At 71.0% G+C, this 55,992-nt stretch carries 53 protein-coding genes and 2 pseudogenes (1 of these 55 only partly in view); 25 read left to right on the plus strand and 30 right to left on the minus strand.

The features are described from left to right. Positions 1-126 (plus strand): LuxR C-terminal-related transcriptional regulator (locus ACFV7R_RS27790; protein WP_385268548.1); only part of this gene is annotated, 126 nt, incomplete at its 5' end. Between the two features lie 17 nt (positions 127-143). Here the strand turns inward: ACFV7R_RS27790 and ACFV7R_RS27795 are convergent. Continuing rightward, positions 144-944 (minus strand): alpha/beta hydrolase, encoded by an 801-nt coding sequence (locus tag ACFV7R_RS27795; protein ID WP_385268200.1) that lies wholly within the window; start codon positions 942-944, stop codon positions 144-146. Positions 945-1,264: 320 nt separating this feature from the next. On the opposite strand from ACFV7R_RS27795, the gene ACFV7R_RS27800 reads away from it, so the two are divergent. Further along, entirely contained in the window at positions 1,265-1,717 is a 453-nt protein-coding gene (locus ACFV7R_RS27800; RefSeq protein WP_385268201.1) for an SsgA family sporulation/cell division regulator, read from the plus strand. A gap of 198 nt (positions 1,718-1,915) precedes the next feature. On the opposite strand, the pseudogene ACFV7R_RS27805 reads toward ACFV7R_RS27800, so the two are convergent. Beyond that, positions 1,916-2,053 (minus strand): annotated as a pseudogene (locus ACFV7R_RS27805) (M28 family peptidase); the annotation flags it as partial. Beyond that, on the minus strand, positions 2,022-2,351 hold the full coding sequence (locus ACFV7R_RS27810) for a hypothetical protein (protein ID WP_385268202.1): 330 nt from the start codon (positions 2,349-2,351) through the stop codon (positions 2,022-2,024). The gene ACFV7R_RS27810 and the pseudogene ACFV7R_RS27805, both read right to left, overlap by 32 nt. Positions 2,352-2,973: 622 nt before the next feature. Here ACFV7R_RS27810 and ACFV7R_RS27815 point away from each other — a divergent pair. From ACFV7R_RS27815 to ACFV7R_RS27825, 3 genes and pseudogenes are all read left to right on the plus strand, one after another. Further along, a pseudogene (locus ACFV7R_RS27815) lies at positions 2,974-3,638 on the plus strand (transglycosylase SLT domain-containing protein). Between the two features lie 65 nt (positions 3,639-3,703). Then, entirely contained in the window at positions 3,704-4,669 is a 966-nt protein-coding gene (locus ACFV7R_RS27820) for an RNA polymerase sigma factor (protein ID WP_385268204.1), read from the plus strand. Positions 4,670-4,791: 122 nt separating this feature from the next. Further along, positions 4,792-5,712: an alpha/beta fold hydrolase gene (locus ACFV7R_RS27825; RefSeq protein ID WP_385268206.1), complete on the plus strand. Its 921-nt coding sequence runs from the start codon at positions 4,792-4,794 to the stop codon at positions 5,710-5,712. Positions 5,713-6,236: 524 nt separating this feature from the next. Here the strand turns inward: ACFV7R_RS27825 and ACFV7R_RS27830 are convergent. Beyond that, positions 6,237-7,628 (minus strand): glycoside hydrolase family 43 protein, encoded by a 1,392-nt coding sequence (locus tag ACFV7R_RS27830; protein ID WP_385268208.1) that lies wholly within the window; start codon positions 7,626-7,628, stop codon positions 6,237-6,239. A gap of 223 nt (positions 7,629-7,851) precedes the next feature. Between ACFV7R_RS27830 and ACFV7R_RS27835 the strand changes: the two genes are divergently transcribed. Continuing rightward, positions 7,852-9,309, plus strand: a complete 1,458-nt coding sequence (locus ACFV7R_RS27835; RefSeq protein ID WP_385268210.1) for an amidase — start codon at positions 7,852-7,854, stop codon at positions 9,307-9,309. Then, on the plus strand, positions 9,306-9,752 hold the full coding sequence (locus tag ACFV7R_RS27840; RefSeq protein WP_385268212.1) for a type II toxin-antitoxin system PemK/MazF family toxin: 447 nt from the start codon (positions 9,306-9,308) through the stop codon (positions 9,750-9,752). Before ACFV7R_RS27835 ends, ACFV7R_RS27840 begins: the two co-directional genes overlap by 4 nt. Here the strand turns inward: ACFV7R_RS27840 and ACFV7R_RS27845 are convergent. Then, positions 9,737-10,564: a TIGR02452 family protein gene (locus tag ACFV7R_RS27845; RefSeq protein WP_385268214.1), complete on the minus strand. Its 828-nt coding sequence runs from the start codon at positions 10,562-10,564 to the stop codon at positions 9,737-9,739. The two genes, ACFV7R_RS27840 and ACFV7R_RS27845, sit on opposite strands and share 16 nt — an antisense overlap. A gap of 256 nt (positions 10,565-10,820) precedes the next feature. Between ACFV7R_RS27845 and egtA the strand changes: the two genes are divergently transcribed. The 4 genes from egtA to egtD are packed head-to-tail and all read left to right on the plus strand — an operon-like array spanning position 10,821 to position 15,257. Further along, positions 10,821-12,158 carry an ergothioneine biosynthesis glutamate--cysteine ligase EgtA gene (gene egtA / locus ACFV7R_RS27850; protein WP_385268216.1) on the plus strand — a complete coding sequence of 446 codons (1,338 nt, stop codon included), beginning with the start codon at positions 10,821-10,823 and terminating at the stop codon, positions 12,156-12,158. Next, positions 12,155-13,507: an ergothioneine biosynthesis protein EgtB gene (gene egtB, locus ACFV7R_RS27855; protein WP_385268218.1), complete on the plus strand. Its 1,353-nt coding sequence runs from the start codon at positions 12,155-12,157 to the stop codon at positions 13,505-13,507. The genes egtA and egtB overlap by 4 nt, the downstream gene beginning before the upstream one ends. After that, the gene (gene egtC / locus ACFV7R_RS27860) at positions 13,507-14,298 is read left to right on the plus strand and encodes an ergothioneine biosynthesis protein EgtC (RefSeq protein WP_385268220.1); all 792 of its coding nucleotides are present in this window, start codon (positions 13,507-13,509) and stop codon (positions 14,296-14,298) included. Before egtB ends, egtC begins: the two co-directional genes overlap by 1 nt. Further along, complete coding sequence (gene egtD, locus ACFV7R_RS27865) at positions 14,295-15,257, plus strand: L-histidine N(alpha)-methyltransferase (protein ID WP_385268222.1); 963 nt, start codon at positions 14,295-14,297, stop codon at positions 15,255-15,257. Before egtC ends, egtD begins: the two co-directional genes overlap by 4 nt. Here egtD and ACFV7R_RS27870 read toward each other — a convergent pair whose 3' ends face one another. After that, positions 15,258-16,529, minus strand: a complete 1,272-nt coding sequence (locus tag ACFV7R_RS27870) for an extracellular solute-binding protein (protein WP_385268224.1) — start codon at positions 16,527-16,529, stop codon at positions 15,258-15,260. Positions 16,530-16,741: 212 nt separating this feature from the next. On the opposite strand from ACFV7R_RS27870, the gene ACFV7R_RS27875 reads away from it, so the two are divergent. Beyond that, positions 16,742-16,957 (plus strand): dodecin, encoded by a 216-nt coding sequence (locus ACFV7R_RS27875; protein WP_385268226.1) that lies wholly within the window; start codon positions 16,742-16,744, stop codon positions 16,955-16,957. 12 nt (positions 16,958-16,969) lie between these two features. Here the strand turns inward: ACFV7R_RS27875 and ACFV7R_RS27880 are convergent, their stop codons facing one another. Further along, a complete protein-coding gene (locus ACFV7R_RS27880; RefSeq protein WP_385268228.1) occupies positions 16,970-17,461 on the minus strand; it encodes a hypothetical protein in 492 nt (163 codons plus the stop codon). Between the two features lie 51 nt (positions 17,462-17,512). On the opposite strand from ACFV7R_RS27880, the gene ACFV7R_RS27885 reads away from it, so the two are divergent. After that, positions 17,513-18,529, plus strand: coding sequence for an LLM class flavin-dependent oxidoreductase (locus tag ACFV7R_RS27885; protein WP_385268230.1), 1,017 nt, complete (start codon positions 17,513-17,515; stop codon positions 18,527-18,529). A 66-nt stretch (positions 18,530-18,595) separates the two neighbouring features. Here ACFV7R_RS27885 and ACFV7R_RS27890 read toward each other — a convergent pair whose 3' ends face one another. From ACFV7R_RS27890 to ACFV7R_RS27910, 5 genes are all read right to left on the minus strand, one after another. Continuing rightward, entirely contained in the window at positions 18,596-19,534 is a 939-nt protein-coding gene (locus tag ACFV7R_RS27890; protein WP_385268232.1) for a lysophospholipid acyltransferase family protein, read from the minus strand. A 104-nt stretch (positions 19,535-19,638) separates the two neighbouring features. Continuing rightward, a complete protein-coding gene (locus ACFV7R_RS27895) occupies positions 19,639-20,412 on the minus strand; it encodes a GNAT family N-acetyltransferase (RefSeq protein WP_129802671.1) in 774 nt (257 codons plus the stop codon). Between the two features lie 239 nt (positions 20,413-20,651). Further along, positions 20,652-21,401 (minus strand): succinate dehydrogenase/fumarate reductase iron-sulfur subunit, encoded by a 750-nt coding sequence (locus tag ACFV7R_RS27900; protein WP_385268234.1) that lies wholly within the window; start codon positions 21,399-21,401, stop codon positions 20,652-20,654. Beyond that, the gene (locus ACFV7R_RS27905) at positions 21,398-23,347 is read right to left on the minus strand and encodes a fumarate reductase/succinate dehydrogenase flavoprotein subunit (protein WP_385268236.1); all 1,950 of its coding nucleotides are present in this window, start codon (positions 23,345-23,347) and stop codon (positions 21,398-21,400) included. The genes ACFV7R_RS27900 and ACFV7R_RS27905 overlap by 4 nt, the downstream gene beginning before the upstream one ends. Position 23,348: 1 nt before the next feature. After that, on the minus strand, positions 23,349-24,020 hold the full coding sequence (locus tag ACFV7R_RS27910; protein ID WP_385268238.1) for a succinate dehydrogenase: 672 nt from the start codon (positions 24,018-24,020) through the stop codon (positions 23,349-23,351). A gap of 120 nt (positions 24,021-24,140) precedes the next feature. On the opposite strand from ACFV7R_RS27910, the gene ACFV7R_RS27915 reads away from it, so the two are divergent. Continuing rightward, complete coding sequence (locus tag ACFV7R_RS27915; RefSeq protein ID WP_385268240.1) at positions 24,141-25,025, plus strand: LysR family transcriptional regulator; 885 nt, start codon at positions 24,141-24,143, stop codon at positions 25,023-25,025. A 150-nt stretch (positions 25,026-25,175) separates the two neighbouring features. Here ACFV7R_RS27915 and ACFV7R_RS27920 read toward each other — a convergent pair whose 3' ends face one another. The 3 genes from ACFV7R_RS27920 to ACFV7R_RS27930 form a co-directional block, all read right to left on the minus strand. Further along, positions 25,176-27,317: a putative bifunctional diguanylate cyclase/phosphodiesterase gene (locus tag ACFV7R_RS27920; RefSeq protein ID WP_385268242.1), complete on the minus strand. Its 2,142-nt coding sequence runs from the start codon at positions 27,315-27,317 to the stop codon at positions 25,176-25,178. Continuing rightward, complete coding sequence (locus tag ACFV7R_RS27925) at positions 27,314-28,126, minus strand: SAM-dependent methyltransferase (RefSeq protein ID WP_385268244.1); 813 nt, start codon at positions 28,124-28,126, stop codon at positions 27,314-27,316. The genes ACFV7R_RS27920 and ACFV7R_RS27925 overlap by 4 nt, the downstream gene beginning before the upstream one ends. A gap of 321 nt (positions 28,127-28,447) precedes the next feature. Continuing rightward, the gene (locus ACFV7R_RS27930; RefSeq protein ID WP_385268246.1) at positions 28,448-29,422 is read right to left on the minus strand and encodes an SCO0930 family lipoprotein; all 975 of its coding nucleotides are present in this window, start codon (positions 29,420-29,422) and stop codon (positions 28,448-28,450) included. Between the two features lie 734 nt (positions 29,423-30,156). Here ACFV7R_RS27930 and ACFV7R_RS27935 point away from each other — a divergent pair. Together ACFV7R_RS27935 and ACFV7R_RS27940 are read left to right on the plus strand one after the other, a co-directional pair. Then, positions 30,157-30,285, plus strand: a complete 129-nt coding sequence (locus ACFV7R_RS27935) for a hypothetical protein (protein WP_385268248.1) — start codon at positions 30,157-30,159, stop codon at positions 30,283-30,285. Positions 30,286-30,301: 16 nt separating this feature from the next. After that, on the plus strand, positions 30,302-31,069 hold the full coding sequence (locus tag ACFV7R_RS27940; RefSeq protein WP_385268250.1) for a DUF4239 domain-containing protein: 768 nt from the start codon (positions 30,302-30,304) through the stop codon (positions 31,067-31,069). Positions 31,070-31,190: 121 nt separating this feature from the next. Here the strand turns inward: ACFV7R_RS27940 and ACFV7R_RS27945 are convergent, their stop codons facing one another. Further along, positions 31,191-32,060, minus strand: a complete 870-nt coding sequence (locus ACFV7R_RS27945) for a hypothetical protein (RefSeq protein ID WP_385268252.1) — start codon at positions 32,058-32,060, stop codon at positions 31,191-31,193. Between the two features lie 335 nt (positions 32,061-32,395). Here ACFV7R_RS27945 and ACFV7R_RS27950 point away from each other — a divergent pair, with 335 nt between their 5' ends. Then, a complete protein-coding gene (locus ACFV7R_RS27950; protein WP_385268254.1) occupies positions 32,396-33,064 on the plus strand; it encodes a class F sortase in 669 nt (222 codons plus the stop codon). A gap of 30 nt (positions 33,065-33,094) precedes the next feature. Here the strand turns inward: ACFV7R_RS27950 and ACFV7R_RS27955 are convergent, their stop codons facing one another. Further along, positions 33,095-33,931: a polysaccharide deacetylase family protein gene (locus tag ACFV7R_RS27955; protein ID WP_385268256.1), complete on the minus strand. Its 837-nt coding sequence runs from the start codon at positions 33,929-33,931 to the stop codon at positions 33,095-33,097. Between the two features lie 150 nt (positions 33,932-34,081). Between ACFV7R_RS27955 and ACFV7R_RS27960 the strand changes: the two genes are divergently transcribed. After that, positions 34,082-34,543, plus strand: a complete 462-nt coding sequence (locus ACFV7R_RS27960) for a universal stress protein (protein ID WP_385268258.1) — start codon at positions 34,082-34,084, stop codon at positions 34,541-34,543. An 88-nt stretch (positions 34,544-34,631) separates the two neighbouring features. Then, positions 34,632-36,044: an amino acid permease gene (locus tag ACFV7R_RS27965; RefSeq protein ID WP_385268260.1), complete on the plus strand. Its 1,413-nt coding sequence runs from the start codon at positions 34,632-34,634 to the stop codon at positions 36,042-36,044. On the opposite strand, the gene ACFV7R_RS27970 is transcribed toward ACFV7R_RS27965, so the two are convergent. After that, on the minus strand, positions 36,041-36,856 hold the full coding sequence (locus ACFV7R_RS27970) for an alpha/beta fold hydrolase (protein ID WP_385268262.1): 816 nt from the start codon (positions 36,854-36,856) through the stop codon (positions 36,041-36,043). The two genes, ACFV7R_RS27965 and ACFV7R_RS27970, sit on opposite strands and share 4 nt — an antisense overlap. A 57-nt stretch (positions 36,857-36,913) precedes the next feature. Between ACFV7R_RS27970 and ACFV7R_RS27975 the strand changes: the two genes are divergently transcribed. Then, positions 36,914-37,387: a MarR family winged helix-turn-helix transcriptional regulator gene (locus ACFV7R_RS27975; RefSeq protein ID WP_385268264.1), complete on the plus strand. Its 474-nt coding sequence runs from the start codon at positions 36,914-36,916 to the stop codon at positions 37,385-37,387. A 4-nt stretch (positions 37,388-37,391) separates the two neighbouring features. Here the strand turns inward: ACFV7R_RS27975 and ACFV7R_RS27980 are convergent, their stop codons facing one another. Continuing rightward, a complete protein-coding gene (locus ACFV7R_RS27980) occupies positions 37,392-38,546 on the minus strand; it encodes a CapA family protein (RefSeq protein ID WP_385268266.1) in 1,155 nt (384 codons plus the stop codon). A gap of 212 nt (positions 38,547-38,758) precedes the next feature. Between ACFV7R_RS27980 and ACFV7R_RS27985 the strand changes: the two genes are divergently transcribed. The 3 genes from ACFV7R_RS27985 to ACFV7R_RS27995 all read left to right on the plus strand — a co-directional run bounded on the left by ACFV7R_RS27985 (position 38,759) and on the right by ACFV7R_RS27995 (position 40,788). Then, positions 38,759-39,304 (plus strand): sigma-70 family RNA polymerase sigma factor, encoded by a 546-nt coding sequence (locus ACFV7R_RS27985; RefSeq protein ID WP_129802655.1) that lies wholly within the window; start codon positions 38,759-38,761, stop codon positions 39,302-39,304. Positions 39,305-39,452: 148 nt separating this feature from the next. Then, positions 39,453-39,968, plus strand: coding sequence for a hypothetical protein (locus ACFV7R_RS27990; RefSeq protein WP_129802654.1), 516 nt, complete (start codon positions 39,453-39,455; stop codon positions 39,966-39,968). A gap of 169 nt (positions 39,969-40,137) precedes the next feature. Further along, positions 40,138-40,788 (plus strand): zf-HC2 domain-containing protein, encoded by a 651-nt coding sequence (locus ACFV7R_RS27995; protein ID WP_385268268.1) that lies wholly within the window; start codon positions 40,138-40,140, stop codon positions 40,786-40,788. A gap of 146 nt (positions 40,789-40,934) precedes the next feature. Here ACFV7R_RS27995 and ACFV7R_RS28000 read toward each other — a convergent pair whose 3' ends face one another. Continuing rightward, the gene (locus ACFV7R_RS28000; protein ID WP_385268269.1) at positions 40,935-41,798 is read right to left on the minus strand and encodes an Fpg/Nei family DNA glycosylase; all 864 of its coding nucleotides are present in this window, start codon (positions 41,796-41,798) and stop codon (positions 40,935-40,937) included. A gap of 41 nt (positions 41,799-41,839) precedes the next feature. Beyond that, the gene (locus tag ACFV7R_RS28005) at positions 41,840-43,927 is read right to left on the minus strand and encodes a SpoIIE family protein phosphatase (protein ID WP_385268271.1); all 2,088 of its coding nucleotides are present in this window, start codon (positions 43,925-43,927) and stop codon (positions 41,840-41,842) included. A 190-nt stretch (positions 43,928-44,117) separates the two neighbouring features. Here ACFV7R_RS28005 and ACFV7R_RS28010 point away from each other — a divergent pair, with 190 nt between their 5' ends. Continuing rightward, positions 44,118-45,539, plus strand: coding sequence for a lipase maturation factor family protein (locus ACFV7R_RS28010; RefSeq protein ID WP_385268550.1), 1,422 nt, complete (start codon positions 44,118-44,120; stop codon positions 45,537-45,539). On the opposite strand, the gene ACFV7R_RS28015 is transcribed toward ACFV7R_RS28010, so the two are convergent. The 8 genes from ACFV7R_RS28015 to ACFV7R_RS28050 are packed head-to-tail and all read right to left on the minus strand — an operon-like array spanning position 45,527 to position 53,351. Next, a complete protein-coding gene (locus ACFV7R_RS28015; protein WP_385268273.1) occupies positions 45,527-46,360 on the minus strand; it encodes an amidohydrolase family protein in 834 nt (277 codons plus the stop codon). The genes ACFV7R_RS28010 and ACFV7R_RS28015 overlap by 13 nt on opposite strands. Further along, positions 46,357-46,671: an L-rhamnose mutarotase gene (locus ACFV7R_RS28020; protein WP_385268275.1), complete on the minus strand. Its 315-nt coding sequence runs from the start codon at positions 46,669-46,671 to the stop codon at positions 46,357-46,359. The genes ACFV7R_RS28015 and ACFV7R_RS28020 overlap by 4 nt, the downstream gene beginning before the upstream one ends. Then, entirely contained in the window at positions 46,668-47,636 is a 969-nt protein-coding gene (locus ACFV7R_RS28025; protein ID WP_385268277.1) for an aldo/keto reductase, read from the minus strand. The genes ACFV7R_RS28020 and ACFV7R_RS28025 overlap by 4 nt, the downstream gene beginning before the upstream one ends. Further along, complete coding sequence (locus ACFV7R_RS28030) at positions 47,633-48,388, minus strand: SDR family NAD(P)-dependent oxidoreductase (protein ID WP_385268279.1); 756 nt, start codon at positions 48,386-48,388, stop codon at positions 47,633-47,635. Before ACFV7R_RS28030 ends, ACFV7R_RS28025 begins: the two co-directional genes overlap by 4 nt. Next, a complete protein-coding gene (locus ACFV7R_RS28035; protein ID WP_385268281.1) occupies positions 48,385-49,728 on the minus strand; it encodes an L-fuconate dehydratase in 1,344 nt (447 codons plus the stop codon). The genes ACFV7R_RS28030 and ACFV7R_RS28035 overlap by 4 nt, the downstream gene beginning before the upstream one ends. Positions 49,729-49,763: 35 nt before the next feature. Further along, the gene (locus ACFV7R_RS28040; RefSeq protein WP_385268283.1) at positions 49,764-50,789 is read right to left on the minus strand and encodes an ABC transporter permease; all 1,026 of its coding nucleotides are present in this window, start codon (positions 50,787-50,789) and stop codon (positions 49,764-49,766) included. Beyond that, positions 50,782-52,281: a sugar ABC transporter ATP-binding protein gene (locus ACFV7R_RS28045; protein WP_385268285.1), complete on the minus strand. Its 1,500-nt coding sequence runs from the start codon at positions 52,279-52,281 to the stop codon at positions 50,782-50,784. Before ACFV7R_RS28045 ends, ACFV7R_RS28040 begins: the two co-directional genes overlap by 8 nt. Continuing rightward, on the minus strand, positions 52,278-53,351 hold the full coding sequence (locus ACFV7R_RS28050) for a sugar ABC transporter substrate-binding protein (RefSeq protein WP_385268287.1): 1,074 nt from the start codon (positions 53,349-53,351) through the stop codon (positions 52,278-52,280). Before ACFV7R_RS28050 ends, ACFV7R_RS28045 begins: the two co-directional genes overlap by 4 nt. Before the next feature lie 181 nt (positions 53,352-53,532). On the opposite strand from ACFV7R_RS28050, the gene ACFV7R_RS28055 reads away from it, so the two are divergent. Beyond that, positions 53,533-54,234 carry a FadR/GntR family transcriptional regulator gene (locus ACFV7R_RS28055; protein ID WP_385268289.1) on the plus strand — a complete coding sequence of 234 codons (702 nt, stop codon included), beginning with the start codon at positions 53,533-53,535 and terminating at the stop codon, positions 54,232-54,234. Positions 54,235-54,252: 18 nt separating this feature from the next. On the opposite strand, the gene ACFV7R_RS28060 is transcribed toward ACFV7R_RS28055, so the two are convergent. Next, a protein-coding gene (locus ACFV7R_RS28060) for an alpha-mannosidase (RefSeq protein WP_385268291.1) crosses the window boundary here: on the minus strand, positions 54,253-55,992 show its 3' portion. 1,281 nt of this gene lie beyond the right edge of the window; the window shows 1,740 of its 3,021 coding nt (coding positions 1,282-3,021); its start codon lies off the right edge, out of view — the gene reads right to left on this strand; its stop codon occupies positions 54,253-54,255.

Below are 55,992 nucleotides of genomic sequence, written 5' to 3' on the forward strand. Positions count from 1 at the left end.
CGCATGCACCTCTCACCCCGCACCGTCAGCTCACACCTCTACCGCGTCTTCCCCAAACTCGGCATCACCTCACGCGCCGCCCTCCGCGACGCACTGAGCAAGATCCCCGGCGACCAGAACGTGTGACTGCGGCACGCCGAGCCCTACGCGGGGTAGGCGCGGAGGCCGCGCTCGTCCAGCCAGCCGAGCACGTAGTCGGCGACGAATCTCCATCCGCTGTCGATGACCAGGGAATGGGCGCGGTCCGCGAACTGCTTCAAGTCGGTCACGGCCGTGGAGTCGCCGTACTCCTTGTACACCGTGCGCGTGACGGCGTCGGGCACCAGCAGGTCCTCCTGCCCGGAGATCAGCAGGAGCGGGCCGCGGGCCGCGTTGCCGACGTCCACCACGGCACGCGGGCTGCGCGCCGTGCCCGCGTATCCCAGGTCGGCGAGCAGACGACGGGACGTCGGCACGACATAGCGGTCGAAGAGCCGGTCGGACTCCTCCGCCGCGACCGTGTTCGCGAAGGCGCGGTGGAACTGCTCCGGGGACAGGGACACCAGTTGTTCGGCGTCGTCGGGCCGGCCCGGGGTCCACAGCCGGGCCGGGGAGGCGGGCAGCGGAATGTCGTTGATCGGGGCGGGTGCGATGGCCACCGCGGCCCGGCCGATGTTGGCGCCGATGAGATGCTGCGCGATGAGGCCGCCGACGGAGTGGCCGACGATCACCGGCGCGATTTCAAACGACCGTACGATTTCCGCGTAGTGATCCGTCAGCACGTCCAGGCCGATGCCCGCGAGCGTCCCGGAGGCCTTGCGCGTCTCCCGGACGGCGACCGCCTCCCCCGGCCATCCGGGCGTGAAGGCGAGGAACCCCCGGCTGGCGAAGCGCTCCGCCCATGACTCCCAGGACAGCGCGTGCAGCCAGGTGCCATGGATGAAGACGACGGGAGTGTGGTTCACGGCTGGCCCTCCGAGCATGACGATCACCCGGCTCTGGCATGCGGGTGACAGTTTCAGGATCGTTCAGGCGCAGGTCAGGGGCGACAGTCGAATGACTTAATGTTCACGGCCCACAGCGCCCACAGGACCGAGCGCCCCGGGAACGGTCATCCCCGTCAAGGCGCCCCGATTCGGACACGTCCCCGCTTGGCGGACCTCCGTCGTCACGATGCACCGTCGAAGTCGGCAATGTTGGACGGTCAAGTGACTTATGTACGCCGCTCCCGCAGCGACGAGGGTAGGTCGGGCCAGCTTTCGCCACGGGGAAGGATCCGACCGCCATGAGCAGCAACCAACCAGGTGTACAGGCTCGCCCGGCGCCGCACGCCCGCCCCGAGCTGATCCTGGACATCGAGCGCGTGCTGGACGTCGCCGCCCGGCAGGCCATCAGGGCGGAGTTCCGGTTCGACCCGGAGGCTCCCCTGGTCGTGTCCGTGGAGCTTGTCGTCGAGGGCGGCCCGCGTGTCCTGTGGCGGATCGGCCGCGACCTCCTCCAGCAGGGGCTGTACTCGGTGAGCGGCCTCGGTGACGTCCAGATGTGGCCGACGCACTCCGAGGACCGGGCCACCGCGCGGCTCCGGCTGGCCTCCAGGGACATGGCGGCCCTGTTCGAGCTGCCCGTGCCCCCGCTGGAGGAGTGGCTGGAGCACACCTACGAGCTCGTTCCCGCCGGTCGCGAGCTCGCCGAGATCGACTGGGAGGTCGCCACCGCGGATCTGCTCCAAGGCCCGTGAAGAACGGTCGCCGAGCGCCGACACCGCAGTGCCCGCCGAGGAGCGCCGGTGCACGACGAGGATGAAGTCACCCCGGTAACCGCTCGCCCGGGCCTCGGCGGATGCCTCGGGGAAAATTCGCTCGAAGCCGGCGGGGAGACGCTGCGTTCCCGGATCATCCACGAAGTACCCGACCGACTCCAGGGAGATCATCCCCCGCACACCGCCGCGGCGGCACAGTTTACGGGCAGCCTGACGGGCCCCGATCAGTCCGAGTTCTTCCATGTCGAACACGGCCAGGACGACACGCGGGGGAACCGACGCCTCAGACAGCAGACGCGCCGTCTCCAGGAGCACCGACGACCACGGCCGGCCCGTCGCCGGACCCGGGCAGCGAGGCGATGAGGTTCGCTCCGTGCAGGCGCCGGTGGAGCCGCGGTTTGAGGGCGAGCGCCCGGTGGCCGTGCCGGTCCGTCGAACCGATCTGCCAGCGCGCGTCGAACGGTTGCCGTTCCACCAGCCAGCCCGCGGCGGTCAGTTCGTCATGGACGTAGGCCTCGGCGCGCTGCATCGCCCGAGGTGCCCGCAGCCGACTGCGCGGCTCGGCGGCGAGGAACTCCACGTGCCGCCGTAGTCGGGCGGCTTCCGGAAGCAATCCTCAAGTGGGCATCACCGTAGGGTCGTTCGTCATCCGGCACTCCGATCTGTGTGGGATCAAGGGCGCCGGACCGGCCGACAGCCCTTTCACCTGGGGAATTTCGCGGCAGGCGAGGTCGTGCCCGGCCGGCGGCCGCCTCCAGGGGGATCCGTCGGCAGAGGAGCCGGAGACATCCGGCGCGATTGTCCTGTCCCATCCGTGAACCTGCTACGGCTCCGATCCCGTTGCCCCAGGTAGGAACTCCTGCGGTCAAGGTATTGATTGGCTGACCTGGCCGCAGGACGGGGCGGTCGTCCTCATGCTCTTCCCCCGACGTGAGGGCGGCCGCTCCCACCACACCGGGCCAGGCCTGAAAGTCAGAGTTTCGACCGAGGTTCTCGCGGTCGGCAGCCCGAGCCTCTTCCATGACAGTCCGCAGTCCGGTCGGCGGCGCGGCGATCCTGCGCGCGTCCTCGCGCAGACAGCGGACCTCGTCGCCGAGCGTCACAGGGGCGAAACCTGCCCTGTGCACGGCCCGCGTACTCCAGGTATCTCGTGTCGCACACATGGCCGTTCAGGTCCCGTCGTCCCAACGGACTTCAAAAGGCTTCGTGAATACCTTGGGCATGAAGGAAACCGTGTGAGCCCGATTTCGGTCCGGGGATTCGCGGTGGCCTCTGCCACCGCGGTCACCGCAGTCGGAAGCGTCGTCGGCGTTGCCTCGGGCAGCACCGCGCAGAACAACGACGCCGAGGCGGCGGCAACCGACCTGACGCTTCTCGCGGACATACCCGCGGGCCAGCAGGCCCAGGTGCAGACCGCGTCCCTGACGCAGCAGGCCGACGTGCAGGCCATCGCCGCCGACGCGAGCGCCAAGAAGGACGCCGAGGAGGCGGCCCGCAAGGCGGCCGCCAAGTCCGCGATCAAGAAGAAAGAGGCCGCCCAGCAGGCGGAACAGGAGGCCGAGGAGCGCGCCGAGGCCAAGGCAGCGGCTTCCCCGTCCAGAGCTCCTACACCGTCGCACAGATTCAGGCGATGGCCGCACAGATGGTGCCCGGCGACCAGTTCCAGTGCTTCAGCAACATCGTGGACCACGAGTCCAGCTGGAACTACACGGCGGTCAACGCTTCCTCCGGTGCCTACGGCCTCTTCCAGGCACTGCCCGGCTCCAAGATGTCCTCCGTCGGCGCCGACTGGCGGACCAACCCGGCCACCCAGATCAAGTGGGGCCTCAACTACATGAACAGCACCTATGACAGCCCCTGTGGCGCCTGGGCGTTCTGGCAGGCCAACCACTGGTACTGAGCCCCGGGCCCCTCGGAGCGGTTAGGGTCGAAAGAAGACACGTGTCGCGGCCGGGAGGACAAGGCATGAGCGGGATACCGGGAGACACCGGGCCGACGGAGGACGCAGCTCTGACACGGGCCGTGCAGGCGGGCGACGTATCGGCGCTCGCCCTGCTGCTGGAGCGTCACCGGCCCGGGATGCGCGCGGTGGCGCTCAGCCTGCTGGGGCCGGGCCCGGACGTGGACGACGTCATGCAGGAAGCGGCGCTGGTGGCGCTGCGCCGGATCGTGGACGTACGCGATCCGGAAGCCGTGGGGCCATGGCTGCGCATGGTCGTACGCAACAGCTGCCGGACGCTGCTGCGCGCCTCGCGCCGTGTCGAGCCCATGGAGTGGGTGCCGCTGCCATCGGACGGCGGCACACCCGAGCAGGTCCTGCAGACCCATGCACTGCGGGACTGGATCTGGGAGGCCGTCGAGGCGTTGTCCCCGACCCTGCGCCTGCCGCTCGTCCTGCGCTACTTCTCCACCGGGATCACCTCGTACCAGCAGATCGCCGAAGCCTGCTCCGTTCCCGTCAGCACCGTGCGCAGCCGGCTGAACCAGGCACGCGGCGCCCTCGCCCAGACCCTGACCGCCACCGCGGCCTCGGCGCACGAGGACGTGACACGCCGCACCGAAGCCAGCTGGCAGGAGGTACGCGAGACACTCGCGGCCGCCGAGCGCGGCGAGTTCGGCAAGGTGGTCAGGAACCGCTACTCCCCCGAGGTCTCGCTGCTGACCGGAGGCCGGCGGCTCGGCGGAGCCGACCTCCTGCGGGCAGGGATGGACTGGGACCTCTCGGCGGGTGTGCGCCAGCGCCCCCTGCATGTGGTGGCCGGCCGGTCCCTGGTCGTCTGGGAGATGGAACTGGTCAACCCGCCCGACGATCCGGACCACTGCCCGCCCGGGGTCGCCTGGATCATGTCGCTGGACGGCGGCCGCTTCGACCGGGTCTCCCTCTATCACGCAGCACGCCCCGAGGCCGCGCCCGCGCCTGCCGCGGCCTGAGTCCGGGCCTTGCCACCTCACCCCAACAATATGACCCAGATCACATTCAGGCGATAAAACTTCTCGGATTCCGGAGCGTCTTGTCGGTGTCACAGACACCTGCGGACCCTACGGAGATCCCGATGAACATACACACCGCACATACCGACCCCCTCTCCCCCGGCACCCACTCCTACCAGACGGGCGGAATCGTCCAGCGCTATCACGTGCACGGCAGCGGCCCGGTGTGCGTGGCGCTCCCCGGCGGTCCCGGCATCTTCTGGGACTACCTGCGAATGCCCGCCCTCGAAGAGCATCTGACGATGGTCTACGTCGAGCCCGTCGGCACCGCCGAGGACAGCCGTCTCCCCTCGCACCCGCACGGTTACACCCGGGAGAGGTACAGCCGCTTCCTGCAGGTGCTGATCAACCGGCTCGGCGTGCGGAAGGTGCACCTGCTGGGGCATTCGCACGGCGCGTTCGTGGCCGCCTACCACGCCCTGTACCGCCCCGAGCAGGTGGCGGGCGTCGTGCTGTACGAAGGCGCGCCCGTCACTGGTCCCGAACACGGCGCGGAGGCGGGCCGCAGGGTGGAGGCGTTCGCCGCGCAGCACGCCGGTCACCCCGGACTGCCCGGTGTGCTGGCCGCGTTCGGCGCGATGTCCACCATCTCCAGCGACGAGCAGACCGTGACGGTCGCCCGCGGTGTGCTCCCGTCCTACTTTGCCGACTACTGGGGGAACGAGGAGCGGCTGGCCCCGTTCCGGGACGCGATCCGGGCCACCTACATCTCAGGCCTGGACGAGGACCTCGTACCCGATGTCATCGACGACCGCGCTGCCCTCAAGGAACTGGAGCCCCCGGCTCTGGTCGTCGTGGGCCGGCACGACGTGATCTGCGGGCCTCGCTGGGCACTCGAACTCGATGAGCTGATCCCCGACTCGCAGCTGCTGGTACTGGAGAACAGCGGCCACATGGGGCACATCGAGGAGCCCGAGCTGTTCGCGGGCGCGGTCCGTGACTTCGCCCTGCGGACCGGCGGCCCGCGGGACGGAGCCGCGTAGGCACCTCACGACGTGCGTCGGCCCGCAGAGGGCCGACGCACGTGAACCCGGCCACCGACGGCACCACCAGCGCACAGCCACGACGCACACACACCTCAACGCCGACACCCGTACAAGCGCCGCTCGGAGGGGCGTCACGAACACCCGCAGACGCACCGCGCCGCGTTTCGCTCGGGGTGGTCACCGGTAACCACCCCTACGACGGCGTCGACGCGCCTGCGGCACCGTTACCGTGCCGGAAAGTACCAGCTCACGTCGGCTACGGGGCCTTACAGATACTGTCGGCGCCACCCCGGGGCGTTCGGACCTGCGCAGTCATCGCCCGCAACCGCTGGGAACTTCCCAATGGATCAATGACCGGCATTCCTGGTCACCGTCAGCACGCGCATCAGGGCGCCGGGGCCGCGCCGCCGTGTCGGCAGGATCACCACCTGAAACAAGGCTTTGACCTGGGAAATCCAGGGAACTGGAGGGAATTGTTCCGCAGCCGCCACCACAACTGTCCAGGTCAGCAGCGATGCAGCTCAGGCCCAGGCCGCCACCGGCACGAACGAACTGTCCTGCCGGAACAGCTCCGTGCCGTCCGGCAGATCCACGCGGAGTTGGTAGTCGTAGTGGCGCAGGTAGCGGCCCGGGTAGTTGTACGACTCGAAACGGATCGAGTCCGTTGCCGTGCCGGTGCGGGCGATGAAGGTTGCGTCGCGGGCGAACGTCGTTGTGCCGTCGTTGGGGTCGAAGCGGCCCCGGAAGCCGTAGTGGCGCAGGTAGTTGCCGGAGGCGTCGCGGAAGGAGTGGGCGTTTGCGTCGGCGAGCCCGGCGACGACGGTGAAGGTGGATGCCTGCTTCTCGGCGGCTGTGCTGGAGCCGGTCACCACCGGGAGGTTGAGCAGCGCGGACTGCTGTTGCCAGTAGCGGGTGGAGTAGTTGGCGGAGCGGAAGGAGCGGGTGGTGTTGCGGGCCAGGCTCACGCCGCCCGAGACCGTCTCCTTGATCACGGTGAAGTGGCGTGCGGTGCCCGAGATGCCGGGCAGGGCGCGCGGCGCGCTCCAGGTGGCGAACGTGTCGTAGCTGTCGCTGTAGTAGTACGTGCCGTCGCCGTAGCCGTCGAAGAAGATGCGCCAGCCGCCGTTGTCGAGCTGCACCAGTGCAGGGCCCTCGCGGTAGCTGCCCCAGCCCGCCCAGTCGCCGGTGCGGCGGACGGTGTACGGGCCGGTGAGGCTGGACGCCGTGGCGTACTCGATGTACTTGGTCGTCTCGTTCTTCGGGAAGGCGTGGTAGGTCGAGCCGATCCGCACGATGAAGGTGTCGATGTGGTTGGCGCCGATGCCGGACAGGGGGACGGGTGAAGTCCAGGCGGTGAGCGCGGAGTTGGTGGCTCGGAGACGGTACGGGGTGAAGATCCACTCGTCGTTGGTGGTGGAGCAGGACACGATGACGTTCACGCTGCCGTCGCTGTCCACGAACCACTCGGGCGCCCAGGCGCGCGACAGGTTGGCGATCGGAACCGGGTAGTCGTACAGGAACGTCCAGTCGACCCGGTCGGAGCTGCGGGCGAAGCCGATGGTGGTGCTGGTGTCCTGCCATGTGTGCGTGGTGTAGGTGATGTAGTAGTAGCCGTCGGTGTGCCGGAAGATCGCGGCGTCGCGGATCCGGTTGGCGGGCGGGGTGTAGGCCGAGGACCTCAGCAGCCGGAAGTCGGTGGCGTCGTCGGACTGGTAGACGTTCACGGTCCCGTCGTTGCTGTTGAGGAACGGGACGATGGTGTAGCGGGTGGCGGAGCCGTTGGGGGGCGCGGCGGCCTCGGCGGTGCCGAGCATGCCGGGCAGTTCGCCCAGGACGAGCGCCGAGGCGGGCAGGGCGGCCAGCGTGCGCAGCAGGGTGCGGCGGGACGGCGTGGCGGGGGGACGTGGGGTCATGTGCGGCTCCTCCGACCCGGGATTCGATATACCGAACGCAGTTCGGAAATTCGGTCAGAAGGTAGGGGTGAGGTCGCAGCGCGTCAATGGTTCGCGCACGATGGAACAAGGCCTGTGGGAATGCTGTGGCGGGCAGGTGAACCGGCTTTCTTCTCAACCGCGTTCCCCCGAAGCCCTACTGACGTTACCGTTCGGTAGACAACACGCTCCGGAGGTGTCCCGCATGACGCTCGACCGTTCCGCCGGCCTGGCGGAGACCGCCCGCGCGCTGGCCGACGGGGAAGTGACGTCCGGCGCCCTCGTCGAGGCGGCCCTGGCCCGTATCGAGGCGACGCAGGGCACCCTCAACGCCTTCCGGATCGTGCGCGCCCAGGCGGCGCTCGCCGAGGCGGAGGCCGCCGACCGGGAACTGGCCGCCGGGGTGCGCCGTCCGCTGCTCGGCGTGCCCGTCGCCGTCAAGGACGACATGGACGTGGCCGGTGAGCCCACCGCGTTCGGCTGCGCGGGTGGGTTCCCGCCGGTCGCCGAGGACGGTGAGGCGGTACGGCGACTGCGCGCGGCCGGCGCCGTGATCGTCGGCAAGACGAACACCTGCGAACTCGGGCAGTGGCCCTTCACCGAGGGGCCCGCGTTCGGCGCGACCCGCAATCCGTGGAGCACGGACCACACGCCGGGCGGCTCCTCCGGCGGTTCGGCGGCCGCGGTCGCGGCAGGCCTGGTGCCGGCCGCGCTCGGCTCGGACGGCGCCGGGTCGGTGCGCATCCCGGCGTCCTGGACCCATCTGATCGGCATCAAGCCGCAGCGCGGGCGCATCTCCACCTGGCCGCGCGGCGAGTCGTTCCAGGGCATCACGGTCAACGGCACCCTGGCCCGCACGGTCGCGGACGCGGCCCTGCTGCTGGACTCGGCCAGCGGCAACCACGAACACGACCCGCACCGCCCGCCGGTGCTCGACGTGTCCGAGGCGGTGGACCGCGACCCCGGCCGGCTGCGCATCGCCCTCTCCCTGAAGCCGCCGTTCACCGCACTGCCCGCCCGGCTGCACCCGGAGATCCGCGCCCGGGTCGTCGAACTCGCCGAACAGCTCGCCGCGTTGGGGCACACGGTCGAGGAGGCCGATCCGCCGTACGGCCAGATCGGGCTGACCTTCGTTCCGCGCGCCACGGTCGGGGTCGCCGAGCGGGTCCGCGAGACGCCCGACCCCGCGCTCCTGGACCCGCGCACCCGTGAAGCGGCGCGGCTCGGGAGGCTGCTCGGCGGGGCTCCGCTGCGGGCGGCCCGGCGTGCCGAGGCGGCCCTGCACCGCCGTATCGGCGGATTCTTCTCGTCGTACGACGTGGTCCTCGCGCCGACGACGGCCGCTCCCCCGCCGCGGATCGGCGCCATGCTGAAACTCGGCGGTCTCGCCACCGACCGCGCGATGATCGCCGCCTGCCCGTACGCCTGGCCGTGGAACGTGCTGGGCTGGCCCGGCGTCAATGTTCCGGCCGGTTTCGTCACCGGGGGTCTGCCGGTCGGGGCGCAGCTGCTCGGTCCCGCGCACAGCGAGCCGCTGCTCGTCTCGCTCGCCGCCCAACTGGAGGCCGATCTGCGCTGGCACGAGCTGCGCCCGCCCGAGCAGGTCGCCTCGGAGTCCCCTGCGGCACAGGGGTTTTCGCCGCCCGCTAACGTGACCCCGTGACTGCCTTCACGGATGAGAACGTCCCCGGCCGATTCGGCCCGACCGCGACCATCGAGGCCGACCCGCGTGAGGTCGGCCGGGTGCGCACGGAGTACTCACCCGCGCACGACGGCGACCCCGATCCCGGGGAGATCGTCTGGACGTGGGTGCCGTTCGAGGAGAACGACGGGCGGGGCAAGGACCGCCCGGTGCTGGTCGTGGCGCGGGAGGCGGCGGGTACGTTTCTCGCCGTGCAGTTGTCCAGCAAGCGGCACGACGGCGACCGGGAGTGGGTGCCGATCGGCAGCGGGCCGTGGGACCGGTCGGGCCGGGACTCATGGGTGGACGTGGACCGGGTGCTGCGGCTGCACGAGCAGGGCATGCGGCGGGAGGCGTGCGCGCTGGACCGGATGCGGTTCAACCTGGTGCGCCACCGGTTGCGGGAGCGCTACGGCTGGAGCTGAACCGGGCTCGGCGGGAACGCCCGTACGAAGGCCTCACGGACCACCGCACCGGGCGTACGGTCCAGCACCCCGAACACCACGTGCTCGAACCTGGCCGCGAACCGTCCGCCGGGGCCCAGCAGCTGCCGGAAGGCGCCGGCGACCTGCGCCGGGTCGTTCTGGAAGACTCCGCAGCCCCAGGCGCCCAGCACCAGCCGCCGGTAGCCGTGGTGGGCGGCCGTCTCCAGGACGCGTTCGGCCCGCACGGCCAGGGCGTGCGGCAGTTCGGCGGTGCGCTGTGGTGCCGTGCGGCGCACCACCCCGGCGTTCGGGGCGGCGGCGGTCAGGAAACCGGCGGTGTACGGCTCGTCCAGCAGCCGGCCCCGGTCGTCGCGGAAGACGGGCACGGCGGGTGAGTGGATGACACGGTCCGTGTAGAACGGGTCTCGGTGGGTGCGGTGGTGGTCGTAGAACTCCGGGGCCCGCAGCAGGCACGTGTACAGGGCGGAGGCGCGGCACAGGGCCTCCTCCTGGGCCTGGGCACCGTTGAGGAAGCCACCGCCCGGGTTGCGGGCCGAGGCGAAGTTCAGGACGGCAGCCGGACCGATCCGGCGGGCGGCCTCCAGGCTGCTCTCGCCCGTGACCTCGAAGAATGTGTCCACCGCGGGCGCGGGTGCCACCAGCACCGGTTCCGGACCGTGCATCCGCGTCCCCGCTCGCGCGGCCTCCACGGCGGCGGCCACGGACACCGTGCGCCCGTCGGACGCCCGATAGGCTCCCGCGGCCACGATCTGCTCGGTCTCCCGCGCGATGCCGCGCAGCCGCGCGCTCACGGCACAACCCCCGTGTGCGCCACGAGCGCGCGCTGCGCTGCTTCCCCCGTCGTGCTCATGAACGCATCGTGAGCGATGCTGGTCATGCGGCGCAACAGAGTTTTCCCTGTCCCCCAACTAGAGATGACCGACCCCTTACGCCTCGCGGCGCACTCTTGTGCGAAGCGACGAGAGGGTCTTGGGTGGGACGAGTGTGCCGGTCCGACTTGCGTTCCTCCGGACCGGCGGCATGGTGGAATCTCAGGAGGATCCCGACATGTCCGACTCAGTCAGTGGCTGTACGGAGCCACGTCCCGCCGTCACCGAAGCGGAGGTCGAGGCGCTGGTCCGTGGTATCTGCTTCAAGACCGGCCCGCCCCGCGCCCTCGGTGTCGAAGTGGAATGGCTCGTCCAAGAGCTGCACGAACCGCAGCTCCCCGTCACACCCGAACGACTCGAAGCGGCCTACGCCGCACTGAGCACCGTCCCACTGCGGTCGGTGCTCACCGTCGAACCCGGCGGCCAGCTGGAGCTCAGCTCGCCGCCCGCCGCCTCCCTGATGGAGTGCATCGGCACCGTCTCCGCCGATCTGGACGCCGTCCGCGCAATCCTGCGCGAGCACGATCTCGGCCTCCTCGGCATCGGCCACGACCCGTGGCACGCTCCCCGCCGCTTCCTGCGCGAGCCGCGCTACGACGCGATGGAGACCTGTCTCGACCGCACCGGCCCGGCCGGCCGCGCCATGATGTGCACCTCGGCCTCGGTCCAGGTGTGCCTGGACGCCGGCTTCGAGGAGCCCGGCCCGCTCGGTCATGTGCGGCGCTGGTGGCTGGCGCACCACCTGGGCGCGGTCCTGCTCGCCGCCTTCGCCAACTCCCCGCTGGCCGGGCACCGGCCCACCGGCTGGCTGTCCACCCGTCAGCTGCGGTGGGTCCAGATCGGCGCGGGCCGGGCGGGTGCGCCCACGCTGGACGTCGATCCGCGCGGCGCCTGGGCACGCCATGTGCTGGACGCACCGGTGATGTGCGTACGGCGGGACGGCGGCCCGTGGGAGGTGCCCGAGGGGCTGACCTTCCGGGAATGGACCAGATCGGGGTCGCCCAGGCCTCCGACCCGGGACGACCTCGGTTACCACATGACCACGCTGTTCCCGCCGGTCAGACCGCGCGGCCATCTCGAGCTGCGGATGATCGACGCGCAGCCCGGCGACGACGGGTGGATCGTTCCGCTCGCCGTGACCGCGGCGCTGTTCGACGACCCCGAGGCCGCCGAGACCGCCTACCGCGCGGTGAAGCCCCTGGCGGAGCGGGCCATGTCGCTGCCGGCGCCGCACAATCCGCTGTGGCTGGACGCGGCCCGGTACGGGCTCGCCGACCGGGAGTTGCACGAGGTGGCCGTCGTCTGTTTCGCGTCGGCGCTGCGGGCGCTGCCCCGGCTCGGCGTCGGCCCCGAGGTCACCGACGCCGTGGCGGCGTATCAGGACCGCTATGTCAACAGGGGCCGCTGCCCCGCCGACGATCTGCTGGACCGGCTGCGCGGTACGGACCTCCCCCGGTCCCGGCCTCGCTCGACCGGGGGGATCCCCACCCCGCACGGGAAGGACTTCCGCACATGACCGACCCCGCCCTCGACACCGAGACCGGCACGGATACCGACACCGAGATCGACATCGAAGCCTTCCGGGAGCGCGCGCTGACCTCGCTCACCACCGCACGGGAGCGCACCACGCTCCTGACCAGCTGTGTCGAGGAGCCCGACCTGACGGCCCAGCACTCGCCGCTGATGTCCCCGCTGGTGTGGGATCTCGCGCACATCGGCAACCAGGAGGAGCTGTGGCTGCTGCGGGCGGTCGCCGGGCAGGAGGCGATACGGCCCGAGATCGACAACCTCTACGACGCCTTCGAGCACCCGCGCGCCGAACGGCCCTCGCTGCCGCTGCTGCCGCCCGCCGAGGCCCGCCGGTACGCGGCCGAGGTGCGCGGGCGTGCCCTGGACGTGCTGGACGGCACCGCGTTCCACGGGACGCGTCTGACGGAGGCGGGTTTCGCCTTCGGGATGATCGCGCAGCACGAACAGCAGCACGACGAGACCATGCTGATCACCCATCAGCTCCGCCGGGGTCCGCAGGCGCTGCACGCCCCCGATCCGGAGCCCGTCCCGCTGTTCACGGGGCCCGCCGAAGTCCTGGTACCCGGCGGCCCGTTCACCATGGGCACCTCCACCGAGCCCTGGGCACTCGACAACGAACGGCCCGCGCACCGGCGTGAGGTGCCACCGTTCCACATCGACACGACCCCCGTGACGAACGCGGCCTACCAGGCGTTCATCGAGGACGGCGGCTACGACGACCCGCGCTGGTGGGCGGCGGACGGCTGGACGCACATCCGCCGCCACTCCATCCACGCCCCGGCGTTCTGGCGCCGCGACGGCGGGCAGTGGCTGCGCCGCCGCTTCGGCGTCACCGAGGTGGTGCCGCCCGACGAGCCGGTGTTGCATGTGTGCTGGTACGAGGCCGACGCCTACGCCCGCTGGGCCGGGCGCCGGCTGCCCACCGAGGCCGAGTGGGAGAAGGCCGCCCGCCACGACCCGGCGACCGGCCGCTCCACCCGCTACCCGTGGGGCGACGCCGATCCGGCGCCCGAGCACGCCAACCTCGGCCAGCGGCATCTGCGCCCGGCGCCCGCCGGGAGCTACCCCGCCGGGGAATCGCCCCTGGGCGTACGGCAGTTGATCGGTGACGTGTGGGAGTGGACGGCGAGCGACTTCCTGCCGTATCCGGGGTTCACGGCGTTCCCGTACAAGGAGTACTCGGAGGTGTTCTTCGGCCCCGAGTACAAGGTGCTGCGCGGCGGTTCGTTCGCGGTGGACCCGGTGGCCTGCCGGGGCACGTTCCGCAACTGGGACTATCCGATCCGGCGGCAGATCTTCTCCGGGTTCCGCACGGCCCGCTCGGGGGATGTCTGATGTGCCGTCACCTGGCGTACGTGGGCCCCGAGGAGCCGCTCGGCCGGCTCCTGGTGGACCCGGCGCACGGCCTGTACCGGCAGTCCTGGGCTCCCCGGCGGCAGCGGTACGGAACTGTCAACGCCGACGGGTTCGGGGTGGGTTGGTACGCCGAGGGGGACCCCGTGCCGGCCCGGTACCGGCGGGCCGGGCCGATCTGGGCGGATCTGTCCTTCGCCGACCTGGCGCGGGTCGTACGGTCCGGCGCGCTGCTCGCCGCCGTGCGGGACGCGACGCTGGCGGGCGCCGACGCGGAGGCCGCCGCGGCGCCGTTCGCCGCGGGGTCCTGGCTGTTCAGCCACAACGGCGCCGTCACGGGCTGGCCCCACTCGCTCGCCCCGCTCACCGGGGGCCTGTCCCCGGTGGACCTGCTGTCCCTGGAGGCCCGCAACGACTCCGCGCTGGTCTGGGCCCTTGTGCTCGCCCGGCTGCGCGCGGGTGACGACATGGGCCGGGCGCTGGCCGACACGGTCCCGGAGGTCGCCGCGGCGGCCCCGGGCTCCCGGCTCAACCTGCTGCTGACCGACGGCGTGTCCATCGCCGCCACCACCTGGGGCGACACCCTCTGGTATCTCGCCCGGCCCGACGGCGGCACCGTCGTGGCCTCCGAACCGTACGACGACGATCCGCGCTGGCAGGAGGTCCCCGACCGCACCCTGCTCGCGGCGGGCCGCACCGATGTGCAGCTCACCCCGCTCAAGGAGCCGAGCGACGCCTCGGCGGACGCACCACCGAAGGAGCCCCGCACGTGAGTCCGTTCCTTCTCACCCGCACCCTGCCCGAGGACGCCACGGACGCGGCGCTGCGCGCCGACGTCCAGCAGGGACTGACCAGCACGCCCAAGACACTGCCGCCGAAGTGGTTCTACGACGCGCACGGCAGCGACCTGTTCGAGCAGATCACCGAACTGCCCGAGTACTACCCGACGCGCGCCGAACGGGAGATCCTCATCGCCCGCTCCGCCGAGATCGCCGCCGCGAGCCGCGCCCGCACCCTCGTCGAACTGGGCTCCGGCTCCTCCGACAAGACCCGGCACCTGATCGACGCGCTGACCGGGCTTCACACCTACGTCCCGGTCGATGTGAGCGAGAGCGCCCTCACCCAGGCCGGGCAGGCGCTCGTCGCGGAGCGGCCCGGCCTGAGCGTGCACGCGCTGATCGCCGACTTCACCGCACGCCTGGAGCTGCCGGACACGCCGGGCCCCCGGCTGCTGGCGTTTCTCGGCGGCACGATCGGCAACCTGCTGCCGGCCGAGCGTGCGGCGTTCCTGGCCTCGATCCGCGCCCTGCTCTCGCCGGGCGACGCCCTGCTGCTCGGCACGGACCTGGTCAAGGACGAGCAGGTCCTGGTCCGGGCGTACGACGACGCGGCCGGGGTGACGGCCGCCTTCAACAAGAACGTCCTGGCCGTGGTCAACCGCGAGCTGGGCGCCGACTTCGATCCCGGCGCCTTCGACCATGTGGCCCTGTGGGACGCCGCCGACGAGTGGATCGAGATGCGGCTGCGCTCCCGCACGCACCAGACCGTGAAGGTTCCCGCGCTCGATCTCGCCGTGGACTTCGCGGCGGGCGAGGAGTTGCGCACCGAGGTGTCGGCGAAGTTCCGAAAGGAGGGCGTGCGCGCCGAACTGGCCTCCGCAGGACTGGAGTTGACCCACTGGTGGACGGACGGCGAGGGCCGTTTCGCGCTGTCGCTGAGCACCGTCCGCTGATCAGCCGAGGGGGACCGCCAGCGCCTCGGTGATCCGACGGGAGGCGCGGCGGGCCTCCGTCACCGGGTCGGCACCGGTGAGCACCTTGGTCATGTACTCCTTGATCGGGTTGTCGGCCTCCACGTTCGCCCACTCGGGAGTGCTGGGGGTCGCCCGGCCCTGCGCGGCCCCGGCCGCCATGGCGGCGACCCCCTCCTCGCCCGCGACGGCCTGTGCGAGCGTCGTCTTGTTGGGGACGTAGTTCATGGTGCGGGCCAGCTCGGTGTTCCACTTGGCTCCGGCGAGCGCCTCGACGACGGCGACGGCGCCGTCGCGTGCGTCGGTGTTGTTCGGGATGACGAGGTCGGAGCCCCCGGTGAAGACGGCGCCGGGCCGGTCGGCGCTCTTGCCGGGGACGGGGAAGAAGCCCAGCTCGCCGTCGAGTTCGGGGTTCTGCTGCACGATCGCGCGGGCGAGCCCCGGCACGGCCACGATCTGCGCCGCGCGTCCCTCGGCGAACACACCGGCCTGCGGCGGGTGTTCCTCGTCCGCGTCGACCGGGCCCCTGCCGAGGGCCTGGAGCCGCCGGTAGAAGTCCATGCCGCGCAGGGCGGCCGGAGAGTCCAGGGTGCCCCGCCAGGTGCCGCCGTTCTCCTGCGCCAGGTCGCCGCCCTCGTCCCAGATGAAGCCGGAGAGCGTGTACCAGTCCTGTCCGGCCAGGTAAATGCCCTGGTTTCCGGCCGAGTTGAGTTTCTCGGTGGCGGTGAGCCACTCCTCGCGGGTCCGTGGCGGGGCCTCGATGCCGGCCTGTCGGAAGAGGTCCTTGCGGTAGATGACGACGCGGTTGGCCGCGTACCAGGGGATGCCGTACTGCGTCGACCGCTGCCGGCCCGGCTCGGCGAGGCCGGGCAGCCAGTCGCGCATGCCCCAGTCCCGCAGCGACTCCAGGGTCAGGTCGAGCAGTCCGCCTCCCTCGACGTACTGCGGGACCTGGGTGTTGCCGACCTCGATCACGTCCGGCCCGTCGGTGGCCCCGGTGGCGTCCGTTTCGAGGGCGGCCTGCACCTTCTCGCCGATCCCCGTCCACTCCTGGATGCGGATGTCGAGGTCGAGTTCGCCGTGGGTGCGCTCGAACTCCTCGGTGAACCGCTCCAGGAAGTCCTTCGAGGCGCTGTCCTTCATCAACCACACGGTGACGGTGCGCCGTTCGGTCCCCCCGCCCTGCGGCAGGAGTCCACACGCGCCGACGAGGGACACGGAGACGCAGACGAGGGCGAGGCGGCGAAGGCTCACGAGGGGTCCTGTTCTGTCTGGCGGACAGGGCGGAGGGGCCCGACGTGGGGGAACGAGCGCGAGGGCTCGCACGGGTGTGCCGATTTTGGTATGGACCAATGCGGAGGTCAAGGGATTCCCGGCGAGCCGGCCGACGCCTCGCGCTCCGGCGCAGCTTGGGGCACGGTGGAGTGACGCGTGACGCACGGGTCACGACGGAGAGGAGTACCTGCATGTCGAACCACACCTACCGGGTCACGGACATCGTCGGCACCTCACCCGAGGGCGTCGACAAGGCCATCCGCAACGGCATCAGCCGCGCCTCGCAGACCCTGCGCAACCTGGACTGGTTCGAGGTGACCGAGGTGCGGGGCCAGCTCGACAACGGGGAGATCGCGCACTGGCAGGTCAGCATGAAGGTCGGTTTCCGCCTCGAGGACACGGACTGAGCGGCCCCGGCCTCAGATCCTGCCCTCCCGCTCCTGCGCCACCTTGAGCGCGGCGGAGGGGGCCGCCCAGCGCGCCCGTACGACGGTGAATCCGGCCCGCTCGGCGTCCTCGCACACCAGTTCGTCGTCGTCCACGAGGACGCGGATGTCCCGGGTGCGGGCGAGCCGGCGGAGGATCTCCAGCTTGGTGTACCGGGCGGGCCTGCGGTCATCGTTGCGCCGCATGTACACGCGCCCCTCGGGCAGGCCGTGCGCGGCCAGCCACTCGAGTGTGTCCTGCCGGCAGCGCTCGGGCCGTCCGGTGAGGTAGACGACCTCGCACTCCGGCGCGCTCTGAACCGCCAGCGCCACCCCCTCGGCGATCGGCGGGTCCTCGGGCGCGGCCGCGAAGAAGCCGTCCCAGTCACGCGGCTTGCGCTCCAGGAACCGCTGCCGGTGAGCGGTGTCGGCGAGGGTGTTGTCCAGATCGAAGACGGCGAGCGGGCGTTCGTCACGTGCGGTCACGGTGCCACCCTAGACGGGGAATGCCAGGGATTTCCGGGCGTTGAACCCTGTGTGAGTTCCGTGATCGCCCAGACCCGCTTCTCCGTCCTCGACCGTTCCCGGACCCGAGAGGGACACCCGAACGCCGAGGCGCTGCGCGACACCGTGCGGCTGGCGCAGGAACTGGAGGGGCTCGGCTACCACCGCTTCTGGGTCTCGGAGCACCACGGGGTGCCCGGCGTCGCCGGGTCCGCGCCGACCGTGCTGGCCGCCGCCGTGGCCGCGGCGACGCGGACGATCCGGGTCGGCACCGGGGGCGTCATGCTGCCGAATCACCAACCTCTCGTCGTGGCCGAGCAGTTCGGCGTGCTGGAGTCGCTGTTCCCGGGGCGGATCGACATGGGGCTGGGCCGGTCTGTGGGTTTCACCGACGGCGTACGCAAGGCGCTGGGCCGCGACAAGGGCGTCGCCGAGGACTTCGCCGCCCAGCTCGACGAGCTGCTGGGCTGGTTCCGCGGCACCTCCCCGACACGGGTCCACGCGCGTCCCGCGGAGGGCCTCACCGTGCCGCCGTTCGTGCTCGCGATGGGCGAGGGCGCCGCCATCGCCGCCCGCGCGGGCCTGCCGATGGTCATCGGCGATCTCAGGAACCGCGAGAAGATGCGGCGCGGGATCGACCACTACCGTGCGAACTTCCGGCCATCGGAGTGGTCGTCGGAGCCGTACGTCGTCATCTCCGGCACGGTCGCGGTGGCCGCGACCCCCGAGGAGGCCCGGCGACTGCTGATCCCGGAGGCCTGGTCCATGGCGTACTCGCGCACGCACGGCACCTTCCCGCCGCTGCCGCCCGCCGAGCGGGTCGAGGCGCTCACCATGACGGACCGGGAGCGCGGTTTCTACGAGTCCGGTCTCACCGGCCAGCTCGCGGGCACCGAGGGAGAGGTCGCCCACGAGCTGGAGACCGTGCTGAAGGAGACGGGCGCGCAGGAGGTCCTGGTCACGACCAGCACGTATGACCGTGCGGCCCTGCTGGACTCCTATCGGCGGCTCGCCCGGATCACGGACCGGGCGAGGCTCTCCTCCGCGTAGCACGCGGAGGAAAGGGCTTCAGAACAGCGCCGTCACGGCCTGCTGCCCGGCGGTCGCCGCGCCCGTTCAGCCCCGTTGCGGGATCGCCGGCCCCTCCGGCGCGCCACTGCCCCGCCGCGGGGTCGGCGCGCCTGTCTCGCAGGTCCTGGCCCGCGACTGCTCGGAGACCAGGGCGACGTGGGCCCATTCGAGCTCGCCGCCCATCAGACCGGGCTGGGCGGCATGGGCGAGTGCCCGGCGGTCGGGGTGGCTGCCCGCCGGGATCTCGTCCCGTATCTCGACCTCGGCGACGAGTCCGCGTGCCGAGACCACCCGCCACAGCGAGGCGAGCAGGGAGTCCTCGCCGACGAAGGCGGGCGCGGTGCTCGCGGGACCACCCTCGAACCGGTAGTGGAGGCGGACCGGCTGGACGGGGACGCCCGCGTCGAGGGCGGCCTGGAACACCGCCCGTCGGAAGTGTCCCTGAGCCCGGCCGCACCAGGTGCTGCCCTCGGGGAAGGCCACGACCGCGGCGCCACCGCGCAGCGCCTCGGCGATGCGGGCGACCGTCCGGGGCAGTGCGCGCAGCCGGTCCCGCTCGATGAACAGGGCGCCGCTGCGCGCGGTGAGTGCACCCGCCACCGGCCACCGCCGGATCTCCGCCTTGGCGAGCATCCGGGCCGGGCGCACGGCGGCGAGCAGCGGGATGTCCAGCCACGAGATGTGGTTGGCGACGAGCAGCAGGCCACCGGTGGGCGCCGCCGCGCCGCTGATGCGGACACGGACGCCGACGGCCCGGACCACGGCCCGGCTCCACCGGCGGATCAGCGCATCGCGCCGGGACGCGGGCACGCTCCCGAACACCGGCAGCAGCGCGACGCCCACCAGGAGCGTCGCCAGCAGTGCCCCGATCCGCAGCACGGCGCGCGGCACGTCCGGCAGGGACCGGACGGATGTGACGCAGACCTGCGGGGAGCAGGGCGCGGTGGGCAGCCACGCGCTGCTCGGTATGACGGGACGGGGCACGGCCGCCGCCCCACGCTCGCGCCTTGGTGTCCGTACCCGCCCGGCCGGCAGGACGGCCGCGCCCGGGCGAAGGCGGTGCGGAAGCCCCGTACGCGTGACGCTCATCAGGCCGGGACGAGCGAGAGGAAGTGCCGCAGATAGCGCGGGTTGACCCGGCGCATCGACAGCAGCACGTACAGGTCGGCCACGCCGAAGTCGGCGTCGTGCGCGGGCTGACCGCACACCCAGGCGCCCAGGCGGACGTAACCGCGCAGCAGGGGCGGGAGTTCGGTGCGTTCGGCCGGGCGGGCGACGCCGTCGGCGACCCAGGGCAGCAGCGGCTGGACGCGGTACTCCTCGGGGGCCAGGTTCTTGGCCTGCACCCGGTCCCAGGTGGCGGCCGCGAGGGCGCCTCCGTCGGCCAGCGGGATGGAGCAGCAGCCGGCCAGCCACTCGTGGCCGCGGTCGACCATGTACCGCGCTATCCCGGCCCAGATCAGGCCGATGACGGCGCCGTCGCGGTGGTCGGGGTGCACACAGGAGCGGCCGACCTCCACGAGGCCGGGACGGATGGGGTCGAGCCGGGTCAGGTCGAACTCGCCCTCGGAGTACAGCCGGCCGGCGACCGAGGCCCGCTCGGGCGGCAGCAGCCGGTAGGTGCCGACGACCTGACCGGTGAGCGTGTCGCGGACCAGCAAGTGGTCGCAGTACGCGTCGAAGGAGTCGATGTCGAGCCCCGGCTGCGGGGTGGTGAGCAGCGCACCCATTTCGCCGGCGAAGACGTCGTGCCGCAGCTTCTGAGCGGCCCGCACATCGTCCTCGTCGCGGGCGAGGGTGACGGTGTAGCGGGTGGGTGCCGCTGGCTGCGGGGGACGGTCGAGGGTGGAAACGCCGGTCATGGCACACTCCTGGTCACGGGCCGGTTCGACGACGGCAGCGGGCGGGCCGGGTCGTTCGGCCTGCCGCCACAGTTCTTCCGATGCCGGTTGGCGTGTGCGTGACCGGTGGCCGGAGCGTGGATGTGCGGATGTTGAATGCCAGGGGTGGGCTCGGAAGCGAGACGGGACCGGGATGAGCACCACTCCCGGTCCCGCCCGTCCGCACCTTGTCGGCGAACGTCTCTCCCACCTGGGCGGGGCTACCTCTTGGCCGCCTTGCGGGTGGCGCGCAGCCACTCCTTGTTCATGCCGGTGATGGACATCAGCGGGATGCCCTTCGGGCAGGCGGTGGCGCACTCCCCGGTGAGGGTGCAGCCGCCGAAGCCCTCCTCGTCCATCTGCGCCACCATGTCGAGGACGCGGCTCTCACGCTCCGGTGCGCCCTGCGGGAGCACGTTCAGGTGGTTGACCTTGGCGGAGGTGAAGAGCATCGCCGAACCGTTCGGGCAGGCGGCCACACAGGCGCCGCAGCCGATGCACTCGGCGTGCTCGAAGGCGAAGTCGGCGTCGGCCTTCGGCACGGGCGTGGCGTGGGCCTCGGGCGCGGAGCCGGTGGGGGCGGTGATGTAGCCGCCGGCCTGGATGATCCGGTCGAAGGCGGACCGGTCGACCACCAGGTCCTTGATCACCGGGAAGGCCGAGGCACGCCACGGCTCGATGTCGATCGTGTCGCCGTCCTGGAAGGACCGCATGTGCAGCTGGCAGGTGGTGGTGCGCTCGGGACCGTGGGCGTCGCCGTTGATGACGAGCGAGCAGGCACCGCAGATGCCCTCGCGGCAGTCGTGGTCGAAGGCGACCGGGTCCTCGCCCTTGAGGATGAGCTCCTCGTTGAGGGTGTCGAGCATCTCCAGGAAGGACATGTCGGGGGAGATGCCGTCCACCTCGTACGTGGACATGGTGCCGTCGGCGTCGGCGTTCTGCTGCCGCCAGACGCGCAGGGTGAGCTTCATGCGTAGCTCCGCTGGGTGGGGTGGACGTACTCGAAGACCAGGTCTTCCTTGTGCAGGACGGGCGCCTCGCCGGTGCCGGTGAACTCCCAGGCGGCGGCGTAGGTGAACTCGTCGTCCCTGCGGGCGGCCTCGCCGTCCGGGGTCTGCGACTCCTCGCGGAAGTGACCGCCGCAGGACTCGGAGCGGTGCAGCGCGTCGAGGCACATGAGCTCGGCGAGCTCCAGGTAGTCGACGATCCGGTTGGCCTTCTCCAGGGACTGGTTGAACTCCTCACCGGTTCCGGGCACCTTGATCCGCCGCCAGAACTCCTCGCGGATCTGCGGGATGCGCTCGAGTGCCTTGCGCAGCCCGGCGTCCGTGCGGGCCATTCCGCAGAACTCCCACATCAGCTCGCCGACTTCGCGGTGGAAGGAGTCGGGGGTGCGGTCGCCGTCGACGGACAGGAGCAGGTTGAACCGGTCCTGGGTCTCGGCCAGCACCTCCTGGACGACCGGGTGTTCGTCGGTGACGGAGTCCTGGTGGGGGTTGCGGGCGAGGTAGTCGTTGATGGTGGCCGGCAGCACGAAGTAGCCGTCGGCGAGGCCCTGCATCAGCGCGGAGGCGCCGAGGCGGTTGGCTCCGTGGTCGGAGAAGTTGGCCTCGCCGATCGCGAAGAGGCCGGGGATGGTGGTCTGCAGGTCGTAGTCGACCCAGAGACCGCCCATCGTGTAGTGCACGGCGGGGTAGATCCGCATCGGCACCTTGTACGGATCCTCGTCGGTGATCCGCTGGTACATGTCGAAGAGGTTGCCGTACTTGGCCTCGACCGCCTTGCGGCCCATCCGCTTGATGGCGTCCGCGAAGTCGAGGTAGACACCCTGCCCGCCCGGGCCCACTCCCCTGCCCTCGTCGCAGACGTTCTTCGCGGCGCGGGAGGCGATGTCGCGGGGGACGAGGTTGCCGAAGGACGGGTAGATGCGCTCCAGGTAGTAGTCGCGCTCGTCCTCGGGGATCTGGCTCGCCGGCCGGGTGTCGCCCTGGGCCTTCGGCACCCAGATCCGGCCGTCGTTGCGCAGCGACTCGCTCATGAGGGTGAGCTTGGACTGGTGGTCGCCGGTGCGCGGGATGCAGGTGGGGTGGATCTGGGTGAAGCAGGGGTTCGCGAAGTACGCGCCGCGCCGGTGCGCCCGCCAGACGGCGGTGGCGTTGGAGTTCATGGCGTTCGTCGACAGGTAGAAGACGTTGCCGTACCCACCGCTGGCGAGGACGACGGCGTCCGCGAAGTACGTGTCGATCTTGCCGGTGATCAGGTCGCGCGCCACGATTCCGCGCGCCCGCCCGTCGACGACGATCAGATCCAGCATCTCGGTACGGGGGTGCATCTCGACGTTCCCCGCGGCGATCTGCCGGCTGAGCGCCTGGTAGGCGCCGAGGAGGAGCTGCTGGCCCGTCTGGCCGCGGGCGTAGAACGTACGCGACACCTGGACGCCGCCGAAGGAGCGTGTGTCGAGCAGACCGCCGTACTCGCGGGCGAAGGGCACGCCCTGCGCGACGCACTGGTCGATGATCTCGACGGAGATCTGCGCGAGCCGGTGCACATTCGACTCCCGTGCCCGGAAGTCGCCGCCCTTGACGGTGTCGTAGAACAGCCGGTGGACGGAGTCGCCGTCGTTGCGGTAGTTCTTCGCGGCGTTGATGCCGCCCTGCGCGGCGATGGAGTGGGCGCGGCGCGGGGAGTCCTGGTAGCAGAACTGCACGACGTGGTAGCCCTGTTCGGCGAGCGTGGCACCGGCGGAGCCGCCCGCGAGGCCGGTGCCGACGACGATCACCGTGTGCTTGCGCCGGTTGGCGGGGTTGACCAGCTTGGCCTCGAAACGACGCTTGTCCCAGCGCTCGTTGATCGGGCCGGACGGGGCCTTGCCGTCGACGACCGGCTCACCGGTCGCGTAATCCACGTAAGAGGTCATGTCAGCTCACCACTCCGGTCATGACGCCCACGGGTACGGCGATGAAGCCGACCGTGAGCAGCAGCGCGAGGACGTTGGCCGTGGCCTTCAGGGCGCGGTCGCGGGTGCGGCTGCCGGCGCCGAGGGTCTGTGCGGCGCTCCAGAAGCCGTGCCGGATGTGCAGGCCGAGGGCGAGCACCGCGACGATGTAGATGACGTTGCCGTACCAGGTGGAGAAGGTGTCCACGACGTTCTGGTACGGGTGGCCCTCCTGGAAGCCGCCGGAGTGCACGGTGCCGGTCGTCAGGTCGAGGATGTGCCAGACGATGAACAGGCCGAGGATGATGCCGCCCCAGCGCATGGTGCGCGTGGCATAGGAGGCCCGCCGCTTCTTGTGCACGTACTTGCTGGGGCGCGCCTTGATGTCGCGGCGGCTGAGCTGGTACGCCGAGACCGCGTGGGCGACCACAGCGACCACCAGCACGATCCTGACGAGCCACAGCGTCCACTCGTAGTGCATGAACGGCTCGCCGACGGTACGCAGCCAGTGCGCGTAGTGGTCGAACTCGCCCTCCCCGAAGAAGATCTTCAGGTTGCCGATCATGTGGACGACCAGGTACAGCAGCATGATCAGACCGCTGACCGCCATCACGGTCTTCTTGCCGACGGAGCTGTCCCACACCGTGCGTGCCATGGACGGCCGTCGGTCCGTCCGCGTTGCCAGAGCCATGTCTCAGGACGCTAGGGCCGAACGACCCCATCGGTCCAAGACATGGTCCGGCTTGTTTCGATAGGCATACCCTATGCTTACTGGGTGCAGTTCCAGCAGCTTCAGTACTTCGTGGCGGTCGCCGAGACCCGGCACTTCACCCGGGCCGCCGACCTCGTCCATGTCGCCCAGCCGTCGTTGTCCCAGCAGATCAAGGCGCTGGAGCGGGAGCTGGGTGCCGATCTGTTCCTGCGGGCGCGCGGGAACATCACACTCACCGACGCCGGCGAGGCCCTGCTGCCCCTGGCCCGGCGGATCCTGGCCGACGCGGACACGGCGCGGCACGAGGTGCAGGAGCTGGTGCAGCTGCGCCAGGGCCGGGTGCGACTGGGCGCGACCCCGAGCCTGTGCACGGGCCTGCTGCCGGACGTGCTGCGCGCCTTCCACGACCGCTATCCGGGCATTCAGCTGCTGATCGAGGAGAGCGGTTCGCACGATCTCGTACGCGAGCTCGCCCGCGGAGCCCTCGACCTCGCCCTCGTCGTCCTGCCGCTGCCGACGCCGTCCCCCGCGCTGACCACGGTGGAGCTGCTGCGCGAGGACCTGGTGGTGGTGTCGTCACCGGAGGCATCCCGCCCGGGCGGCGGCCGGCGTACCGTCCGGATCGCCGATCTGGAGGGAGAGCGCCTGGTGATGTTCCGGCACGGCTACGACCTGCGGGAACTGACCGTCGCCGCGTGTCGCTCCGCTGGGTTCGAGCCGGATTTCGCGGTGGAGGGCGGAGAGATGGACGCGGTGCTGGGGTTTGTGCGGGCGGGGCTGGGCGTGGCCGTCGTGCCGCGCATGGTGGCGGCGCGGTCGGGCCGGGGGCTACGGGTTACGCCGCTGGCCCGGCCCGGACTGCACCGGACGATTGCGCTGGCGCATCGTAGCGATGTGGCTCCGCCTCGGGCCGCGAGGGAGTTGCAGCGGATGCTGCTCGAGCGATGACGCTCCGCTGGGGACGCGGTTTGCTGGAGCGCCGTTCTTGTCAACGCCGTGCAGGTCTGCGGGTCGTCTGTGGCTGGTCGCGCAGTTCCCCGCGCCCCTTCGGGCCGCGCCCCCGACGGGGGCGCGGCCTCTGGGGGCGCGGCCCGTCAGTCAGCCCGTTGCATCCACCAGCGCCAGTTCGTGCAGTCTCTCCGGTGGGCCCGGACGGGCGTAGTACCAGCCCTGCGCCGTGTCGCAGCCCAGGATCCGCAGCTGCTCCGCCTGGGCGCCGGTTTCCACGCCCTCCACCGTCACCGCCAGGTCCAGGCTGTGGGCGAGAGAAACGATCCCCTCGACGATCTTGAGGTCGACGGGATCGGCCGGGAACTGCTGCATGCCCTGGGTGAAGGAACGGTCCAGCTTCAGGATGCTCACCGGCAGGCGGCGGAGGTTGGCGAGGTTGGAGTAGCCGGTGCCGAAGTCGTCCAGGGCGATGTCGACCCCCATCTCGGCCAGCCGGCGCAGCGGCTTCAGCAGGTCGTCGTCGGCGCCGATCAGGGCCGACTCGGTGACCTCGAGACAGAGCGCGTCGGGCTCGACGCCCGCGGCCTGCAGGATGTCGACGGTGTCCTGGACCAGACCGGTGTGCGTGAGCTGGCAGGGCGAGAGGTTGACGTTGATACGCAGCGGGGCGGTGGCCGTGCCGGCGTGGCGCTCCTGCCAGTCACGGGCCTGCCGCACCGACTGCTCCAGGACCCAGCGGCCGAGCGGAACGATCAGACCGGTGTGCTCGGCGAGCGGGATGAAGCGGTCGGGGCCGAGGACGCCGTGCTGCGGATGCAGCCAGCGCACCAGCGCCTCGGCGCCGCGCACGCTGCCGTCGCCGAGGTGGACCAGCGGCTGGTACTCGATGAAGAACTCGCTGCGCTCCAGAGCCGTGGGCAGCGCGGTGGTCAGCCCGTGCCGGGTGATGACGCGGGCGTCGGCCTCGGCGTCGGCCAGCTCGAACCGGTTGCCGCCCGCCGACTTGGCCCGGTACATCGTGATGTCGGCGCTGCGCAGCACCTCCGCCGCGCTCCGCTCCCCCGCCGCTCCCTCGACGATGCCGATGCTGCCGCGCACGGTCAGCTCCCGGCCTTCCACGGTGACCGGGGCGACCAGCGCGTTCATGATGCGGGCGGCGAGTTCGTCCACCTCGCGCCGGCTGTCGGGGCCGGTGGTCAGCGCCACGAACTCGTCGCCGCCGAGCCGGGCGACCATCTCGCCGGGCGCGGTGGCGCAGGCCTGCAGCCGGTCGGCGACCTCGACGAGCAGCCGGTCGCCGGCCGCATGGCCGAGGCTGTCGTTGACGGTCTTGAATCCGTCGAGGTCGAGGTAGCACAGGCCGAAACGCCGGCCCTCGCCGGCGTTCAGCACCTTCTCCAGACGTTCGAAGAACAGGGTGCGGTTGGGCAGACCGGTGAGGGCGTCGTGCGTGGCCTCGTAGCGCAGCCGGAGGTTGAGCAGCCGCCGCTCGGTGGTGTCCTCCATGAGGGCCAGCTGGTACTGCGGGTTGCCGTCGGCGTCACGCAGCAGGGAGACGGTCAGATTGGTCCACAGGACCGTTCCGTCAGGCCGGTAGAAGGCCTTCTCCACGTGGTAGTGCTCGCGCTCGCCGCGCACCAGTTCCTCGTACAGCCGCCACACCTGGGGCGCGTCGTCCGCGTGCGTCCACTCACGGAAGTTGCGGCCGCGCACGTTCTGCTCGGAGCCGCCGAACATGCGCAGCAGCGCCTGGTTGGCCTCCAGGACGTGTCCGTCCAGGTCGGCGATGCCGATGCCTATGGCCGCGCCCTCGAACACCGCCCGGAAGCGGGCCTCGCTCGTGTGCAGCGCCTGCGCCACCACGCCCTGGGCACGCAACGCCGCCTGGGCGATGGCCTCCTGCTCGGCCAGGGTCCGCTCGCGCAGCGCCTGGGCGAACCCGGCGGCCACGGCGTGCTGCAGCCGCGCCGACCGCGCCCGCAGATCGTCCTGCGGACCGTCCTCGCCGCAGTAGAGCACCAGGTAGGCGTCGATGCAGTCCAGGGCGCGGGTGAGCGCCTCCGGGTCGGTGCAGTGCGCGTCGACCAGGGCGGCGCCGACCGCCCGCACCTCGGCCGCGTCGAAGGTGCGGGCCCGCAGCATCTCGCTCAACCGCCGGGCCAGCGGCAGCAGTTGCTCCTCGAACTCCGGCCGGGTCAGCGACGTCGAGGTGGCCGGGAACACCGCCCGGCTCCAGATCGTCGCGAACCTGCGCACTCTGTCCTCCGGCCCGTCCGGCTCCGCGCTCACGCCGTACGCCCCACGCCCGCGAAACCGGAGAAGGCATACGGATCCTCGTCCTCCGGTTCGGTGTCCGGTCGCCAGACGGGCATCGGCACCAGTCCCGGTTCCACCATGTCGTACCCCTCGAAGAACCGCGCGATCTCGTCGCGCGAGCGCATGATCAGCGGGTTGCGGAGGTCCTTGTATACGTCCACCGTGCCGCTCGTCCGCTCGGGTGGCAGCGGGATTCCCTCGTACGAGGCATGGGTGAGAACCAGCATGCTGCCGGGCGCCAGTGCGTCGCTCAGCTGAGCCACCGCCCCGTAGGGATCGTCCGCGTCCTCCACGAAGTGCAGTATGGCAACGAGAAGCAGCGCGACCGGCCGCTTCAGGTCGAGCAGGTGCTCCACCTGAGGGCTCGACAGGATCTCGTGCGGCTTGCGGAGGTCGGCGGCGGCGACGTCCGCGTTCTCGTTGCCCTCGAGGACGGCCTCGCTGTGCGCCACGGCCACCGGGTCGTGGTCGACGTAGACCACGCGCGCTCCGGGCCGCGCCTGCTGGGCCACCTCGTGGACGTTGCCGAAGGCCGGGATGCCCGAGCCGACGTCGAGGAACTGTGTGATGCCCTCGCCGACCGCGTACCGCACCGCGCGACGCATGAACGCCCGGTTCGCCTGCATGATCTTGGGGAGTCCCGGCATGAACTCCATCGCCCTGCGGGCCGCCTCCCGGTCGACCTCGAAGTTGTGCGAACCGCCCAGGTAGTAGTCGTACATTCGCGCAACGCTCGGCACCGAGATGTCGATGCTCCGTGGGGCCCAGGCGGGACGCTCCATCTATCTCTCCAAGGCGTAGGCGATCCGGTGTTCGAGCTGAGGCTACTGATCGCCCGCCAAAGGAGCGAGCGGAAACGGAAATTGACCATCCGTTCCCGGTCACTGCCTGCGGCACGTGCCAAATTGACCCACTCGGGAACAGGCTACGAAAAGTATCCGCAGCATCTCGCAGAGTTCCGGAGTTCCGGCGTAAGGGGATGAGTCAGGCGGACTCCCGGTGAATTACGGCAAAGCGGTCCGCCTTCCGCGAGGGGTGCGGAAGGCGGACCGCGAGGTCGCGCGCCGAGGGCCGGACCTGATGGGGAGGTCCTCCTGCTCTTCCTACTCGGGCGCGCCGACCGGCTTGCCGTCGGGCGCCACGGCGAACCAGGTGCCGCCCACGCCCTGACCCTTGGTGTCGCCGGGCTTCTTGTCGCCGGCGAAGGTGTAGATCGGCACGCAGTCGATGGTCTGCTGCTTGATGCCGTCGGGGCGGTCGAAAACGACGTAGCCCCGGTTGGGGGTGGACCCCTGCAGATCGATCCCCTTCGTGTCCTTCGCGTCGACCGGCGCGACGACGGGCCACTTCTCCAGGCACTCACCGGTGCACGCGGTCTTCATCGGCCACTGCGAGTCCTTCATGAAGCGGTAGACCGTGTGGCCGTTCTTGTCGACGACGATCTCGCCGAGCTTCGGATCCTCGCGGGTGGACAGTCCGGGCAGGTCGGCGAGGTTGGCCTTCTTGCCGTCGGGGGCCAGCGCGTACCAAGTGCCGCCGACGCCCTGGCCCTTGGTGTCGCCCGGGTTGACGTCCTTCGCATAGCGGTACGCCGGCCAGCCGGCGATCGTCAGCTGCTTGGTGCCGTCGGGACGGGTGACCTCGCCGAGCAACTCCTTGTCGACTCCCTCACCGGCCTTGGCATCGCCCGCAGGCACGGGCGGCCAGGCGGTCGCACAGTCGCCCTCGCAGTTGGTCTTCGGCGGCTCGGCGGTGTCCTGATCGAACCGGTACAGGGTGCGCCCGGCACTGTCGGTCAGCACCTGGCCGAGCTCCGCATTGGCCGACACCGCCAACTTGCCCGCGGGGGCGGCCTGGGCCCCGGCGTTCTGCTGGTCCGGCGCCGCGCCCGCATCGGCCCCTGTTCCGGTACCCGTACCCGTACCGACGCCCGTGCCGCCGTAACCGCCCGCCGCGGCCGTGGCGCCCACGTTCTGACTGGCCGACTGGCCGCCGTTTTCCTGACCGCACGCCGTCGTCAGCGCCAGGACGGCCACGGCGCTCGCCACGAGTGAGGCGCTCCGCCAGGAGGTCTTCATCGTCAACTCCCCATAATCCCAAGGGTGTTGCAGCGCCCTGCTGCGCCGCCGCACGACAATGGGTACGAACGGGGACGGTGGTTGTGTTCAACCGCGACGAGATTTCTTTCCGGAATCTGTGAAGTGGCCGGCCGGGCTCCCGGGTGGGTCGCATGCGCGTCCACCCGTCCGGACACACGGGCGCCCGCTGATCAAACGCCCTGCCACCTCGCTTCCCTCCTTCGGGGCAATCCCCCGGGCGAGGCGCGTGCGGCGGCCTTGGACGCCTCATGATCTCCGTCGTGCATGGATCCGAACCGACCCGTTCGCCCGTCGCCGTACGGGTGTTGGCCCTGGCGACACTGGCCTGGGTCCTCGTCGGCGTCCCGGCCGGTGTCGCAACGGCCGACGCCTGTGCGTACGCCTCGACCGGACCCGGCGGCACGGAGGCGGTGGCGGTAGCCGGGAGCCACACGTGGCCCACTCCCCCAATGTGCCCGTCGCCCACACCGACACCCACTCCGACGCCCACCCCGTCTCCGCCGCCGAAACCGGCCCCGCCGCCTCCTCCAGAACCACCGCCACCGCCGCCACCGAAACCGGCACCGGAACCACCGCCTCCCCCGCCGGCTCCCCGGCCCGCACCGCCCGCCGCTCCCACGCCGACTCCCACCCCGACTCCGACGCCCATCCCGAGGCCGACCCCGACTCCGAAGCCGTCGCCGTCGCCCACTCCGCGTCCCTCGGTCACCCCGGTGAGCTACCCGGAGTACCGCACACCGCCGCGCAACCGGCCATCGCACCACGGCCGGTCGCCGGTCACCTACGTCCTGCTCATCACCGCGCCCGCGGTGATCGCTGTCGCCGCGCTGCGGCCGCGTTGATCCCTGGAGGAACCCGTTGCCGGAATGGCTTGTTCTCACCCTCGCGATGCTGGCCGCCTGCGCCGTGGTGGTCGTCATCACCCTCCTGCGCCACCGATCGGCGTCCGAGGACGAGGATCCCTCCGAGACGCCGGACGTCATCGAGTACATGACGATGTGGATCGGCGTGGTCTATGCCATCGTCCTGGGCCTGGCCATCGCCGGTGTCTGGGAGGCCCGCAGCGTCGCCCAGGAGCACGTCCGGGCGGAGGCCCAGGCGCTGCACGAGATCTCGGAGCGGGTGCGGGTCTACCCTGCCGACGTCCGTGACCGCATCCGGGACGATGTCAACGCCTATGTAGGACATGTCGTCACCACCGAGTGGCAGGCGATGGCCGACAACGGCAAGGTCACCGAACGCGGCACCGAGCTCCTGGACCGCCTACGCGCGACCGTGACGGACTACCAGCCGAAGTCGGACTTCGAGGCCCAGGCCTACCAGCCGCTCCTCGACCAGGTGGCCGCGGCGGACCAGGCGCGTACCGCCCGCGCGGACTCGACCGCGCCGACCATGCCGGGCGTGGTCTGGTTCGGCCTCGTCGTCGGAGCAGTGGTCACCATCGGGATGATCCTCGCCCTGCAGATCCGGCGGACACCACGTGAGCTGATCCTCGCCGGTTTGTTCTCCGCGCTGATCGCCTTCCTGCTCTTCCTGATCTGGGACTTCGACGCACCCTACAGCCGTGGCATCACAGCCTCGGCCGAGCCGTTCCTCAGCCTCTTCCCCGACGCCGAGCGCGGCTGACGGACCCCTGCCGCGGCATCCGTTCGCCGCCACCGCAGAGGCCTTCGTCACGGGTTCCGGCGGGGCGTCGGGATACGTGGCGAAGGCCTTGCACATGAGAGGCCTCCGGGCCGGTCCGGCCTCAGTTCTGCTGCTCCGAGCGGCGGCGCACCCAGAGCAGCCCGCTGCCGAGGACGGCCGAGGCCACCATGCCGCCGCCGATGGCCATGTCGGTCGGCGTCGCCCCGACGCTGCTGCTGCCGCCGATGCCGCCGCGGACACCGCCGAGGACGGTGAAGGCGCCCGGGCGGGTCAGGACCCGGCCGGAGCAGTTGACGGTGATGTCGTACCTTCCGGGGCGGGCGCTGCTGTTGATGATCGCGGTGGCCCTCAACGCCCCGCCGACGCTGTTGATCGGCAGCCTGGTCGTCGGGAAGGCAGGGGACGTGATGGTGCCGCCGTTGGGGCAGTCGTTGACCGTGACGGCCAGCTGGCCGCCTCGGGAGATCACGCCGGGCAGGGCGACGATGTTCCTCGGGGAGACGAGGCCGTTGCCGCCGGCGTTGCCGCCTCCGATGCCGCCGCCGTTCCCGCCTGCGTTTCCGCCGCCGTTCCCCCGACCGTTCCCGCCGTTCCCGCCGAAGCCGCCGCCATTACCCCCACCATTACCGCCGTTCCCGCCGTTCCCGCCGAAGCCGCCGCCGTCACCCCCACCATGGCCACCATTGCCGCCATTACCGCCGAAGCCACCGCCGTTCCCGTTCCCGTTGCCCCCGAATCCGCCACCGTTCCCGTTGCCGTTCCCCCCGAATCCGCCACCGTTCCCGTTGCCGTTGCCATTGCCCCCGAAGCCGCCACCGTTGCCGTTGTCGCCCCCGTTGCCGCCGTTCCCACCAAAGCCGCCGCCGTTCCCGCCGCCGTTCGGGTCTTCCCAGGCTACGGCCGCGGGAGCGGCGAGCCCGAGGGCGGCGACGGCAGCCGCAGAGGCCGCCAGTGCACGTAGAGTTCGCATGTCTTCCTCCGCGGAAGACGCCCCGGGACCCGTCCCCGGTCGATCGGCGAGAAAGCGTCTCCCAGACAGACCCTCAGTTGCCGGGGACGCGCCCGCATTTCGGCAATGGTCCGTCCTGGTGAGGCGACACGCCGGACGAAAACCACACAATCGGATATTGCCGCAGGTCACGCGCCGTCGAAAAATTCCTGTTCGCGGCGACTCGGATGGCGCACCGGGAAGCCGCGCAGGGCCACCCGTTCGTATCCACCCCGTCGCCTGTGACTCGCGCTGGACTTAGCGTTCTCCTATGCGCGAAATGACGTGGCGACGGCCGCGTCGAGAGGGGATGGCGAATGTATGTTTCCGAGTTCGGGCCGGCCGAAGAGGAGGTGCGGCCGAGGAAGCGTGCCCCGTGGGGCGTGATAGCGCTTGTCCTGCTGACCGGTCTCGCGCTCATCCGGAACGGCTCGGGGGAGTTCAACGTGGGTCCGCCGCAGCCCGCGTCGGCGGCGGCCTCGGACACCCGCACCGTCCCGGGCACCTTCACGAATGCCCCGTCCCCGCTGCCCTACTCCGTGCCGGACCGGGTCAGGATTCCCGCCATCCAGGTCAACGCGCCCATGATGCCGGTCGGTCTGGACTCGGCCGGCTGGGTCGATGCGCCGCCGCCCGCGAACGCCAATCTGGCGGGCTGGTTCACCGGTGCCGTCTCCCCCGGTGAAAAGGGCACCGCGGTGATCGTCGGCCATGTCGACAACCACCAGGGGCCCGCAGTGTTCTACGGTCTCGGGTCGCTGAAGCGGGGGAATCGGGTGGAGGTGAGCCGGCAGGACAGAAGGACCGCCGTTTTCGAGATCTACAGCATCGAGGTGTTCGAGAAGAACAACTTCCCCGGCGACCGGGTCTACAGCTCCAAGGGCACGCCCGAGCTGCGGGTCATCACCTGCGGCGGCGGTTTCTCCGAGCAGAACGGCTACGACGGGAACGTGGTCGTCTTCGCCCGCATGGTCGAGGTCCGCTGACCGGGCCCCGACGGTGCGGGCGCTCGCCCCTCACACCTGGTACCGACGCGGCACGGTGATGTGGTATCCGGCGTCCAACAGCTGCGGCAGATAGTCGCGCAGCGCCCGCACACTCTGCGAGCGGTCTCCCCCGGAGTCGTGCGAGAGCACCACGACGCCAGGGCCGGCGCCGTTTCGCACCCGGTCGACAATGGTGCGGGTGCCGGGCTCGATCCAGTCGAGGGAGTCGACGGTCCAGCCGAGGGGTTCCATGCCCAGTTCGGCGCCGAACTGGAACACCGCCCGGTTCCAGGCACCGTAGGGGGCACGGAACCAGCGGGGCCGCTCACCGTACGCCTCCTCGATGATCTCGCTGGTGCGCTCCATCTCGGAGCGGATCCGGCCACGGGTCAGCCCGGTCAGCAGGGGGTGGGACCAGGTGTGGTTGCCGACGACGTGCCCCTCTTCGGCCATCTCGGCGAGCAGGTCCTTGTTGTGGACGACCATCTCCCCGCACACGAAGAACATGGCGCGGACGTCGTAGGCCCGCAGGGTGCTCAGGATGTCCGGGGTGTAGTGCGGATCGGGGCCGTCGTCGAAGGTCAGCACCATGGTGCGGCCGATTCCGGTCACCCGCAGGAGGGGTTCACTGCGTACCGGGGTCCGGCCGGAGGCGGCCGGGGGGCCGTATCCGGCGAGAGGCTGGAGGCGGTAGGCGGAGGGCTTGAGCGGGCGGCGCGCCGGAGGGCCCGCCGCGGGGGCGGCAAGCGGTGTGACCGGGTCGCTGTCGGTGCCCAGGGCAAGCAGACCGGCCGTTCCGGCCGCGCCCAGTGCGGCTGCGCCGCCCAGCACCACCCTGCGCCGCGTGAGCATCTGATCCTTCTTCATGACTCATCAGTCGCCCGGCCCACGCCCGGCGCATCTCAGCAACACCGCAGCGGCGGCAGGAAACACCCGTGCGGCCCATGACACTCCGTCCGCGGCGCCCGTAGCTTCCCGCCCGGCGTCCGGACCTGCGGCTTCCGATAGCCTCGAGCCGTGACGGAACAGCACTCGCACCAGTTCGAGCGCGGCACGGACGGCCCCAAGGTCATCCTGGTCGGCGTCGACGGCTCGGACACCTCGATGCGGGCGACGGCGTACGCCGCGGGCCTGGCCCGCAGGCAGAAGGCCCTGCTCGCCATCGTGTACGTCCAGCCGGTCATGGCGGCCGGTGCGGCGCTCGGGGCGCCGGTCGCGGCGACGACCGACGCGATCGCCGAGAACCTGGTAACGGAGATCCGGGAGGCCACCGAGCGGCTGAAGGGGATATTCGAACTGCGCTGGGAGTTTCACACCTTCCGTGGCGATCCCTACAACGGCCTGGTCAAGGCGGCGGACGAGCTGAAGGCGGACGCGGTCGTGGTGGGCGCCTCCGAGCAGGCCGGTCACCGCTTCGTCGGCTCGGTGGCGATCAAACTGGTCAAAGCGGGACGCTGGCCGGTGACCGTGGTGCCGTAGGGGCGTGCGTGGCGTCTTCCTCCGAGGGCGTTGCTGAGCCATCATGATCCGCGGTCAGCCGGTTGCCGATCGCGAAGAGGTGAGGCGCATGGCCAGGCTCCGAATGGGTGAGGGGATTCTCCGCCGCAAACCCATTGAGCACATCGAGGAGACGGAAGTCGTCGAGGGCACCCAGCTCGAACGATCCCTCGGTCTGTGGCAACTGACCGCGATCGGCGTCGGCGGCATCATCGGCGCGGGCATCTTCACCCTCGCGGGCACGGTGGCCAACGGCACGGCGGGGCCGGCGGTGCTCATCTCGTTCCTCATCGCGGGTGTCGCGAGCGCGGCGGCGGCACTGTCGTACGCCGAGTTCGCGGGCCTCATTCCGAAGGCGGGTTCCGCCTACACGTACGGCTACGCCGTGCTCGGCGAGCTCGCGGGCTGGTTCATCGGCTGGGACCTGCTGCTGGAGTACACGGCGATCGTGGCGGTGGTCGCGATCGGCATCTCGGGATACTTCAGCTTCCTCATCGGCGAGATGGGCGCCGACCTGCCGAACTGGATGCTGGGCGCACCCGGCACCGGCGACGGGCACCGGATCGACCTTTTCGCGGCGCTGCTGTGCCTGCTCATCGCGTATCTGCTGAACCTCGGCATCAAGAACGCGGCGCGCTTCGAGACGGTCGTGGTGGCACTGAAGGTGCTGGTGGTGCTGCTGGTGATCGCGGTCGGTGTGTTCCACATCGACACGGCCAACTACAACCCGTTCTTCCCGTACGGGATCGGCGGAGCGTTCACCGGCGCGGCGACCGTGTTCTTCGCGGTGTTCGGATACGACGCGATGTCGACGGCGGCCGAGGAGTCGAAGGACGCGCAGCGGCACATGCCGAAGGCGATCATCTACTCACTGGCGATCTCGATGGTGCTGTACGTGGCCGCGTGCCTGGTACTGACCGGCATGCAGAACTACACGGAGATCGACCCGGAGAGCGGCTTCTCGACGGCGTTCAAGTCGGTGGGGCTGGGCGGGCTGGCGGATGTGATCGCGGTGGGCGCGATCATCGGCATTCTGACGGTCATGTTCACGTTCATGCTGGGCGTCACCCGGGTGTGGTTCGCCATGTCCCGGGACGGGCTGCTGCCGCCGTGGTTCGCGAAGACGCACCCCACGCGGCACGTGCCGACCCGCGTGACATGGATCGTCGGGGTGGCGTCGGCCGCGATCGCCGGGTTCCTGCCCATCGGCGAGGCGGCCGAGCTGACCAACATCGGGATCCTGCTGGCGTTCGCGGTGGTGTGCACCGCGGTGATCGTGCTGCGCTACCGGCACCCGGAGCTGCCGCGCACCTTCCGTACGCCGTGGATGCCGTGGGTGCCGGCGGTGGGGGTCGTCTTCTCGATCTGGCTGATCACGTTCCTGTCCTGGCAGACCTGGGCGCGGTTCGCCGTGTGGTTCGCGCTCGGGCTGGTGATCTACTTCGGCTACTCGTACCGGAAGTCGGAACTGGCGGGTCGTTAGAGGGTGCGCAGGAAGTCGGCGAGGATCTCGTTGAAGACGTCGGGCCGCTCCATGTTCGGGTAGTGCGCGGCGTCTTCGACGGTGACGGAACGGCCGCCGGGGACGGTGCGCACGAGTCGTTCGGCCTCGGCGATCAGTTCGGCGGAGTCCAGGGTCCCGTTCACGGCGAGCAGCGGTACGTCGATCTTCGGCACGCGGGGCCAGGTGTCGGTGAGGGGGACGTGCCAGTTCCGCTCACCGGCCGTGTGCTTGGAGATGGTGCCGAGGGCCATCTCCCGCAGCCGCCGCAGGATGTCCGGGTCCACCTCGTCGACCGTGCGGTGCGGTCCGGCCGCGGTCCGCATGAACGCCGCCAGCCAGGCGTCGATGTCGCCGGCGCCCAGGGTGCGGGCGAACTCGGCCTCGATCTCGCGCCCCCACTGTTCGGTGTACGTGAACTCACTGGTCGCGGCTCCGCAGACGACGACCGCCCGGACCAGCTCCGGGTACTCCAGCGCGGTGTCCGTGGCGATGCCCCCGCCCATCGAGACGCCGACGAGGACGGCCGGGCCCGCGTCGAGGTGACGCAGCAGCGCGGCCAGGTCGTCGGCCCAGCGGAACGGCCTGCTCGCGTTGGCGGAGGCACCGTGGCCGCGTACGTCGGGGGCGATCACCCGGTGGCCGGCGGCGAGGGCCGGCGTCTGGGCGTCGAAGACGCGGTGGTCGGCGTACCCGGAGTGGAGCAGGACCAGCAGGTCGCCGCTGCCCGTGTCGCGGTAGGCGAGATCGCCGTCAGCAGATGCGAAGTACCTCAGTTCCGTGGCAGTCGTCATGACAACCAAGGTGTCATCTCTTAGCAAGTTTGACAACCTAGGTGCCATGATGGCCTCGTGAACGACATCGACAGACCGCTCCCTCCCGACGAACTCGCTCACCGCCTCACCGCGGTGTTCGACCTGGTGGGCCCGCTGTACCGGCGCGTGCAGCGCAAGGTGGAGCAGGGCGAGGCCGTCGAAGGGCTGTCCGTGGGGGTACGGGCCGTCCTGGACCTGCTGGGCAAGCAGGGGCCGATGACCGTGCCGCAGATGGGCCGGGCCCAGGCGCTGAGCCGGCAGTTCGTGCAGCGGATGGTCAACGACGCCGCGGCGCGCGGACTGGTGGAGAGCGCCCCCAACCCGGCGCACCAGCGCTCGCCCCTGATCCGGCTCACGGACGAGGGCCGCACGGCGATCACCGCGGTGCTCGCCCGCGAGCACGCCATCCTGCGGGAGGTCGGCGGCGATCTGACGGACACCGAGGTGACGGCGTGCCTGCGGGTGCTCGGCGAGATGCTGAAGCTGTTCGATCACGTCGACGTGAACTGACCGGCTACTCCCCCATCACCAGACCGTCCTGTGCCGCACCCCGGCTGAGCACGACCTGCTGGATGCGGTCACGCGCGGCGGCGACGTCGGCGCCCTGGGCCAGGGCGGCGTTGATGTTGACCACCCGGCCTGCGTCGATGTCGTACAGCTGCGGAATGAACTCGGCCTTCGTCACCTGCCAGCGCTGCCCCGGCCGGGCGGGCGGGGCGAAGGTGAAGCGGCCGATGGTGGACTGGGTGCCCCGGGGGTCCGGGACGCCCTGGCGGTCGGGCATCTGGCCGGTGACCTGGTCACCCATCCCGTAGACCACCCAGGTGCCGTTGACCTTCTCGTACGCCTGCGGGACATGGGCGTGGGTGCCGAGGATCAGGTCGATGTCGGGGCGGCCGCGGGTCTTGGCGGCGGTGAGGGTCTCCGCCAGGCTCAGCTGCCGCCGGTCCGGTTCGTCCTGCCACTCGGTGCCCCAGTGCAGGGACACGACGACCACCTCGGCGCCGGCCTGCCGGGCCGCCCGGGCGTCGGCGAGGATCCGGCCCTCGTCGATCTGGTGGACGGCCCAGGGCCGCCCCGGGAGCGGGTGACCGTTGGTGCCGTTGGTGTAGGCGAGGTGGGCGACCATCGCCCGGCCCGCGGGCAGGATGGTGACCGTGCGCGCCTCGGCCTCGGTACGCGCCGCCCCGGCGTGCCGGACCCCGGCCTGGTCGAGGGCGTCCAGGGCGCGCCCGATGGCCTCGGCGCTCTCGGCGGTGCCGCGGGTGGCGGCGGTGGAGCAGCCGTCATAGCCGGTCGCGGCGAGCCCTCCGGCGATCTCCGGCGGAAACATGCCCGGCCGACCGGCGTGGGCGCCTCCCACGCCGTACACGGCCTCCATGTGACACAGCGCCAGGTCCGCCCGGGAGACGACCGGCTCCACCCCGGACAGCATGGGCCGGAAGTCGTGGCCGGCCCCGCCCCCGTCGAAGCGCGCCCGGTCGAGGACGGAGGCGTGCGGGAGGACGTCGCCGGACGCGACGAGGGTGAATGCGCTGGAGTCGGCGGAGGCCGGACTGCCGGCCCGGCCGGAGGACTTCTCGTTCTGGGCCTGGCAGGTGGCGCCCGCGGCGAGAAGGGCCGTCAGAGCCAGGGCCACCTGTCGTCTGCGTGCGATGCGTACGATCATCAGCTCACCCCAGTGCTGTCACATTTACGGACTAATAAGTACGAAGTTGAACACAGCGCCAAACAGCCCCAGGGCTCCCTTTAACCCGTCCGGTGTGCGCGACCGGCGGTTGCGGACCGTTCGTCGTACCGTTCGCCGACGCGTTCGACCGTCCGCCGCACCAGCGTGTGCGCGCCCTGTCCCGGAACCGCACCCTGCGATCCCATACGCGCATGACGGCCGGAACCACCATCACCAACGGGACGACCGCCGAGCACGAGCTCGCCGCGCTGCAGCGGGAGCACGGCCGACCGCTCTTCGCGCTGCTGCTCCGGCTGTGTGACGGCGACCGGCAGCGCGCCGAGGACCTCGTCCAGGAGACCCTGGTACGCGCCTGGCAGCACCCCGAGGCGCTGCGCGCCGACGCCTTCGAGTCCGTACGGCCCTGGCTGCTGACCGTGGGCCGACGGCTCGCGATCGACGCGCGGCGGGCCCGGCAGGCACGTCCGCCGGAGGTCGGCGACGCGGTCCTGGAGAGCGCGCGGGTGATCGCCGACCACGCCGAGCGGTCGGCCGCCACCGTCGACGTACGCGAGGCTGTGAAGACCCTCACTCCGGAGCACCGTGAAGTCCTGGTGCTCGTGTACTTCCAGGGGGCCAGTGTGGCGGAAGCGGCGGCAACCCTGGGAATCCCGCCCGGTACCGTGAAGTCCCGCGCGTACTACGCGCTGCGCGCCCTGCGCCGGGTGCTTCCGGGATACGCGGCCGACCTGCGGTGAAACCGACTGCCGAGTCAAACCTCCGTAAAGCGCCTTGCTGAGGACCCCGGTTGAGTAATCGGCTGTCCTCATCCGTGTTCCGGATAGGGCCACGGGCCACCGGCCCGGGGTCGGGCGACGCGCACGCACCGGAGGAAGGCAGGAAGGGATGCAGCACAGAGGTCACCAGAGTACGGACGGCACCGGTGGCGGTGAACTGACCGTCCCCATGGCCTGGTTGTACGCCGAGTACATCGCCGACGAACTGCTGCGGACCGGCGATCTCATGCCGCCGACGTCCTTCGAGTTCCGCGCCGGGCGGGACGCCCTGGCACTGACCATCTTCCTGTCCGACACCGAGGGCGAGCTCTCCGGCATCCGGGTCGTCTCCCAGCTGGAGACCTGGCTGTCACTGACGGCGTACGACCAGCCGTGGCAGGACTGGGTGCGCGAGCGCACGGCCGAACTCGCCGCCGAGGCGGCCCGGGCGGGCGGACCCGCGCCGGACCTGGAACTGGCTCAGGCGGCCTGGCGCTGGCTGCAGGAGACCGAGCTGCTCGCCCCCGACCTGAACGCGGTCCCGGGCGGCGGTGCCGTGGTGGGCGAGGACGACGGGCCGAAGGTGTGGACGCCGGCGTGGCAGCTGGGGCTGCCGCTGGGGCACCTCGCCATCCATCTCTTCTAGATTCCTCTGGATTCCTCGGAATCCGACCAATCCTCGGGCCGGACCGCTCCGAATTCCTTGGTTGCGATTCTGTACGGGGCTTGAGTGATTCGGCGGCTTGGTGCGTACCGGTGGGAGCAAGGAGTAACCCCACCCACACCCACCGACACGAGGATCACGAGGATTCGGCATGAGGTCCCTGGAGAGGCATCGCGACGTCGGCGCGTACGCGCTCGGCGTGCTGGACGAGGCGGACGCCTTCCGTTTCGAGGACCACCTCATGGAGTGCCCTCGATGCACCACGCACGTCACCGAATTCGGGCCCACCGCCCGGCAGTTGATGCTCTACCGGCGCGCGACGCCACGCTCGGTGCACCCCATGGCCGGACCCGGCCCGCGGCTGCTGGACCGGCTTCTCGGCGAGGTCGCGGCGCGGCACCGGGCCGGGCGTCGACGGCTGCTGTTCGCCGTGGCCGCCGCGGTGGTGTGCGCCGTGGCCGGGCCCGGGATCGCGACCATGACCGAGGGCGGCGACCGGGCGGTGCGCGTGTCGGCGACCGACGAGCGCACCGGGGTGTGGGCGCAGGTCACGACCGAGAACGAGGTCTGGGGCAGCCAGGTGGTGGTGGAGGTCAAGGATGCGGCGGGTCCCAGGGCCTGCCAGCTGGTCGCCATCGGCCATGACGGCTCGGAGGAGACGGTGACCAACTGGACCGCGCCCCACCATGACGCCCGCCCGAACACTCTGCAGGGCGCGGCGGCCCTGCATCCCGACCAGATCGCGCGGTACGAGGTGCGCACGAAGGCCGGGGAGCGGCTGGTGGCGGTCGACTCGCGCTAGGCGCTCCGCTGGGTTCGGTAGGTCACTGCGGTGCGTCGTGTGCGGGTGCGTCGTGGCTGGTCGCGCCCGCGCGGCGGAGCCGCATGTCGATACAGCCCCGCGCCCCTGCGGGGCGCTACCCGACCGCAGGATGTCCCGACCGCCCGTCACTTGAGCAGGCGGGACATTCTGCGGTCCGCCAGTGGCTTGCCGCCTGTCTGGCAAGTGGGGCAGTACTGGAGCGAGGAGTCGCTGAAGGAGACCTCCCGGATCGTGTCGCCGCACACCGGGCAGGGCTCGCCGGTCCGGCCGTGGACGCGCAGGCCGCTCTTCTTCTCGGCCTTGAGGCGTCCGGCCGCCAGGCCCTCGGAGCGTTCGACGGCTTCCGTGAGCGTCGTGCGCAGGGCCTCGTACAGTCTTCGGGTCTCCTCGGGTGCCAGGGAGGCGGCGAGCTTGAACGGGGACATCTTCGCGGCGTGCAGGATCTCGTCGCTGTAGGCGTTGCCGACGCCGGCGATGAGGCTCTGGTCGCGCAGGGCGCCCTTGAGCTGCCGGCGTTCGCCCTGCAGCAGCGCGGTGAACCGGGCCTCGTCGAAGTCGTCGGCGAGCGGATCCGGGCCGAGCCGGGCCACGCCGGGCACCTCCTGCGGGTCCCGGACGACGTACACCGCGAGCCGTTTCTGGGTGCCGGCCTCGGTCAGGTCGAAGCCGGCACCGGTCTCCAGCGCGACGCGCAGCGCCAGTGGGCCCTTGCCGGGGCGGGGCGGGCCGTCCGGGAGGCGGTCCTTCCAGTGGAGCCAGCCCGCGCGGGCGAGGTGGGTCACGAAGTGCGGGCCGCCGTCCGTCTCGCAGTCGAGGAACTTGCCGTACCGGTGCACGGCGGCGACCTCGTGGCCCTCGACGGCGGCGAGAGGCGGGTCGTACGTCTTGAGCACACTGATCGCCACCGGCAGCACACGTACGATCTCGTGACCGACGAGGTGGTCGGTCAGGAAGTCCTTGAGCGCTTCGACCTCGGGCAGTTCCGGCATACGTCCAGAGTGCCATCGGGGACCGACAGCGCCACGGGGATTCAGCGACGTTCCGGCACCACGAACTCGGCCCACACGCACTTGCCGCCGCCACGCGCCTCCACGCCCCACACGTCGGTGAGCAGCTCGACGAGGAGCAGGCCGCGTCCGGAGACGCAGGAGTGGGTCGCCTCGCGGCGGCGCGGCAGGGCGCTGGAGGAGTCCTCGACCTCGACGCGCAGCCGGCGGTCGGAGCCGGACAGGACCCGCAGGGTGACGATCGCGGCGCCCTCGGTGTGCATCAGGGCGTTGGTGATCAGCTCGTCGGCGACGAGTTCGACCTCGTCGGAGCGGTCGGCGGCACCCCAGGCGCCGACCGCGGCGCGGATCATGTGCCGGGCCTCGGTGAGGGCCTCCGGGTCGCCGGGGGCCACGTGCTGCTGGAGCCGGCCGCCGGTCTGGGGGGCGTCCAGGCCGCGGCGGCGCAGCAGGAGCAGCGCGACGTCGTCCTCGCCACCGCGTTCCTCGGCCACGTCGATGAGCAGGTCGGCGAGTTTCCACACGTCCTCGGGGCCGGAGGCAACCAGCGCGGTGAGGGCCTGCATGCCGTCGTCGAGGTCGGCGCCGGGCTCTTCGACCAGGCCGTCGGTGCAGAGCAGCAGGGTGTGGCCGGGGTCGAGCTCGACGGTGCCGACGGGGTACTCGAGGCACCCGAACTCGGCGGACAGGCCGAGCGGCAGGCCGCCCGGGACGGGCACGCGGCGGCAGCTGCCGTCCGGGGCCCGGATCAGCGGGTCGATGTGGCCGGCCCGGACCACCTGGACCACGCCGGTGGCCAGGTCGGCCTCCGCGTACAGGCAGGTCGCGAAGCGGTCGGTGTCCAGTTCGTGGAGGAAGACGGAGGCGCGCGCCATCACCGTGGCGGGCGTGTGCCCCTCGGCGGCGTAGGCGCGCAGGACGATGCGCAGCTGGCCCATGACGGCGGCGGCGTGTGTGTCGTGGCCCTGGACGTCGCCGATGACGGCGCCGACCCGGCCGCCGGGGAGCGGGATCAGGTCGTACCAGTCGCCGCCGATGTCCCGGCCGAGGGAGCCCCCGGCGCCGCCGGCCCGGTAGCGGACCGCGACGTCGGCACCCCGCACGCTGGGGATGGTGCGCGGCAGCATGGCCTGCTGGAGACCGCTGGCCAGGTCCTTCTCCTGCTCGTAGAACATCGCCCGCTGCAGGCTCTGCGCGATGCTGCTGCCGAGCGCGACCAGGATGTTGCGTTCCTCTGGGGTGAAGCCGCGGCGGTCGTTGTAGAGCAGGCCCATCGCGCCGATGGGCTGGGCCTGGACGATGAGCGGCAGATAGGCGGCCGAGGTGATGTCGAGGTCGGTGATGTGCGGCCACAGGATGGGATAGCCCTCGGCGAACTCCTCCGGGGACTCGATGAAGCGGGGGCTGAGGGTGCGCACGACCTCGCTCATCGGGTAGGGCTCGTCGATACGGGTGATCAGCGTGCCGGGCACGAAGCTGCCCTCGGGGCCCTCGGCGACCAGCCGGATGCGTCCGGCCTCCACCAGGCCCATGACCAGACTGGCCGCGCCGAGGTGGGTGACGCCGTGGGTGTCCTTGAGGACGTCGATGACGTCCTGGACGGTACGGGCGTGCGCGAGGGCGGCCGTGGTGAACTCCACGACGTCGGTCTGATCGCGCCGGGCGTGGTCCTGGCCGGCCGGTTCGCGGCGCGCCGCGAACTCGCCGAGCTCCTGGGTGGCGTCCCGGACGATGCCGATGATCCGGCGCGGCCGGCCCGTCTCGTCGCGCCGGATGTAGCCCTGGGTGTGGGTCCAGCGCAGGGTGCCGTCGCGGCGGCGGAGGCGGAAGTAGGCGCCGTAGTTCTCGCTGCCGTCCTTGATGGCCTGGGCGACCAGGGTGTCGAGTCGTCGGCCCTCGGTGCGCGGAACCCGGACGCCCAGGGACTCCGGGCGGCCGTCGTATTCCTCGGGACGCAGGTCGAAGACCTCGTGGGCCTGGGGGTCCATATGGAACAGACCGGTGTCCAGGTCCCAGTCGAAGCTGCCCATCTGGTTGAGCGCCAGGATCGGGTCCGGGTGGGCGGGCCAGTCGTCCGGGAGAGACAGGGCGCTCGCTCCCCGATCAGCCATGCGCCCACTTTGCCAGCATTCGACCGATTCTTCGACCGGGTCAGCTGCCGAGGACATCGGGTGGACTGCCGGAGATGTCTGCTTCACTCTCCTGTGATCACGTAAACAGAGAGGGTGGAAGCAGAGAGCGACGAACCCGCCCGGGGGCAGACCGTGCCGACGCCAGAATGGAAGAGAGGAGCGCATGCCCGTGGACTGGTTCACCGCACCCGACTACTGGCTGAGCCGGCTGGTCTTCCAGCGGGCTCTGGCCGGCGTGTACCTGGTCGCGTTCCTGACGGCGGCCCTGCAGTTCCGGGCGCTGATCGGTGCCCGCGGGATGCTGCCGGTGCCGCGGTTCGTCGAGTACATACCCTTCAAGCGGGCGCCGAGCCTCTTTCAACTCCACTACTCCGACCGTTTCTTCGCGGTGTGCGCTTGGTCGGGCTGTGCGGTGTCGGCGGCGCTGCTGGCCGGCCTGGACTCGCTGCTGCCGTTGTGGGGCGGCATGCTGCTGTGGCTGGTGCCGTGGGCGCTGTATCTGTCGATCGTCAACGTCGGCCAGACCTGGTACGGGTTCGGCTGGGAGTCCCTGCTGCTGGAGGTCGGCTTTCTCGCCGTGTTCCTCGGCAACGACGAGGTGGCGCCGCCGATCGTGGTGCTGTTCCTGCTGCGCTGGATCCTGTTCCGGGTGGAGTTCGGCGCGGGTCTGATCAAGCTGCGCGGGGACGAATGCTGGCGGAAGCTGACGTGCCTGGACTACCACCACGAGACCCAGCCGATGCCGGGCCCGCTGAGCTGGTTCTTCCACCGTCTGCCGCGCCCGCTGCACCGGGTGGAGGTGGCCGCCAACCACTTCACCCAGCTCGTGGTGCCCGTTCTGCTGTTCACCCCGCAGCCGGTCGCCACCGCCGCCGCCTCGCTGATGATCGTCACGCAGCTGTGGCTGGTTCTGTCGGGCAACTTCTCCTGGCTGAACTGGATCACCATCGTGCTGGCCCTGTCCGTGGTGCAGTTCCCGGCCGACCCGCCGGCGGTGCCCGACGCTCCCCTCTGGTACATGGTCGTGGTCCTCGCGGTCGCCGCGCTGATCGCGTTCCTCAGCTACCAGCCGGTCCGCAACATGATCTCCCGCCGCCAGATCATGAACCGCTCCTTCGACCCGCTCCACCTGGTGAACACCTACGGCGCGTTCGGCAGCGTCAGCCGGGTGCGGTACGAGGTGGTGGTCGAGGGCACCGCCGACGCCGTACCGCACGAGGACTCCGACTGGCGGGAGTACGAGTTCAAGGGCAAGCCCGGTGATCCCCGGCACTGGCCGCGCCAGTTCGCGCCGTACCATCTGCGGCTGGACTGGATGATGTGGTTCGCCGCGCTGTCGCCCGCGTACGCCGGCTCGTGGTTCGGCGCGCTGGTGGAGCGGCTGCTGGAGAACGACCGGGACACGCTGAAGCTGCTGCGCCGCTCGCCCTTCCCGCCCGACGAGCCCCCGCGGTTCGTCCGCGCCCGGCTCTTCCGTTACCGCTACACCACCTGGCGGGAGCTGCGGGAGACAGGTGCGTGCTGGGAGCGGACGTATGTGCGGGAGTATCTGCCGCCGACCCGGCTGGCGGAGGTGGCTCAGAGGCCGTAGACGCGGGTGGCGGTGGTTTCGAAGACCCGGGTGCGATCGAACGGGCCGAGCAACTGCTCCGCTGTGGCAAGCACCTGACCGTACGACGCCGCCAGAGTGCACACCGGCCAGTCGGAGCCGAACATCAGCCGGTCCGGGCCGAAGGCGTCCAGCACCGCGTCGGCGTACGGGCGCAGGTCGTCGACCGTCCAGGAGGCGAGGTCCGCCTCGGTGACCATGCCGGAGAACTTGCAGACAGTGTTGGGGAGGGCGGCCAGAGAGCGGACGGCGGTCTCCCAGGGTTCTCGCTCCCCGGAGGCGATGGGCGGCTTGCCCAGGTGATCGAGGACGAAGGTGAGCTGCGGCAGTGCCTCGGCCGCCTTGACGCAGGCCGGCAGCTGGTTCGGCAGGACGACCAGGTCGTAGACCAGCCCCATGTCCGCGACGGCGGCCAGTCCGCGCCGTACCTCCGCACGCAGCAGCCACTCCGGGTCGGGCTCGCCCTGGACCTGGTGGCGGATGCCCTTCAGGTACCGCCCTCCGGGCAGCTCCCGCAACCGGGCCAGTTCCTCGGCGACGTCCGGGCGGGTGAGGTCGGTCCAGCCGACGACACCGGCGATCAGCTCGTGCTCGGCGGCGAGGGCCAGGAACTCCGGGGTCTCCTCGGGCACAGTGATCGTCTGGACGAGGACCGTACGGTCGACTCCGGCCGCCCGCGCCTCGGGGGCCAGGTCGGCGACGGTGAAGTTCCTTCTGAGCGGCTGAAGTACGGGGCCGGTGATCCAGTCCTGGTCCCGCACCGACAGGTCCCACACGTGGTGGTGGGCGTCGACGACGGTCACGGCAGCTCCCACACGACGGGCAGCCCGGCGTCCGCGCCCTCGCCGGAGTAGTCGTGCACCACGTCGAGCAGCTCGGCCATGCGGGCCTGCCAGGCCACGTTGACGGGCAGTTTCTCCAGCTCGGCGAGCAGGCGGCCGTAGTCCTCGCACTCCAGGACGTGGAAGAGGTCGGTGCCGCTGCGCCAGATCGTCCAGGAGGTGGCACCGGCGGCCCGGATGGCGTCCGTGAGTTCCTTCGGGACCTCGCGGTGGGCGGCCTCGTACTCGGCGATGCGGTCGGGGCGGACCTTGGTGTGCAGGGCGACTCTCATGACGTCTCCTCGGTGGGGAGCAGGCCCGTCTCCCGCAGCTCCTGCCAGAAGGCCGCCGGCACGGACGTGCGGAACTGCTCGGCGCAGTCGTCGACCTCGGCGGCCGACCGGGCGCCCACGAGAACGCTCGCGACCGCCGGATGCGCGGCGCAGAAGGCCAGGGCGGCGGCGCGCAGGGTGGTGCCGTGGCGGTCTGCGACGGACTTCAGCCGCAGGGCGCGGTGCAGCAACTCGGGTGACGCGGTGGCGTAGTTGTACGTCGCACCCGGCTTCGGGTCCGCCAGGAGGCCGGAGTTGAAGGCGCCGCCGATCACGACGGAGGTGCCGCGTGCCTGGGCGGCGGGCAGCAGCTCGGTGAGCGCCCCCTGGTCGAGCAGCGTGTAGCGGCCGGCGCACAGCACCACGTCGACGTCGGTGTCACGGACGAAGCGGGTGAGCATCTCCGCCTGGTTCATGCCGGCGCCGATCGCGCCGACGACTCCCTCCGAGCGGAGCTTCTCCAGCGCCGGGTAGCCCTCCCGGAAGGCCCACTCGGCGTGGTCGTCGGGGTCGTGGAGGTAGACGACGTCGACGCGGTCGAGGCGGAGCCGTTCCAGGCTGGCCTCCAGGGTGCGTCGTACGCCGTCCTCGCTGAAGTCCCAGACGCGGCGGTGCGTTGCGGGGACGGCGAAGCCGTTGCCGAGGTCGTCGCCGGTGCCGTCCGACGGTTCCAGGCGGCGGCCCACCTTGGTCGAGATCGTGTACTGCGCGCGGGGGCGTTCGCGCAGGGCCGCGCCGAGGCGGCGTTCCGACAGGCCGAGGCCGTAGTGCGGCGCGGTGTCGAAGTAGCGGATGCCGCGCTGCCAGGCGGCGTCCACCGCCTCGTACGCCTGCTGCTCGCCCACCTCGGTGTAGAGGTTGCCGATGCCCCCGGCGCCGAAGGCCAGCTCGCTGACCTGGACGGCGCTGCCGCCGAGCCGCTTCACCGGCCCACCGGCCGCAGGCGCAGGCCCTGCATTCCGCCGTCGACGGCGAGGGCGGTGCCGGTGGTGGCCCCGGAGAGGGGGCTCGCCAAGTAGGCGATGGCGCCCGCGACTTCGGCGGCCGAGACCAGGCGGCCCGTGGGCTGGCGGGCCTCCAGAGCGGCGCGTTCGGCCGCCGGATCGTCGGCCGCATCCAGCAGACGGCCGACCCACGGGGTGTCCGCGGTGCCGGGGTTGACGCAGTTGACGCGGATGCCCTCGCGGACGTGGTCGGCGGCCATGGCGAGGGTGAGCGAGTGGACCGCGCCCTTGGTCGCGCTGTACAGCGCCCGCTGCGGGAGCCCCGCCGTGGCCGCGATGGAGCAGGTGTTGACGATCGCCGCGTGCGCGGACCGGCGCAGATGGGGCAGCGCGGCGCGGGCGACCCGGACCATGCCGACGACGTTGACGTCGAGGACCCGGTGCCACTCGGCGTCGTCGTTGTCCTCGACGGTCCCCTGGGCGCCGATACCGGCGTTGTTGATCACTACGTCCAGTCCGCCGAGGCCGGCAACCGCGGCCGCCACGGCCTGGCGTACAGAGGCGTCGTCGGTGACGTCGGCGCGGTGGGCGAGCAGCGGCTTCTCCACCGACGACGGGTCGAGGTCGAGCACGGCGACCTGGGCGCCGCGCTCGGCCAGGAGTTCCGCGGTGGCCCGGCCGATGCCGGAGGCGCCGCCCGTCACCAGGGCCTTGAGGCCCTCGAAGTCGCTCATGCGGCCCGGCCTTTCTTCTGCGTCTCGAGGTCGGCGGCCCAGAAGGTACCGCCGGGGAACGTGTACCGCGCGATCGACTCGGGCCGCATGGCGGACGAGAAGCCCGGCGCGAGGGGTGCCGTGTAGTGACCTTTCCTGATCACCACCGGGTCGAGGAAGTGGTCGTGCAGATGGTCGACGTATTCGATGACGCGGTCCTCGGTGGTGCCGGTGACCGCCACGTAGTCGAACATCGACAGGTGCTGGACGAGTTCGCACAGTCCGACGCCGCCCGCGTGCGGGCACACCGGCACGCCGAACTTGGCGGCGAGCAGCAGGATCGCGAGGTTCTCGTTGACGCCGCCCACACGGGCCGCGTCGATCTGCAGGACGTCGAGGGCGCCGGCCTGGAGGAGCTGCTTGAAGACGACCCTGTTCTGCACGTGCTCTCCGGTGGCCACCTTCACCGGGGCGACGGCCTTGCGGATGGCCGCGTGGCCGAGGACGTCGTCGGGGCTGGTGGGCTCCTCGATCCAGTACGGGTCGAACTCGGCGAGGGCCTTGGTCCAGCGGATCGCCTCGTCGACGTCCCAGCGCTGGTTGGCGTCGATCGCCATGCGGATGTCCGGCCCGACGACCGAACGGGCGACACGGCAGCGCCGTACGTCGTCCGCCAGGTCCGCTCCGACCTTCAGCTTGATCTGCCGGAAGCCGTCGGCGACGGCCTCGGCGGCGAGGCGGGTGAGTTTGTCGTCGTCGTAGCCGAGCCAGCCGGCGGAGGTGGTGTAGGCGGGGTAGCCGCGCTCCAGGAGCCGGGCGACGCGCTCCTGCGAGCCCTCCCGGCCCCGGCGCAGGAGGGCCAGTGCCTCCTCGGGCGTGAGCGCGTCGGAGATGTACCGGAAGTCGATCTGCCGGACGATCCACTCGGGGTCGGCGTCGGCGAGCAGCCGCCACAGCGGCTTGTCGGCACACTTGGCGGCGAGGTCCCACACGGCGTTCATGACCGCGCCGAGCGCCATGTGCATCACGCCCTTCTCGGGGCCGAGCCAGCGCAGTTGGCTGTCGCCGATCAGGTCGCGGTTGAGGGTCCCCGGGTCGGCGCACAGCTCGTCGACGGACCGGCCCACGACATGGCCGCGCAGCGCCTCGATCGCGGCGACCTGGACCTCGTTGCCCCGCCCGATGGTGAAGGTGAATCCGTGCCCCTCCAGCCCGTCCCCGGCGTCGGTGCGCAGGACGACGTACGCGGCCGAGTAGTCGGGGTCCGGGTTCATCGCGTCGGAGCCGTCGAGCTCGCGCGAGGTGGGGAAGCGGATGTCGTAGGTGTCGACCGCGATGATGCGGGCGGAGCTCGGGGACACAGAGGGCCTTTCGGTCGGTGGCAGTCAGGCGCGGGTCAGTCCTGCGCGCGGCCCGTCGTCACGCGGGCGATCATGAGGGCGACCAGGATGATTCCGCCGTAGATGGCCTGGATCCAGAAGGACGGGACCTGGGCGAGGGTGAGCAGGTTCTGGACGACACCGAGGAGGAGTACGCCGGTCAGTGCGCCGAACATGGTGCCCTTGCCGCCGTCCAGGCTGATGCCGCCGATCACCGCGGCCGCGAACACGGTGAAGATCATGTTGTTGCCCTGGTTGGCGCTGATCGCGCCGACATAGCCCGTCTGGATGATCCCGCCGACGGCCGCGAGCATGCCCGCCACGACGAACACCCCGAGCATCACGCGCTCGACGCGGATACCGGCCGCGCGGGCGGCGTCCGCGTTGCCGCCGATGGCGTACAGGGCGCGCCCGATGCGGTGGTACCTCAGCACGAATCCGGCGGTCGCGAAGGCCGCCGCCGCGAGCCACACCGACATCGGGATGCCGATGAAGGTCGTGGTGGCGAGGGAGTAGAAGCTGTCGGGCATCCCGAACAGCGTCTTGCCCTTGGTCGCCCCGACCAGCAGACCACGCAGGACGATCAGCATCGCGAGCGTCACGATGAACGCGTTGAGCTTGAACTTCACGACCAGGATGCCGTTGAAGGCACCGACGGCCGCTCCCGCGACGACGATCGCCGACAGGGCGAGGGCGGCGGGGAGTTCGGTGCCCCAGCCGGACTGCGCGGCGGGCAGGACGAGGAGCGCTCCGACGGCGGGTGCGATGCCGACCACCGACTCCAGGGACAGGTCGAACTTGCCGGTGATGAGAACGAGCGACTCGGCCAGCACGACCATCGCCAGCGCGGCGGAGGCGCCGAGGATGGAGATCAGGTTGCGCTCGGTGAGGAACGAGTCGTTGACCAGCGCGCCGAGCATCAGGAGGAGCAACAGGGCGGGAACGAGGGCGAGTTCGCGTGCGCGGCGGAGCAGGACCGTCCTGGCCGCACGGGGATCGGGGACCTTGACGGGCGTAACCGGTGGGGCCTTGGTGTCAGCCATGGTCCACTCCTTCGATGGAGGCGATCAGCTCGTGGTCGCGCCAGCCCGCCGGGTGCTCGGCGACGACACGGCCGTGGAACAGGACGAGGACGCGGTCGCAGCGGCGCAGGTCGTCGAGTTCGTCGGAGACGACGAGCACGGCGGTGCCGTCCTCGCGGGCGCTGTCCATGCGGGCGAGCAGGGACTCCTTGGACTTCACGTCGACGCCCGCGGTGGGGTTGATCAGCACGAGCAGACGGGGGTCGGAGGCGAGGGCGCGGGCCATCACGACCTTCTGCGCGTTGCCGCCGGACAGGTCGGAGACGGGCTGGTCGGGGCCCTCGGTGTGGATGTCGAGGCGTTCGATGAGGGCGGTGGCGAAGCCGCGCTTGCGTTCGGTGCCGACGAAGCCGAAGCGGCCGAGCCGGTCGAGGACGCTCATGGTGGCGTTGTCACCGATGGTCATGCCGGCGACCAGGCCCTGGTCGTGCCGGTCGCGGGGCACGCAGGCGACACCGGCCTTGAGAGCGGCCTGCACATCGCCGAACGGCAGCCGATCGCCGCCGAGTTGAGCGGTACCGCCGGTCGGGGTGTGCAGTCCCGCGAAGGACTCGGCGAGCTCCACCTTGCCGCTGCCGCTGATCCCGGCGAGTCCGACGACCTCGCCGCGGCGGACAGTGAGGTCGATGTTCTCGTACGACGGTGAGGTGAGGCCGCGCGCTTCGAGGAGGACGGGCGCGTCGTGGTCGACGTCCCCGGGGTCCGCGGCCTGTTCGGCGATGGTCTCGATGGACTCGCCCGCCATGGCCTCGACCAGGGCCCGGCGCGAGAGTTCGGCGACCGGTGCCGTCGTGATCCAGCGGGCGTCGCGCAGGACCGTGACGGTCTGGCAGACCTCGTACACCTCCTGGAGGTGGTGCGAGATGAACAGGAAGGTGACGCCGGAGTCCTGGAGTGCCCGCATGCGGGAGAACAGCCGCTCGATCTCGCGGTTGTCGAGCTGGGCGGTGGGCTCGTCGAGGATGATGAAGCGGGCGCCGAAGCTCAACGCCCTCGCGATCTCGACCATTTGGCGGTCCTCGATCTTGAGGTCGGCGGTGCGGGCCTCGGGGTCGACGTGTACGTCCCAGGTGGCGAGGAGGTCGGAGGCCTCAGCCCGCAGCCTGCGCCAGCTGATGAAGCCACGCCGGAGCGGCTGGCGGTTGATGAACAGGTTCTCGGCGACCGTCAGCTCGGGGACGACGGTGGGCTTCTGGTAGACGCAGGCCACCTTGCGGCGCCAGGCGTCGCGGTCGGCCGGCGGGGGCGCGGGGTGACCGTCGAAGCGGACCTCGCCCTCGTCCGCCGCCTGGAGGCCGGTGAGGATGTTGACCAGGGTCGACTTGCCGGCGCCGTTGCGGCCGACGAGGGCGTGGGACTCGCCGGGCAGGACGGTGAGCCGTCCGTCGGCGAGGGCGGTGGTGGGGCCGTAGCGCTTGACGATGTCCCGCGCATCGACGAGGGGCGTCGTCATTTGACCGTGTTGCCCCAGAGCTCGGGGTCGTCGACGTTGTCCTTGGTGACCAGCGGGGCGGGCAACTGGTCCTCGAGGATGCCGCTGGGCAGCTTCACGATGGTCGAGTCGTGGTCGGTGGGGCCGGGCTCGAAGGTCTTCCCCTCCATCGCCGCCTTGATGTAGTACATGCCGTACTTGGCGTACAGGTCGGCGGGCTGGGAGACGGTCGCGTCGATCTCGCCCTTGCGGATGGCGTCGTACTCCTGCGGGATGCCGTCGTTGGAGACGATCGTGATGTGACCGGCCTGCCCGGCCTTCTTCAGCATGCCCTTCGACTTCAGGGTCTGGAGGGTCGGCGCGAGGTAGACGCCGCCGGCCTGCATATAGATGCCCTTGATGTCGGGGTTGGCGTTCAGGAGGGTGTCGAGCTTGGAGGCCGCGGTGTCGGACTCCCACTTGGCCGGGATCTCCAGGACCTCGAGCTTGGGGAAGTTCTTCTTGACGCAGGCGCGGAAGGCCTCGGAGCGGTCGCGGCCGTTGACGGAGGCGAGGTCGCCCATGATCTGCACGACCTTGCCGGAGCTGATGTGCTCGCCGAGGTACTGGCAGGCCTTCTCGCCGTACGCCACGTTGTTGGCGCGTACGACCATCGCGACCTTGCCCTTGTCGGGCGCCACGTCGACGGCGACGACCGGCACGCCCTTGCGCTCCGCCTGGTCGAGGCCGGCCTCGATGGCGGCGCTGTCCAGCGGGGCCACGACCAGGCCCTTCACGCCCTGGTTGAGTTGGTTGTTGATGTCGGTGATCTGCTGCGAGGGGTCGCTGTTGGAGTTGACCGTCTTGAGCGCGTCGACGCCTTCGGACTTGGCCGTCTTCGGCACGTAGTCGTTGTACGACTGCCAGAACGGCGAGGTCAGCAAGGGCAGGATCACTCCCACCTTGCCGGTACCGCCGCCTCCTCCGGCGCTGGAGGCGCCGGTGTCCTTGGTGCTGCCGCACGCGGCGAGCACGAGCGAGACACCGGCGACCGCGACCACCGCCTTGACCATCCTTGACCTGTTCTGCTTCCGCGCTGTTGTGCCGGGCATCTGGCAGCTCCTCGTTGAGCGTGTCGAGCAGATGCCCGCATATTTATCAGACCACTTTGCCGGTACAACACCCTGCGGAGGCAGATTCTCGCTGTTTTGGCCGCAGTGGTCCGACCAACCTGGTGATTACACTGCCGCTCACCAGGCGCCCTCAGGCGCCTCGGGCGACGGGAGGAACGGCGTGGACGAGACAGCCCCGCAGAAGGGCACCGTGACGCAGCGCGCCATCGAGCAGATCAAGGCGATGATCGCCGAGGGGCGGCTGGAGCCCGGCCAGCGGCTGCCGACCGAGCGTGATCTGGCGGCCCGGCTCGGCATCTCCCGCAGCTCGATGCGCGAGGCGATCCGCGCGCTGACGGTGCTGGGGGTGCTGGAGGCCCGGCACGGCTCCGGCATCTACGTCACGCAACTGGAGGCCGGCGACCTGCTGGAGACGTTCGGTGTGGTGGCCGACCTGTCCCGCGGTCCCCGTCTGGTGGAGCTGCTGGAGGTGCGCCGCATCCTGGAGTCGACGGCGACGGCCCTGGCGGCGGCGCGCATCACACCGGACCGGCTGGCGGAGGTCGAGAAGCACCTGACGGCGATGAACGCCACGGACGACCCCGAGGAGATCCTCGCCCACGACCTGGCGTTCCACCGCGAGATCGCGGCAGCTGCCGGCAACGACACCATGGCCGCCATCCTGGAGGGCCTGTCCTCCCGCACCTTCCGCGCCCGCGTCTGGCGCGGCTACCAGGAGGAGGGCGCCTTCGCCCGCACCCGCCGCGAACACGCCGCGATCCACCGCGCCCTGGCCGCCCGGGATCCGGAGGCGGCCCGGGCGGCGGCGGCCGCGCATGTGGGCGAGGTGGAGGAGTGGCTGCGGGACCGACTCGCGCGGTGAGCGGTCCCGCGAGGGAGGTCAGGCCCGCTTCAGCCGCAGGGTCATCAGCTCGAAGGGGCGCAGGCGTACGGTGATCCCGTTGCCGTCCCGGGCGGGGGTGGCCGTCTCCGGCAGCGGGCGTTCCAGCAGGTCGGTGACCGTGGCCCCGGTGACGTGGAAGCCCGCGGTGAGCGTGGCCCGGGCCCGGCCGCCGTGGGCCTCGTGGAAGCGGACGACCACGTCGCCGCTGCCGTCGTCGGCCAGCTTGACCGCGGTGACGACCACCGCCTCCTGGTCGACCGCGACCAGCGGCGCGACCTCCCCCGCGCCGGTGATCCGCCGCTCCGGCAGATTGATCCGCCAGCCCTCGCGGACCGCGTCGCCGATGCCCGCGCCCGGGACGAGGGCGTGCCGGAAGCGGTGGACGCCCTGGTCGGTCTCGGGGTCGGGGAAGCGCGGGGCGCGCAGGAGCGAGGCGCGGACCGTGGTCGTCGTACCTCCGTCGCCGTCGGTGCGGACGGTGCGGGTCACGTCGTGGCCGTACGTCGAGTCGTTGACGATCGCCACCCCCCAGCCGGGCTCCTCCAGGTGGACGAAGCGGTGGTTGCAGGCCTCGAACTTGGCCGCCTCCCATGAGGTGTTGGTGTGGGTGGGCCGGTGGAAGTGCCCGAACTGGGTCTCCGACGCGTACCGTTCGGCGTGCACATCGAGCGGGAAGGCCAGCTTGAGGAACTTCTCCGTCTCGTGCCAGTCCACCTCCGTGTCCACCACCAGCCGCCGCTCCCCCGGCGCGAGCGAGAGCACCTGGGTGACGCGCGACGCGCCGAAGGACCGTACGATCCGCACCGACACGCCGTCCTCACCGGGGCCGACCTCGTCGGCGTCGGTCAGGTCGGTGACCGTGTTGCGGTAGAACTCGTCGACGTCCCAGGCGTCCCACATGTTCGGGAAGTCGGGGTGGAGCTGGAGGAGGTTCGCGGCCCGGCCGGGGGCGATCGTCTCGCGGTCGGCCTGGATGTCGTACACCGACACGACCAGGCCCCGGGCATCGACCTCGATGCGCAGCAGCCCGTTGTCCAGAACGTGGCCGCCGTCCGGACGGGCGGCGAGCGTGGTCCCTCCCCTGGCCGTGGGCATGGCTGCGCCGCCCGCCGGGATGCCGGCGCGGGCATGGGGGGCGGCGTTGAAGACGACGGGTGTCGTGCCCTCGCCGGCCAGGGCGCGCTGGGCGGCGTCGATGATCCGGTTGAGCTCCTCGGCGATCCGCTCATAGGTACGGCGGGCCTCGCGGTGCACCCAGGCGATGGAGGAGCCGGGCAGGATGTCGTGGAACTGGTGCAGCAGCACCGTCTTCCAGATGCGGTCCAGGTCCTCGTAGGGGTAGGAAAATCCGGTGCGCACGGCCGCCGTGGCCGCCCACAACTCCGCCTCGTGCAGGAGGTGTTCGCTGCGGCGGTTGCCCTGTTTGGTCCTGGCCTGGCTGGTGAGGGTGGCGCGGTGGAGTTCGAGGTAGAGCTCGCCGACCCAGACCGGCGGGTTCGGGTACTCGGCCGCCGCCTTGGCGAAGAAGTCCGCCGGGGTCTCCCAGGCGACGGTCGCCGAGCCTTCGAGGTCGCGCAGCCGGGCCGCCTTGGCGACCATCTCGCGGGTGGTGCCGCCGCCTCCGTCGCCCCAGCCGGTGGGGGCGAGGGAGTGGCGGGCGACGCCCTTGTCCTTGAAGTTGCGGGCCGCGTGGGCGATTTCGCTGCCCTTCATGGAGCAGTTGTAGGTGTCGACGGG

It is taken from the genome of Streptomyces sp. NPDC059866, assembly GCF_042731325.1.
Classification (GTDB): domain Bacteria; phylum Actinomycetota; class Actinomycetes; order Streptomycetales; family Streptomycetaceae; genus Streptomyces; species Streptomyces flavusporus.

Coding starts and splice junctions, on each gene's coding strand:
- ACFV7R_RS27800 (WP_385268201.1), top strand. CDS start 1,265: ATGAGCAGCAACCAACCAGGTGTACAGGCTCGCCCGGCGCCGCACGCC.
- ACFV7R_RS27820 (WP_385268204.1), top strand. CDS start 3,704: ATGAGCGGGATACCGGGAGACACCGGGCCGACGGAGGACGCAGCTCTG.
- ACFV7R_RS27825 (WP_385268206.1), top strand. CDS start 4,792: ATGAACATACACACCGCACATACCGACCCCCTCTCCCCCGGCACCCAC.
- ACFV7R_RS27830 (WP_385268208.1), bottom strand. CDS start 7,628: ATGACCCCACGTCCCCCCGCCACGCCGTCCCGCCGCACCCTGCTGCGC.
- ACFV7R_RS27835 (WP_385268210.1), top strand. CDS start 7,852: ATGACGCTCGACCGTTCCGCCGGCCTGGCGGAGACCGCCCGCGCGCTG.
- egtA (WP_385268216.1), top strand. CDS start 10,821: ATGTCCGACTCAGTCAGTGGCTGTACGGAGCCACGTCCCGCCGTCACC.
- egtB (WP_385268218.1), top strand. CDS start 12,155: ATGACCGACCCCGCCCTCGACACCGAGACCGGCACGGATACCGACACC.
- egtC (WP_385268220.1), top strand. CDS start 13,507: ATGTGCCGTCACCTGGCGTACGTGGGCCCCGAGGAGCCGCTCGGCCGG.
- ACFV7R_RS27875 (WP_385268226.1), top strand. CDS start 16,742: ATGTCGAACCACACCTACCGGGTCACGGACATCGTCGGCACCTCACCC.
- ACFV7R_RS27895 (WP_129802671.1), bottom strand. CDS start 20,412: ATGACCGGCGTTTCCACCCTCGACCGTCCCCCGCAGCCAGCGGCACCC.
- ACFV7R_RS27900 (WP_385268234.1), bottom strand. CDS start 21,401: ATGAAGCTCACCCTGCGCGTCTGGCGGCAGCAGAACGCCGACGCCGAC.
- ACFV7R_RS27905 (WP_385268236.1), bottom strand. CDS start 23,347: ATGACCTCTTACGTGGATTACGCGACCGGTGAGCCGGTCGTCGACGGC.
- ACFV7R_RS27910 (WP_385268238.1), bottom strand. CDS start 24,020: ATGGCACGCACGGTGTGGGACAGCTCCGTCGGCAAGAAGACCGTGATG.
- ACFV7R_RS27925 (WP_385268244.1), bottom strand. CDS start 28,126: ATGGAGCGTCCCGCCTGGGCCCCACGGAGCATCGACATCTCGGTGCCG.
- ACFV7R_RS27930 (WP_385268246.1), bottom strand. CDS start 29,422: ATGAAGACCTCCTGGCGGAGCGCCTCACTCGTGGCGAGCGCCGTGGCC.
- ACFV7R_RS27945 (WP_385268252.1), bottom strand. CDS start 32,060: ATGCGAACTCTACGTGCACTGGCGGCCTCTGCGGCTGCCGTCGCCGCC.
- ACFV7R_RS27950 (WP_385268254.1), top strand. CDS start 32,396: ATGTATGTTTCCGAGTTCGGGCCGGCCGAAGAGGAGGTGCGGCCGAGG.
- ACFV7R_RS27955 (WP_385268256.1), bottom strand. CDS start 33,931: ATGAAGAAGGATCAGATGCTCACGCGGCGCAGGGTGGTGCTGGGCGGC.
- ACFV7R_RS27965 (WP_385268260.1), top strand. CDS start 34,632: ATGGCCAGGCTCCGAATGGGTGAGGGGATTCTCCGCCGCAAACCCATT.
- ACFV7R_RS27970 (WP_385268262.1), bottom strand. CDS start 36,856: ATGACGACTGCCACGGAACTGAGGTACTTCGCATCTGCTGACGGCGAT.
- ACFV7R_RS27980 (WP_385268266.1), bottom strand. CDS start 38,546: ATGATCGTACGCATCGCACGCAGACGACAGGTGGCCCTGGCTCTGACG.
- ACFV7R_RS27985 (WP_129802655.1), top strand. CDS start 38,759: ATGACGGCCGGAACCACCATCACCAACGGGACGACCGCCGAGCACGAG.
- ACFV7R_RS27990 (WP_129802654.1), top strand. CDS start 39,453: ATGCAGCACAGAGGTCACCAGAGTACGGACGGCACCGGTGGCGGTGAA.
- ACFV7R_RS27995 (WP_385268268.1), top strand. CDS start 40,138: ATGAGGTCCCTGGAGAGGCATCGCGACGTCGGCGCGTACGCGCTCGGC.
- ACFV7R_RS28000 (WP_385268269.1), bottom strand. CDS start 41,798: ATGCCGGAACTGCCCGAGGTCGAAGCGCTCAAGGACTTCCTGACCGAC.
- ACFV7R_RS28005 (WP_385268271.1), bottom strand. CDS start 43,927: ATGGCTGATCGGGGAGCGAGCGCCCTGTCTCTCCCGGACGACTGGCCC.
- ACFV7R_RS28020 (WP_385268275.1), bottom strand. CDS start 46,671: ATGAGAGTCGCCCTGCACACCAAGGTCCGCCCCGACCGCATCGCCGAG.
- ACFV7R_RS28030 (WP_385268279.1), bottom strand. CDS start 48,388: ATGAGCGACTTCGAGGGCCTCAAGGCCCTGGTGACGGGCGGCGCCTCC.
- ACFV7R_RS28040 (WP_385268283.1), bottom strand. CDS start 50,789: ATGGCTGACACCAAGGCCCCACCGGTTACGCCCGTCAAGGTCCCCGAT.
- ACFV7R_RS28045 (WP_385268285.1), bottom strand. CDS start 52,281: ATGACGACGCCCCTCGTCGATGCGCGGGACATCGTCAAGCGCTACGGC.
- ACFV7R_RS28050 (WP_385268287.1), bottom strand. CDS start 53,351: ATGCCCGGCACAACAGCGCGGAAGCAGAACAGGTCAAGGATGGTCAAG.